This window comes from Nostoc sp. (assembly GCF_036917435.1).
Classification (GTDB): Bacteria; Cyanobacteriota; Cyanobacteriia; order Cyanobacteriales; family Nostocaceae; genus Nostoc.
The window spans coordinates 57,672-115,342 of sequence record NZ_JBALDM010000049.1; the positions used below are offsets into that span (position 1 = coordinate 57,672).

A 57,671-nucleotide genomic window follows, 5' to 3' on the forward strand; every position below is an offset into this window, starting at 1 on the left:
ATCACAACATTCTTCCCAGATTCCAGGCATTGCACAATTTTACTAATATAATTCTGGGGGCAAACAGCTCGCATATACTTCAAGCTATCCATCCGCAAGAGTTTGCGCTGCAATGCCATAATCGAACCTTTGTGTCCGCGCTTTTCGTCGCAAAACATCTCGATTTCTTCATTAGTCATGTTCAGCAGTTGGACAATCCAAGACTTGCCAAACTCACTATATAGAATATTGGCGTTATCTAGGGCTGCGTCAGAGAGTCCTAAATCTCGACTACATAACTTAATATCTTCAACTTCAATTTGCTCGTAACTCAAATAAAGTTCTTGAGCATCACGCACACCCCGGCGCTTTGTCGATTCGGGGTCAAGAGTATAAACTTCTACCTTACTAGGAAATAATTGCTTTAATCCCTTAACAGTACTGACATTCTTCCCTTCTGCGACGGCTTCCCAGCCATACTCAGAGTGCATATCAAAAATCAAATTTACTGCCGCACTTTTACGGATAACGCCAGCTAAAAGTAACCGTGTTAAAAAGGATTTACCAGTACCAGATTTCCCAAAAACCCCATTACTCCGTTCTACAAAGCGGTTTAAATCGATACAAACAGGCACATCCATATCCAAAGGTTTCCCAATGGAAAAATTGCGCCTTTGGGGGTCATCTTCCCAACCAAATACGCGGCGAAAATCGTCAACACTTGCATCGTAAACTTGACTAAAGTGGCTAGGAATAGTTTTAACAGGCAACAATTCCATCGTTGTGCTGGTTTGTGGCACAAATGAAGCCAAACCCGTCACCGATGGGATAAAGGGATTTGCCGATTTGCCATTTGTTGGGGAAAAAGATTCTTCAGTTTCGGGAGTGAACATCAACATCGGCGCGAGGTTGATAGTACCGTAAGTACCACTTCCGGCTAAAACGTCTCGTAAAAAAGTGTCTTCCCAACTGGGAGGGTTAGCAATAATTCGGGCATTAGCAGCGCCTAATGCTACATCTGTCAGCATACAAAAAAAGCGCGATCGCATCCCTTGCACAACAAGAAACTTTCCAACCCGCATATCTTCCACAGAAATGTCAGGATGCAATCGTACTTCTAAACCTTCAGTTAGAGAACCTTGAATGACCGAACCTAATGGCTGTCCCGAATTCATCTGATTAGTCATTTGTCATTTGTCATTGGCATTGGTTATTGGTCATTTGTCATTGTCCACCCTGTGCCCCATGCCCCATGCCCAATCCCCAATGCCCAATTATCTAATCAATCTGAATTGAAGTTGGCGCACTCCCTGCGGCTGAGGTGGTACTGATTAATGGTTTACGGAATTGGGTGTAAATGCGATCGCGCCAGGTAAAGAATGGTTCATAATCTATATTCTCTGAAAAGATTGGCAATCCTTTTCCTCTAATAGAAGCTGGTAAATCCAGATAGGGGCCAGGAGGGAACTTGAGTAATATCGATAAGCCAGCTACTGCTAAATCAGCTAAAGTCGGCTCATCTCCAGTTAAATAAGGACTATCTGCCAATAATAACGTTAGCGCTTCCAAGTCTTGTTTTAAAGATGCGATCGCTGATTGGATCACATCTGGACTATAACCTACCCCAAAACCTAACACTGTCAGTAAGTCAGTAGGTACTCCTCCAACTAGACTTTTAAATATATCTGGTGTTGAAGTGGGTAATAAAGACTTGCGGAAATTTTGATCTTGACTGATGGCTGCAAATAGTGCCTTTCGACCTTTGATGCCTATAGATTCATCAGCCCATTCTTCTATCAATAAAGTTAAACCCCGTTTTTTGGGGTCTTGGGGTATTATTGGGCGATCGGGATACTCTAAGTCTAAATACTTAGCTATTTCCGTAGAATCCGCAATATATTTATTCCGATCTTTTAATACTGGGACTTGTTTCTGACCAGTCAGCCGGAACAGTTCTAGTTGTCCAATCCCAGGTGTAACCTCTATTTTGCGGTAATCTAGTCCTTTAAAATCTAGAATTAGGCGTACTTTCTCTGAGTATTGAGATAGTTCCCATTGGTATAATTCCAGCATGTCGTATACCTGATAACTGGTCAACTTCTTAAACTTTACAATTGTATCTTTAGTTAAAGTAATTTCTCTTTACATTAGTTGCTTTTTGTCTATCTAATTCAGATTGTGATTGAACTCATGCCTGGTTTTTGGCAAAATCGTCAATTTAAAAAGTATAATTTTCTAATTCAAGTATCAGATAATTAAATAATTTCATCCGGCATACATAAATAAACCTAACGCCTCAGTTGCAAATTTTCAGCAGTTGCTTTAATTTCCGCCACTCTGAGACTACGTTAGGATATCTAGGTAATTGATTTCTGTGCTTTTGCTGAATAATTAATGCTTAATTCAGAGATATTGCTTTATTGCGTATGGGATTTAGAATTTTTTAATTACCTATCAATCTAAGTACGAATTTGTATATAAATTAGCTTTTAAGTATAATATTTCTCACGGTTTATTGTAACTGATACCTTGTAGATGTGAAATTTTCATCCTTTTTTAGAGTTGACGCTACACTAAGTGAGGCTTTTTAACTCTTGTTGGTGTAGTAGAAAAAATATACTTATTACATAAAATATGTGGTACATGTATTTTATACATATCAGATTGATCCGAAGTTAGATATTTTACCTGACTATGAAAAGATATTCTGAATAAAAATTTTACTTCCCTCTTTGGTTAGATTTTGTGCATAGCAAAATGTTATAAATCTTTATGTAATGTGTGGACAAAAAGACAAACAAAATTTATGAAGACAAATAACCGCAAATTGCTAACCATGTTGGCAGGCATAGCAGGATTCACTGGTTTAAGCCTTCTCATTACTTTACCATCTGAAGCTAAAGAGGTACTAAATCCTAACCCCAGTATTTTCAACGAAGCCACCTACAACAAAGGTCAACGCCTTCAATTGAATGCTCAATACACACCTATTCAGGCTGCTTCCGAAACAGAAAAGGGCACTACCAAGCGCAAACAAGTAGCGCAGAAAGGTAGTGTAACAAATTCCAGACCAAGTATTTTCAACGAGCCTCCTTATAACCGTGGTGGTAGTGCTACGCCTAGTGAACCAACACCCCGCACCCCACGTACTACCCCGGAAACTCAACCCAGTGAGACACCTACTAAAACTCCACCAGGGCCAGGGGCAAGCGGCAATCAAGGTAAAAACTTGTTAGCGTTGGCAGAGTCAAACGCTTCTTTTAAAACCTTAACCAAAGCTTTGAAGGCAGCAGGGTTGACTGGGGCTTTGCAAGGCAAAGATAACTTAACTATTTTTGCACCCACTGATGCAGCTTTTGCTAAGTTGCCACCAGATGCTTTGAAAGAATTGTTAAACCCAGCCAACAAAGAAGTATTGCTCAAGATTTTAACTTACCATGTAGTACCTGGTAAGGTACTATCCACTGATTTGAAGTCTGGTGAAGTTAAAAGCCTTGAAGGTGGCGTAATCAACATTAAGGTTGATCCCGCTACTGGTGTAACCGTCAATGATGCTAAAGTGACACAAGCAGATATCACAGGCAGCAACGGTGTAATCCACGCAATCGATCAAGTAATTTTACCTCCTGACTTGTAGCTTCTAGGTATTAGTACAATCAGTAACAGAATTAGCTCGACATAAAGTATTAATACATAAAAATCCCGTTCAATGTTATTTTTGGACGGTTTTTTTATCATAATCACGAGTTAAATTGGCAAACCCATCTAATGGTTTTGCTTTTGATTTGCAATCAGCTTTTGGTCTTTATCTTGCATTTCTAAAAGTTCAGGTATGGTAACAAAGCTATAGCCTTGCTTGCGAAAATTGGCAATAATTTCTGGTAAAGCTTGTACAGTTTTAGAACGATTACCACCACCATCATGCATCAGCACAATCCCACCTGGTTTGGCTTTTCTGAACACATTATTAATTAACTTTGGTACAGCAGGACGCGAGTAGTCTACAGAGTCAGATGACCAGAGGATGATGGCATATTTGCTATTTCTAGCGTAATCAGCCACTCCATTGTACATGATTCCCCCTGGTGGTCGAAACAGATTTGTTTTAATCCCTGTCACTTGATAAATTAGGTTTGCTGTGTGGTCAATTTCATAAGCAGCTGCTTGTGGATTCATGAATTGATACCAATGATGCCAAGTATGATTACCAATTACGTGACCTTCAGCAATCTCCCGCTTTACTAAGCCTGGATAATTCTTCACATTTTGCCCAATCAGGAAAAATGTCCCTTTGATTTGATTTTGTTTGAGAATATCTAGTACTTGGGCAGTACTTTCAGGCCATGGCCCATCATCAAAGGTGAGAGCAATTACTTTCTGTTCGTGAGTAAGTTTTGCTGCACTAACTGTTGCCCCTTGAAAAGTTGATGGCACACCATAGGAAAGACCCTTTGTTTGTGCTTGTTGCTGCCAAATTTTAAGCATCGTTGCTTTTAATTCTTCAATCTGCTGTTCAGTTCCAATCTTGGCTGATGGATTACTTACATTTATATTTTCTGTACTTTGGGCCTCAGATGATCTTGACTTGATAAGCATCATCGTAGTGGTACTCAAGACAAGCAACGCTATTAATATTTTTCGCACACCAAAAAATGACTTATTATCCTCCACTTCATAGCTCCTTCAAGCGTAAAACCATTTTTTCATAATACTTCTGGCAGTTTTTTATACTCTTGCAAGCATTGTCATGAAAACTACAGCATGATTGTTATATCTTTTAAAGTTAGCTCCAACCCTGACTCCGAAAAAATACCTTATCCGTGGGGTAATCTAAATATCTATAAATAAAACCCTCACCATGAAGGTGAGAGCCTTCTTGTGATTTAGTTTTTGTAGACTATGAGGTATAAGGGGAATTTAGAGAACTATAAAAAGGCAATTAATTTCGCTTTGTTAAGATGAATATACTTAACATAGTTTAAATATTGCATATTGCATTGACGAAGCCATTGCAAAATTATGACGAAGATGTGACCCTCCTTGAGTGATGAAGGCACAGGGCAGATCCGTATTATGATTAGAGTAATCTCAACAAAAAACGGAGAAAGTTATGACAACTGTAACCCAAATGAAATGCGCCTGTTCAACTTGCCTGTGTATCGTTTCAGTTGAGGATGCTATTAAAGAGGATAGCAAATACTATTGCTCTCAAGGTTGTGCTGAAGGTCACAAAACTATCAAAGGCTGTAGTCACAATGGCTGTGGCTGTTGAGTTGTGCTGAGTTACCGAAATTTAGATTGCGATGTAGCTCTCACTGCCTAACCCTTCTGGAAGAATAGTTAGGCAGTGAGACAGAATATCAAAGACCGAAGTTCCGACGATCGCAAGCTAGACACTCCAACTTCTAGCGATCGCACACAGTAGTAATATAATTCCCAGTGAGCAACGCTGTAGGGGTTCTGTTTACTGAGTACTCAGCACTCTTTTGGTCATAGACTAGACATTACATCCCGTGCAACTGCTAAAGTTTGGTCAATGTCTTGTTCAGTGTGAGCAAAAGACGTAAACCCAGCCTCAAATTGAGAGGGTGCTAAGTAAATACCGCGCTCTAACATACCCCGATGGAAGCGTCCGAATTTGGCTGTATCAGACTTTTTCGCATCCTCGTAGTTATGAACTGGCCCAGAAGTAAAGAATAAGCCAAACATGGCGCTGATTTGACCGCCACAAACCGCATGACCAGTTTCTTTAGCAATTTGCAGCAAACCATCTGCAAGCTTTTTAGTAATCCGCTCAAGATAATCGTAAGTACCTGGCTTTTGCAGCAATTCTAAAGTCTTAATTCCAGCAGTCATAGCCAAAGGATTACCAGAAAGAGTCCCAGCTTGATATACGGGGCCAGCAGGGGCAACCATTGACATAATATCTCGCCGACCCCCATAAGCTCCAACTGGCAAACCACCACCAATCACTTTACCCAAGGTTGTTAAATCGGGAGTCACGCCAAATTTTTCTTGAGCGCCACCGTAAGCAATGCGGAAGCCTGTCATCACTTCGTCAAATACTAATAAGGCTCCATACTCGTGAGTTAGTTCCCTTAATCCTTCTAGGAAACCTGCGTCAGGGGCAATAAATCCAGCATTACCCACAACTGGCTCAAGAATAACGCCGGCAATCTCGTCGCGGTTTTCTTCAAACAAGGCTTTGACGGATTCTAGGTCATTAAAAGGTGCGGTTAGAGTGGTGCTAGTTGCCGCTTTTGTTACTCCTGGTGAGTCTGGTAAGCCAAGTGTGGCAACACCAGAACCTGCCTTCACTAGAAACGCATCGGCGTGTCCGTGGTAGCAGCCTTCAAATTTGATGATTTTGTCTCGGTTGGTGAAAGCCCGCATCAGCCGCAAAACTCCCATGCAGGCTTCAGTTCCAGAATTGACAAATCTGACCATTTCGATGCTGGGAACGGCATCGATGACCATTTCTGCCAAAACATTTTCTAGGACTGAGGGAGCGCCGAAACTGGTGCCTTTTTCTAAAGCTTCATGCAACGCTGCAATTACTTCTGGATGAGCATGACCACAAATAGCTGGCCCCCAAGTGCCTACATAGTCTATATATTGGTTGCCATCTACATCCCAAATATATGCGCCTTTAACACGATCAAAAACGATGGGTTGTCCGCCCACAGATTTAAAGGCACGAACTGGAGAACTAACTCCTCCGGGCATGAGGTTTTGAGCCGCAGCGAAGACTTCTTGTGATTTTGTTGTTTTAATTGTGGTATTTACCAAGGTTCTCTCCTAACAGTGGACAATAAAAAGCTCTATCTCAGGATAGGGTTAAAAATTGCTCAGAATTTCTATCCTATAGAATTAATAGAACCAAAAAAATAACAATATGTTATACAAGTCCAACAAAGACTTGCCTTTAGATATTCAAACTCGATTATCTGAAGCATACCAGGATCTTTACCGAGCAGCTTTTAACTCGGCCATCCATTGGTATGGTGAAGCCTCAAAAGCTCACAAAGTCGCTTTAAGTGCTGTAAAGATGCAGTCTGCTATGGAACGGAATGCTTTTGTTTAGAGCTAGATAAGATAGTTTAATTCAAAAAACATACCAGTTGCTCTATTCAGAATGGTATCGTGAATCCATAAGTTATTCTCATTAGAGCAAACTAGCTGGTATGTCTTCTAACGATTTGCGATCGCTGCATTACGCCATCCCTGTTGAAAAAATTCGCTACGATGAACGGGGTTTAGTACCTGCAATTGTCCAAGATTATTTGGATGGCACTGTCCTGATGATGGCGTGGATGAATCAGGAGTCGTTACAAAAAACTTTAGAAACTGAAGAAACTTGGTTTTGGAGTCGTTCCCGGCAAGAATTATGGCACAAGGGGGCGACTTCTGGACATATTCAAAAAGTGCAAAGTATCCGTTATGACTGCGATAGTGATGCGTTGCTCATCGGGGTAGAGCAATTAGGAGATATTGCTTGCCATACTGGAGAACGGAGCTGCTTTCACCAAATAGAAGGGAATATTGTCCCACCACCAGGGGATACATTGTCGCAATTATTTCAAATAATATGCGATCGCCGCGATAATCCGACAGAAAGTTCTTATACCTGTAAATTATTCGCAGGTGGCGATAATAAAATTTTGAAAAAAATCGGTGAGGAAACCGCCGAAGTAGTGATGGCCTTTAAGGATGATGAAGCAGATGCGATCGCAGGTGAAGTGGCTGATTTGCTATATCATACTTTGGTTGCCTTAGCTCACCATAAAGTTGATTTGAAAGCGGTATATCGCAAGCTCCAAGAACGTCGTCAATAGAGACAATACTTACGCAAAATACCTCTCAAACTCTTATTACTCCGCGTCCTCTGCGCCTCTGCGGTTCGTTATTCCGTTACCTGTGCGTAAGTCCTAAGAGAAATGGGCAGTTAGAAACCGCGTCTACACAAACAAAACCCACCAACCTGGGTTAAAAAACCTTAATTTTCTGTTAGTCTTTACCTACGTAGCCAATCCAGTGCAGTCTTGCGGGTTTCCCCCACGATTAACTGACGTGCAAATTCTATTCGCCTGGGATTAATTTGACTCAGGCAAAATTCGATTCAGGTACTGTAAAACAACCACGACAATCAGCACACTCAAGGGGAATCCTAGCCAGTAACTATCAGTAATAACTCGCGGTTGATCTAATGCCCATCCACCCAAGGGATGACCAATAAAAGACCCAATAGCCCAGCACACAGCATTGAGGGAGAAATAAACGCCACGTTGATTTTCCGGGGCTAACTCAGTGACTAAAGAGGCGGCTGATGGGGTATAAGAAACGATCGCAACTGCAAATACTCCCAATGCCAACGCTACCCAAACTAAATTATCAGATGGGGCAGTGCCGCTTACCCAAATCAATCCAAAACCAACTGCCCAGAGAATAGCGGAAACGGTAAGCGCGAGTGTGTGAGAACAACGTTTTAATAGATTGGTGACAGGTAATTGACAAATTATCGCTAGCATCAGATGCCAAGCAAATAGAACGCTAATGGTAGTTTGAGCAAATCCTTCAGTAGTACTTTTGATAACAAAGTTTTTGAAGTAAAGCGGCAGGGTGCTGTGGATTTGAGAAATGTAGATTGTAAAGAATATATTAACTGCTATGTAGACTAGGAAACGGCGATCGCTTAATACTGCCATCCAAGAAGCAAAATGTTCTGTCTTTTCAGGCATCTGCTGTTGTTCTGTTTGACTAATTCCTACATAAACAACCCCAAAAAACACTAAAAAAGAGATGGAATCAATCACAAATAGCCATCGATAACTCCCAATTACTGCGATTAAAAACCCAGCAACCACAATTCCGATCGCTAACCCAAGATTATCAGCCAGTCGTGCGAGTGCAAAAGTTTGACGGCGATTGTCAATCTGGCTAGCGTCAGCAACAACAGCTTCAGCCGCAGGCCAATAGAAACCTATCCCTAAACCGCTAATCAAGCTACCTATTACCAAAATAGTAAAATCACTGGTTGTAGCTAAAACCAAAGAACCCACTGCTGAAATCGCCGTCGCTAGCAACAAAGTGCGGCGGCGGCCCCAGTATTCAGAATCAGCCAAAGAACCACCTACAATCCTCCCCACAATGCCGGAAATTGAGCCGCTACCCAAGGCTACCCCGACACTGGTTGCAGATAAACCAACTTCATTCACAAAAAAAATAGGGGCGTAAAACAGGGTACAGCCAGTGCCAACTTCCGATAGAAATCTACCAATCGCAAAAATCCAGACTTGGGGATGTATTGAGGGCAGCCACGATGATAGCTGAGATTGAGAAGCTAATTTCATGAGTTTAGATGTCATAGTTTAGTGATATTTTTGTAATTCTTATCATTGGCTGCTATTTTTCTCACTCATTCCACAGGGTTTCCACAGGGATTTTAGCAGTTCTCCACAGGTTCACTACGAGCTAATGGGCTTCTTACCCTCTGACTGGGGATTGTTAATTAACAGTGCCAAGGAGCTTTAAGTACTGAGTTTTTATAAAGTAAAGTAACGAAAAATAGACTCAAATACCTATTATTCCGTTCGCATTTATTTTTTATACCATCGTTTTTAACATTTCGCAGCATTGACAAACCCACCCCCTCTTAGCGCACAATGATTCGGCTTGCTTTTGTAATTCGTTCAACCGTTGGCATCAAATGCGTAAAATATATTACCTGAGATGTGGGCGCAGATTGTCGGGCTGGCAAAAGAGTGGTGAGGTAGTTCGGTCTTGGGGGTTTCCCCTCTTGAGTTACTACGGAACCCGTAAGGGTGAGGAAGCTATTAAGCCGCTTCACCGCAAGCAACTTGTCCCTCTTGATTATCCTCATAGGAGGAAAATCTCATGAAATCAACGGTTAGCATCTTTACAGAAATTCCCGAAACACTCCACGAATCCTTAAAAAACTACTTAGAAACCCATCCCGATTGGGATGAAAATAGGGTATTGACGGCGGCACTATCATTGTTTTTACTCCAAAATGGGGATAGCGATCGCCGCGCTGCCCGAGTCTATCTGGAAACTTTGTTCCACCACTCCACAGTAGAAACGCCCAGTATCGATTCACCCGCAACAGCTAATTTATTAGATACCCCATAGGTACGGGCGTTATTTTCACTTATGCCCTAATGTGGGCGCGGCAAACCGTGCCCCATCAATGGGATTTTACCCAATAGCGATTAAGCATATCGGGGTAATATTACTACAAAAAAAAAGATCAGTAGATTCTGATCTTAAAAAGTTCCAATAGTTTCTCGTGTTGCTAAAACATGACAATGTATATTTTTGCATACGCACTTACTTAACCAGCATAAGCGGTAGCTTTAGCTAAGAAATCTTTTCCAGTGGATTTTTCGCCTGTCCACTGTTTTAAATGAATAAACAAACAACTCAAATAACTGTCTGGTTAGTATTTGAGCAATATCTGTCTATGTTTGATTGTCAAAATTTGTCTTTTACTAAAGCCAAATAAATTTACTAATCACTACCCTAAAAGTTAACAGTCAATAGTTAAAAAACTCTAGACTTTGACATCCTCCCCGCCGTAAACGGTCGGGGATTCCTAAGACTCACGACTTAGGTTTCTGTTTCTTTCCATTACTGGATTTTCGCAACTGCCTTTTAGCCGTATGGTTATCGGGTCTTATGTTCGCTCCACAGACTGAAACTGCGAGTCCCGCAGCCAAAATATTCTTACTTGCATTGATATCTCGGTCGTGGTGTGCGCCACATTTAGGGCAATCCCACTCTCGTACACTTAATGGCAATTTATCAACAATATGCCCACAGTTTCCACACCTTTTAGAGCTTGGAAACCATCGGTCAATTTTCACTAATTCTCGACCATACCACTGGCACTTGTAACTAAGTTGCCTGATTAATTCTCCCCAGCTAGCGTCACTAATGTTTTGAGCTAGTATTGGAAGTTTCAGCATATTTTTGACAGCTAAATCCTCAACGACGATGGTTTGGTTTTCACGCACCAGTTGAGTTGTTAGCTTATGTAAAAAGTCCTTGCGGCTATCAGCTATTCTTGAATGGACTTTCGCCACCTTGCGTCTTGCAACACATCTATTATTAGATCCTTTCTGTTTGCCAGAGAGAGATTTTTGAACTTGTCTTAACTTTTTGCGTAATCGTTTAAAATGTTTTGGGTTAGCAATCTTGTCTCCATCGCTAGTAGCTATCAACGAAGTTATGCCGACATCCAAACCGATAGATTTATCAACTTTACTGAGTGGTTTGATTGTTTGATTGTCAACCAACAAAGAAACGTGCCACCGTCCACTTGCGTCTAGTTTGACAGTTATGGTCGATGGTTCGCACCCATCAGGCAATTCTCTACTCCAGCGAATAGGCAAGGCTTCAACGCACTTAGCAAGCCAAACTTGTCCATCCTTCCACCGAAAAGCAGCTTTAGTAAACTCAGCACTTCCTCCATGATGCTTCTTCTTAAAGTTGGGATATTTAGCTCGACCTGCCCAAAAATTAGCAAAGGCTTTTTGTAAATGCCGTAACCCCTGCTGCAATGGAACACTGCTAACTTCATTTAGAAATTGCAACTCCTCAAGTTGTTTCCATTGAGTTAACTCAGAACTTGTTTTCAAGTAGTCAATTCGCTCTTGTCTCTGGTACCAAGCTTCCGTTCTCGCTGCTAGCGCTCGGTTGTAAACCAACCGCGCACATCCCATAGTTTTCCGCAACAAGATTTCTTGTTCAGGATTTGGGTAAAAACGATAGCGGAAAGCTTGTTCCATATACGTTGTGAATATCTCTTACATTTTACACCAAATACTGTAAAAGAGTAAATTAATCTAAAGCCGTCCTACAAGGACGGGGTTTTATACCCAATGTTTTGATAAACTCAGGATTTAGCTTCCAACTGCTGGGGGTGAGCAGGAGATTCAAACTTATAGCCTACGCCACGTACAGTTTGAATTAATGCTGGCTGACTAGCATCAATTTCAATCTTTTTGCGAATTTGACCAATATGTACATCTACAACCCGTTGGTCGCCGACATATTCATAGTCCCACACCTCTTGGATTAGTTCTGCCCGCCGCCAAACTCGACCTGGATGACTTGCTAAAAAATGCAACAAGTCAAATTCCAGAGCAGTTAAGGGTACTGCTTGGTTATTAAGTGCTACCTCCCGTCGTACCGGATCAATCATCAGTTTTTCAAATACCAAGCGTTTCTGCTCGGCAGTTGTTATTACTCGCTGCCGCCTCAAAATCGCTCCAACTCTGACTTCTAGCTCTCCCAACCCAAAAGGCTTGGTGAGATAGTCGTCAGCACCTTTGGCAAAACCGCGAATTTTGTCAGCTTCGTCAGCACGACTAGTCAACATCAGAACAAAAACACCATTACGACTTTGCATCTCTTGGCAAAGGTTAAACCCTGTTACATCTGGTAGATTCACATCTAGAATCACCAAATCAGGGTTAAATTGCTCAAATAGAGCTAAGGCTGTCTTTCCGTCTTCGGCAGCCTCCACCTGATAGTTCTGCTTAATCAAAAAGCGTTGGATTAAATTCCGAACCGCAGGGTCGTCGTCAACTACAAGAATCTTGGCAGGAGCCGTGACCATTACTTTGCACAAAAATTCGTAAGATTAACAAAAAAGTTGCGTAAACACGCAGTTGCCACTTTGGGACTAACTAAGAATCTACATGGCTAAGGTATAAGAATCCCGATCGCTCAAAAGTAAATACTGACTGTAATCAGGATTGTGGGTAATGAGAACGCGAAACTTCTGTTAGCCACAGTATATGAGCGCTCTGACTTTAGCCGCAATAGTTCTTGACACCAAAACACCTTCTCGATCCTAGTTAGGTGGCAACTTAAAACGTTTCAATTTTAAATCGATATGCGGATATATACCACAAGCGATTATTCAGTATAATTAAAAAAACTCTATTAGGGCACAGTAAGTTGCCAAATTTGAAGCAGTAAACTTGATTTTTTCATAAAAACTATGAATTTTAGGTACTCTCCGTTCAAATTCTAGATTAAAGCCAGAATTAGGCAACGACATGAGGGTATACACGGAGTTATAACGATATGTTAAAGTAACTATAGTTAAAATTAGAAAGTCAATCAAACTAACCCGTGCTACTATCCAGGTAGGGCATAAAATAGATTGAGACTTTAGTTTCGATTAAAAAAAACCTAAAGCTGTTTTTTATTCGACAAAAGACTGCCGCTGACTGAGGCTGAAGTAACAAACTCCCATGAGCGATCAAAATCCCTACGAAAAACTTGGGGTATCAGAAGAGGCTAGCTTTGATGAAATTCAGGATGCTCGTAATCGCCTATTCGAGCAACATATTGGCGATGCCAAGCATTTAGAAGTAATTGAAGCCGCTTACGATGCGATTTTAATGGATCGCTTACGGATGCGCCAGGAAGGTAAAATTAAAGTCCCTGAACGTATCCGGTTTCCAGAGTTGCGAGTGCAATCACTTCCTAAAGAAAGTCCAACGCCTCGTGAGCAGTCACCTGCATGGCTGCAACGGATGCTGGATCAGCCAACACCTGCGGATATACTTTTACCAGGAGCTTGGTTTCTTGGTTTGAGTTCTATCAGCTTGTTTTACCCAGAGGGAGGCCAGCAGGTTTTGCAGTTAGCATTGGTGGTTGGGGTAGGCACCAGTATTTACTTCCTCAATCGCAAGGAAGGAAAATTTGGCCGGGCAGTTTTGTTTACCCTGATAAGTTTAATCATTGGCTTAATCGCTGGGGGACTAGTTGCTGGCTGGCTTCTACCACAAATATCATTCATCAGTCTGGGAACGAATCAATTCTCTACTGTAGTAACGTTTATATTGTTGTGGTTGGTTAGTAGTTTTCTCCGGTAAACTCCTACATGTAAGCAAGTTTTTATAAAGAACACATGTTTTATATGTGTTCTTCTCAAATAATGAAGTCAGGAGTCAGAATAGTTATTCTGACTCCTGCTTTAATTTGTACGATTAATTCAATCTGTGACAGCTACATAGCTTTTCTAGACAAGGTGTTTAGGTTTTAAGACTAAATCTACAGCAGCGCTGAAATCTTTAACGATTAAGTCGGGGTGGTAAAGTTCCAATTGGGTGCGATCGCGGATACCACATTCCACAGCCATCACTTTGATATCATAATTTTTAGCTGCGGTGATGTCGGCTTCCGTATCTCCCACCATCCAAGTATCAATAGCTGGGGGTAGTTCTTGTAATGCCCTAGCCATTAATAAAGGCTTATCTTCAATATCACGAGTTTTAACGTAGTCGTTACTGAGGCAATAACAACGATTTTCTGGGAAAAATCTCCCTAAATCGTATTTTTTAAAAGCATAATCTAGTTCTCGAACTCGGCGCATGGTCATAACTGCTAAATCAATTCCAGCTTGTTGAATTTTTAACAGTGCATCCACAGCACCAGGCGCGAGAGTATCATAGTTGAAATAATGTTCTGTATGCACAGTTTGCCGCCGTAACTGGGCGAATTCTTGGGCTTGGGCTTCGTCTAACCCTGAATTTAAAGCGATTTGTTTTTCGGGAACGCGCGATCGCTTTAACTGCCAAAATTCCGCTTTCGGAAGTTCTTGCACCGCTTGGTTTGGGTGACGGGTTTTCTCTAAGCAGAATTGATAAACACGGTAGTACCGTTCGGAAACATCAATAATTGGGCCGTCGAAGTCAGTAATCAGTCTTAGCATCGGCGGAAAATGTTAATTTTTATTAAAATTATCTCAGATGTTTGGCTATTTCTTCGAGAGTATTAAGCTAATCGTCATTCATTTTTCCAGAATGATTCGCTTGTAGTAAGGGCTTCAGCCTTGCTTTTATTGCAAAGTACCGCGTTTGATTTGTTCGCTTTCAATGGCTTCAAATAAAGCGCGAAAGTTACCTTCGCCAAAACCTTTAGCTTGGGAACGGCGTTCAATAAATTCAAAGAAAAATGTTGGTTGTTCAAAAATGGGCTGGGTAAAAATTTGCAGTAATAAAGGCGCAGTATGTCCTCCCTCTAAAGGAGTATATTCTTGCCAGTCTACGAGAATTTCTTGTTGTGCGATCGCTTCCAGTTCTAAAAGTGATAGAGGCAATCCTGGACGCTGTTTAAGCTGGGTGTAATAGGTTTGAGGAACAGAGAGTAAAGATAAACCACTGGCGCGAAATTTAGCGATCGCACTCACAAGATTCGTCGTCCGTAAGGCAATATGTTGAATTCCCGGGCCGCGGTTGACATCTAGAAACTCCTGAATTTGGGAATTTTTGGAAGCTGGTTCATTAATTGGCAATTGGACGCTGCCGTTATGTGAAACCATCACCTGGCTGTGTAAAGCAGAACGATTGGTCTTAATTTTAAAAGCCTGCTGGGGCTGAAAATCTAAGATATTTTCGTACCAAGCGACGGCATTTTCTAATTCCCCAACAGCCACGTTTAACACTACGTGATCTATAGCGGTAAAAGTTTTGTCATTTGCCATTTGTCCTTTGTCCAAAACCAATGACGGATGACTACTGACAAATGACTTTTCTATCAACGTATGAGTCAGTCCACCCCATGCGGCAATTTTGCCACACTTGAAAAGTGTCGTACCTATTTGACGTTCCTGGATGGGTTGTAAGATTGTAGCACCGTGTTTTTGAGCAAGTGCGATCGCGGTTTCCACATCTTCCACAGCAAAAGCCACATCTGCCACACCAGGGGGATATTTACGCAAAAACTCCGCTACTGGACTTGTGGGTAACAGTGGTGAAGATAGAAAAAAGCAGACAGTGCCACTTTTCACCACTTCTGTACAAGTGTGAAATGAACTGCTGCGATCGGCTACTGATTGAAAACCAAGATGGTGTACAAACCAATCCCGCCACATTTTGGCATCTTCTACATAGAAATGAACGTGATCAATTTTCATAGATACTGAAAATCCAGCATAACAGTTTATATATCTGTAAATTTTGCCTTTTTTGCTAGATTTTCACGTCCTTCCTAAGCAAGAATTATCTAGGCGCACTCCCACTCTAAAAGAACAAATGACTATCAGGTTGAATGTTAATTTCCATTGGTACAGCTTGTGGTTCCGCAGAAAGAGCAAAGAAAATAGCATTGGCAGCAGTTTCAGGACTGAGCATTTTTTTTCGGTCTACTTTTAGGTTGACATTATCCCAGAAAGGAGAATCTACCCCACCAAAGTAGAATAGCGTGAACTTGATACCAAAACGCTTCAGTTCCTCTGCCATGCACTTGCTAAAACCCACAACACCAAACTTAGAAGCAGAATAAGCTGCCGCCATTCCCATCGAATGCTTGCCTAGAATTCCTACCACATTACAGATATGACCAGACTTGCGCTTTTGCATCTCTTCAGCCGCCGCCTGGGTAGTATAAAAGCTGCCTTTTAAGTTGACATCTAGCATCTTGTCTAAATCTGCGGGTTCCAAGCTGTTGTAAGGCTTGAGTATACCGACACCGGCTGCATTCACCAAAATATCGATTTGACCAAACTTAGCGATCGCCTTTTCTATCAAAATATCTACTTGTTTAGGGTCAGTAATATCAGTAGGAACAGTCAAAACTTCCCCCGGTAAATCAGTAGCCAGTGTTGTTAAACGAGTTGCATCCCTTGCAGCTAATACCAACCGGACTCCAGTAGGCGCAAGTTTACGCGTTAACGCTGAACCAATACCACCAGTAGCACCGACAATAACGACAACTTTATCCTGCATTGCAATATTTATATTTCTTTACATCTTTTTACATAATACTGAATTACAGGCTCAGGTTGTATGTAGATATGGAGAAAATATCTACTCGCACAATAGTGCTGTTACCTCATATTCCCTGCCACTCGCCTTTAATTTAAATGTGGGAGATGATTCTAGATATTTAGTAAAAGTGGAACCTAACTTTAATTTTTTTATAATTGAATTAGGAGATTCGCCGGTTATTTTATGTAATTCTGAACCTAGTCTAGACACAGATAATTTAGTTGTAGGAGAATTCATTTGTATATCTTGAATAATGTTAAATAGTAATTTATCTAATGTTTGTGCATTAGACATTTTTGGAAAACTTTCTTGTTTTTCTTCTTCTTGAATAGATTCTGGAAGTGAGTTATTTAAAACCGGGATTATTTTCTCAACTTCTGGTAACTTGGGATTATGTTTAATCTCGATCTCGCATCTTTCTTGAAATAAAGTTGCAACAGCTACTAAACTGTTCAATCGTTCATTTATAGATTCTTGTTCAGCTTTAATTAAATCTTGAATTGTATCAACCACTTTTTCAAAAGATGGAACTTCTGTTGCCATTGGTAAGGAATAATCAGTTAATTTGCCAGTATTCCGGTTTTGTATATGCAAATTTTGTCCTTGTCTACGTACCCAATAGACAATCAATCCCTGGTTTTGAAGTTCGTTACAAAGGTGGATCAAAATTCCATCGCCAGAACAGACTAAGATTTCTTTAACCGTTGGATAGTAGCGTAAGATACAAGCACCAAATGCGATCATTTTTGCATCAGCACTATCCTTACCTCCAGGCACATGGACAAGTTGATAGCTACGATTATATAGTTCAATATCTTGCTTGCCAATACTTGGATTTCTCCAGTTAGCAAATGCAATTTTAACTTGGAGAGGATATTCACAGACACTCGCTAAAAATAATTCTGAATTAATATCTATTTTTAAGTTTTCTGCATCCAAAAGTAGAAGAGATATTCCTGTTTCTAACTTAGATTTAATTTCATTTGATTGTTGAATTTTTAGGAGTAATTTAGTAAATACCGCAGATTCTAGCCAATCAGATGATACTATAGTTTGCAGCAGTTCTTCAGCTAATCTAAAACTAAAAGAGCTAAGATTTTCCTCTGAGATTTTTTCTTCTGGTAAGTCTTTTCCTAATGAAACTTCCGCCGTTTTAGCTATAGAGACTTTAGTATGTCCGTTCTTGTTAGCAAGTAACTCAGCTTCTGGCGAACGAGAGAATGCAGGCTGAAGAAATTGCTTCCCACAATTTTTGCAGAGGTAATTCTGCTTGTCATTCCGACGACCATTTTTCCGATATAAACTAGATTCGCACCGAGGACATTTCATTTTTTGATTCAGGTGATCTAGAGCAGATACTTTAGCCTAAGTATACAGTATAAAATAAGACTGTCAATATCAGTTCCCATTGCCCAAGACAAGAAAAACTCAAAGCAAGCTGAAATTAAATTCCACCCCGAATTTTCGCTTGCACTATGTCGTAGCCCTATGAATAGCTAGAATTTTAGAACCGCTTCAACATACGCGGGCGAAAACATAGTCGCGGGTACGAGAATCCACGGGGTTAGTAAAGATTTTATTTGTAGTCCCAAATTCAATCATTTGAGTAATACGATTTTCATTACTATGAAAGAAAGCCGTAAAATCGGATAGGCGAGTAACTTGCTGCATATTGTGAGTAACAATCACAATTGTTAACTCAGAGCGCAAATTATGGATCAAATGCTCAATTTTCATGCTACCAGCAGGATCAAGACCTGAACAAGGCTCATCCATCAACAGAACATTTGGTTTGACTGCTAAAGCACGGGCAATACATAATCTTTGTTGTTGACCACCAGAAAGTTCTAAAGCAGACTTGTGCAGCTTATTTTTCACTTCATCCCAAAGTTCGGCCGCTTTGATGGCAGATTCAACAATCCCATCTAATTCTACTTTCGGATGCCATCCAACTAATTTCACCCCATAAGCAACATTATCATAAACGCTCATAGGAAAAAGATTTGGTTTGGGAAAAACCATACTAACTTGGCGACGTAAGCGATTGATGTTAATCCGACGCTCATAAATACTCTGTCCAAAAAATTCTACTCTTCCTTCAACCTTCACTTCTCCTTCTAATTCACTCATGCGATTTAACGATTTAAGAAAAGTAGACTTGCCACAACCACTAGAACCAATAATTGTCGTGACTTGGTTTTGGTAAATATCCATTGACACGCCTTCAACTATCTTTTGAGTGTCGTAAGAGAAGCTGAAGTTTTTGACTCTGATGGCTGGAATTAGTTTACTCATATTCCCAAAACGTGTGAAACAAAACTTAATTAAGTAAAACAGTACAAATTAGCGCAGCTGTTTCATTATGTTACTCCCAAAAAGAGATATTCATGGAAATTACGTAATTATACAGTAGCCATACAGCAGATAAACTGCTACTAAATAATTTATATATTCCAAAATTTATCTTTCAAAAACTTTTTATACCCATCTTTTGGAGCTTTATTTGTATATCATCCTTTCTTATGAAAAAGGATTTCGTCTGGTTCGATTTAAAATAGCTATAGCGGTTCCCATTCAGATGCAGTAAGCTTGTCACGTATTTAATTTGAGCAACCAGGGCGGGCAAGATGCCCACCCCACAAGAGATTCATTTTTTTGAGGATGCAAATTAAAATATTTTTAGCTTACAACATTAATAGCGAAGTGTAAGGGCACAGCAGCGCTGTGCCCCTACGGGTGTATCTCACTCAACCGAGAACCGCTATATTAGGACTTACGCAAAACTACACGCGGCAGTAGAGGCAATTCATGAATTGCCCCTAGCTGAGAATAAGCGGTTGGCTATTTTTTGCGTAAGTCCTGAGTTTGATAAAAATCAATAAGTCACGCTAGAACATACCTTAACCGAAACGCCCTGAAATGTAGTCGCGGGTGCGAGAGTCTAGTGGGTTGTTAAAGATTTGCTCTGTAGCGCCAAATTCAACCATTTGACCAATGCGACTTTCATCGGTGCTAAAGAAAGCCGTAAAATCAGAAACGCGAGCGGCTTGCTGCATGTTGTGGGTAACGATCGCAATTGTCAACTCAGACTGTAGACTATGAAGCAATTCTTCAACTTTCATCGTGGCGATGGGGTCAAGAGCCGAGCAAGGCTCATCCATCAGCAGAACTTTCGGCTTGACTGCTAAAGCACGGGCAATACATAATCTTTGTTGCTGACCACCTGAAAGCCCTAAAGCTGATTTATCGAGCTTATCTTTTACTTCATCCCAAAGAGCTGCGCTTTTAAGGGCAGATTCAACAATTTCATCTAATTGAAATTTTGAATATCTACCTGCTATTCTCATCCCGTAGGCAACATTTTCGTAAATGCTTATTGGAAAAGGATTCGGTTTTTGAAACACCATCCCAATTTGACGGCGTAACCGATTAATGTTGACACGAGGATCGTAAATATTTTGACCAAAAAATTCTACATGTCCTTCAACTTTCACAGGGCCTTCTAATTCGCTAATGCGATTAATAATTTTGATGAAGGTAGATTTACCACAACCACTAGGGCCAATAATTGCAGTCACTTGTTTCTGATAAATATCTATTGACACCTTTTCAATTGCTTTGGTTGTGCCATAGTAAAAGCTGATGTTTTTAACTTTGATAGCTGGAATTAGGTTACTCATGCTTGCTCAAGGTGCGAAATAAAAATTATCAAAACAGAATTCAGGAGTCAGGATTCAGAAGAATAGGAATAGTAGGTGAATAAATATATTTAATATCCTACAGAATATGCTATTTAATATTCTTAAATTAGTAGCTAATTTGAAACAGCTACTAATTAATTCTGACTTCTGAATTCTGTATTCTTCTCATTTTATTCTTCTCTGTCTAATAACTAAGCGAGAAATAATACTTACACATAAAATTAAGCCGAGTAGCACTATAGAAGTAGTCCATACCAATTGGCTTTTTTCTGGATCGGGGTCATTGTAGAGGTTAAAAATCAATACTGGTAAAGAAGCTGTTGGACTTAACAATCCTTCTGACCAATCTAGACTAAATAAAGCGGTAAAAATTAAGGGTGCTGTTTCACCAGCAGCACGAGCTACAGCTAATAAAATGCCTGTAGTAATTCCAGGGATTGCGGTAGTTACAACAATACGAAAAGTAGTTTGGAAGCGAGTTCCGCCTAAAGCAGCAGAGGCGAGGCGTTGAGATGTGGGAATCAGTTTCAAGGATTCTTCTGTTGTCAGTATAATCACAGGTAGCATAATCACAGCTAAAGCAAAACCACCTGCGATCGCACTAAATTGTTTAGTTACTAAAACTATCACACCATAAGCGAATATGCCTACAACAATTGAAGGCACACCTGTAAGAATTCTGGTAATAAAACGAACAAAACTAGCAATTGTGTTGCTTTGTCCAAATTCTGCTAAGAAAATTCCTGTCATAATCCCTGTGGGAATGCTTAAAATAGCACCAATTACCACCATAATTATGGTTCCTAATATGGCATTGCCAAAGCCATTATCAATAACTGCTTTGACAAACATTTCTGACTTGAGTCCAGATATTCCCCTAACGAAAATTTCCCACAAAACTGATAATAAAGGAATGAGTGCTAGACCTGTCAAACCAAAGGCGATCGCATTCATTGTGTATGTAAATATTACTCGCTCTGTTGGCAGAGGACTGCATAATTCTGCTGCCAAAGATTCATCCGTTTCTGACTGGATGTAACCACTCATAAATTTTACAAATTTTGATTAATAAACTTTTTTATCTACTAGTAATAAAGTGTTATTGATTTTTCCTGCCAACCCACTTAACCAATAGTACAGCGCCAATATTTACAGCTAGAGTCAACGCAAACAAAATCAATCCCAAATAGCTTAAAGCACCTATATGCAATCCCGGTTCAGCTTCGGCAAATTCATTAGCTAATAGTGAGGGAATTGTATAAGCTGGATCGAGTAAAGATGCGCTAATTTGAGCAGAGTTACCAATCACCATAGTAACGGCCATTGTTTCACCTAAAGCACGTCCTAAAGCAAGCATGGCTGCACTCACAATTCCAGAGAATGCAGATGGTAGCAAGACTCGAAAAATTGTTTCCCAACGAGTACCACCCAAAGCCATAGATGCACTACGTAGTTCTTTAGGGATAGCCATTAAGACATCACGACTAATTGCTGCCATTGTGGGCAAAATCATGATGGCTAGAATAACTCCAGCAGTCAACATATTAGTGCCAGAAGGATCTTCTGTATTAAACAGTGGTATCCATTTAAAAGTGCTGGCTAGCCACTTTTGTAGAGGTTCTAGAACTGGAATAAAGACAAAAATACCCCATAAACCAATAATTACACTAGGAATTGCTGCAATTAATTCAACAACAAATGCTAGGATAGTTCGCAGCGATGTAGGTAAGAAATTTTCACTAGTGACTAAAGATACTGCCATTCCCACCGGGATAGCAAATAAAATAGCGATCGCACTACTGACTAAAGTTCCATAAATATAGGGTAATGCTCCAAAAATCTTATTACCTGTATCCCAATCTTTTCCCCACAAAAACCCCAGCCCAAACTGCTTGATGGCTGGTAGAGCTTCGGATAAAATTACCCAACTCATCAAAAATAATACTGCAACGATAATCACAGCAAAAAGGTGTACTAGCTGTGTAAAACCTTGGTCAAACCAGAAATTTGTGCCACTGATACCAGTTAGATTGAAACTTTCATCGTCTAGATTTGAATCATCTAATGAATTTGCCATTAAAAATCAATAAAATAGATTTCTTATTACTTACTACTAGAGTGAGTTATAAACTCACCCTATTAAAAGAGGAAATTAGTAAAATAATCCCCCTTATTCCTTCTTTTAAAGAAGAATCTAAAATCCCCCTTTTAATAAGGAGATTAGGGGATATCTTCTACGTAAATCTTAAAAATTGCAAATTAAGGTTTGATAGAGTTATTCACTGTTTGCAGAACTCGATTTGCCACATCAGATGGAATTTTGGTGTAGTTGAGGTCATCATTATACTGTTGACCATCTTTTAATACCCAATTAATCCATTTCTTAATTGCATCAGCTTTAGCAGCATTAGCATACTGTTTATAAACCATAATCCAGGTTAGACCAACGATTGGATAACCTTGTCCTGGATCTCCTACAAAAACGCGGTAATTATCTGGAAAAGTCACAGTTGACAAAGCTGCATTTGCAGATTGTAAAGAAGGAGCAACAAATTCTCCTTTCTTATTTTGTACTAGTGCTGATTTCAGATTGTTTTTGACAGCATAGGCATATTCAACATAACCAATAGAACCAGGAGTACGAGATACTATAGCAGCTACACCCGGATTACCTTTGCCTTTTAGGACGTTTGGCAAATTCCATTTTGGAGCAGTGTTAGCTCCAACTCTGCCTTTAAAATAACCGTTGGTAGCACTTAAGTGGTTAGTGAAAATGAAAGTTGTACCGCTACCATCGGCGCGAACAGCAAATTTAATTGGTTGATTTGGTAGATTAGCACCTGGATTATCAGCTTTAATTTTTGGGTCATTCCAATTGGTAATTTGACCTGAGAAAATTGCTGGTAGTGTATTGCGGGATAATTTAAGTTCATTAACGCCCGGAAGATTGTAAACCACAGAAACGGCACCGCCTGCTGTGGGTACTAAGATTACACCGTTCTTGACTTTAGCGATTTCATCATCTTTCATTGCAGCATCACTACCACCAAAGTCAACGGTTCCAGTGATGACTTGACGAATACCGCCACCACTACCAATTGCTTGATAGTTAATTTTCAAGTCTGGATATTTTTTCTTCACTTCACGAGCATACCGTTCGTAAAGGGGAGCCGGAAAAGTTGCTCCTGCACCATTGAGAGTTTCAGCTTGTGCGATCGCACCAAAAAATGGACTAAGTGCAATAGAAGTTGTCACTATTGAAGTAGCTACGACACGATTCAAAATGGTGGTCGAAAAAATCATATAACCTCTGATTAACGGAATACTTTCCTGCTGTAATTTCAGCCTTAATTAAGTTAAGTTTTTTATGGTTAAATTTTATTTAACGTTTGATGAATAGAAAATTAAGATGTGTTTAAATCTTAATTGCAAAAGTCTTTATTATTGATATTTGATTGACTAGATTAATTTAATAAAAAGGTTCTGATAAACTAATGCGCTTGGGTTAAGTCTTAACCCTTTGTCAAACTCAATTTTTTTAATGAACCGCATTTGCAACAAGATCCCCGACAACTTTTACGAAGTAGGGGATCTCTGGGTTGCTGAATTCCTGGGTTTATTGTTTAGATGATACGCAGATCATGTCAAAAATTTAAAGTTGGCCAGTTTGGTTCACGATAATAGTGTGTCATGTTGTCAAATTTTCGCAATTCGACGCGATGAATCGAAAATTCTGGCAAATTAAACAGCCATTTCTCATTCAATTCAGAAAGCTTTGTGCTGAAACTTGTCCGGTCTAAATCAGATGAAACCTCCCCAAAATAGGCTAATGTAACATGGGCTGTGAAATGATAATGCTGCTCAATACCCAAGGCAATTAACTTGGGATTTTGATAAATTATTCGGCGAAATTTAATAATTTCTTCGTAGCAGCTTTCATCTTGAGGAACCAAGCAAACGGCTATAGCTCTTGGCATCAGTATCAGTCCCAGCATTTGCCATTTAATCGGATGACTCCTATTTGTCATCAATTGTTGATATTGCTGAAATATTTCAGCTAGACAAGATGGTAGTTCCTCATCAAAGTTAGGATTTTTTTCACTGGCATCAACGTAAGCATTGTCCCAAATTAAATCCGCTAAAGTCAGATGGAAGCTAGCAGAAGGTAGAGGTACAATCAAATTACGGTTTACAGGCAACTGCAAAATTTCCTGTTGGTAAGTCTGTAATTTGGCATAGAAAGCAGAGTTTTCTGATTCTTCTCCTGCCGGTGGGGTAATTAAGGTATAGCCAGGAAAAGACGCTGCTTGTCTCAAGCCAGAATCTGGCTGAAATTTAGAAGATTCCTGAATATGCTGGGCTTGCGATCTGTAGGCTTCTGGCAGCGTCAGTCGTGCTAACCGATTTAAGTAAGTTTGATAGTTATCGTCCAATCTTCATAGCCTCACGCTCTCACTTGATAGATTTTAGGGAAAATTACCCCGATTAACAGAATGATTTCAAAAGTATTTAGTTTTTGGGAGACGCGATTAATCGCCTCCGTACAGGAATTTTAATAGATTCTTCCCCAATGCCCAATGCCCAATGCCCAATGCCCAATGCCTAATTGAGTTTATCTATGCCAATTTATTTTTACTGGGGTGAGGATGATTTTGCGATAGAAAAGGCGATCGCAGTTTTGCGCGATCGCGTTCTCGATCCCGATTGGATCAGTTTTAATTACACTGCATTCACCCCAGATCAGCCTGATGCTGCTATCCAGGGGTTAAATCAGTCCATGACACCCACTTTTGGCGCTGGTGGGCGTTTGGTATGGCTGATAAATACAACCCTGTGTCAACACTGTCCAGAGAATGTTTTAGCAGAACTGGTGCGATCGCTCTCTGTGATTCCCGAAAACTCATTTTTATTACTCACCAGCCGCAACAAGCCAGATGAACGCCTCAAATCGACAAAATTGTTAAAACAATTTGCTACCGAATTCCGAGAATTTCCCCTCATCCCGCCTTGGAAAACAGAATTACTGGTGCAATCTGTTAATCAAGCAGCCCAGACTATAGGCGTAAAACTGACTGCCAACACTACCCAGTTGTTGGCAGAATCCGTCGGAAATGATACGCGATTGCTTTACAATGAGCTAGAGAAATTACGGTTATATGCCCACGGTAGCAACAGGCCTCTAGACGTAGATATTGTTACAAAGTTAGTAAGAAATACTACTCAAAATAGTTTACAATTAGCAGCAGCAATCAGAACAGGAGATACAGCAAAAGCCTTGACAACCTTGGCAGATATGATCAATGCTTCCGAGCCGGGATTACGGATCGTTGCCACACTGATTGGACAATTTCGCATCTGGTTATGGGTGAAGATTATGATAGAAAGTGGTGAGCGCAATCAACAAGCGATCGCTCTTGCTGCTGATATCGGTAATCCCAAACGGCTCTACTTCTTACAGCAAGAAATCAAGCTGCTTTCTGTGCAACAATTAATCTCTTGCTTGCCTCTATTATTGGAGTTAGAAGTGAGCCTCAAGCAAGGAGCATCAGAAATGTCAACATTCCAGACTAAAGTCATAGAACTTTGTCAAGTATGCCGAGGGAGTTGACAATCAAATATAAAAACTTGATGTATTGAAAAGTTACAGGAACTTCCAACTCCGAAAATAATTCAAATTTCTTATTAATATCCCTGATGTAGTTTTGTGTCACACACTATATGAAGAAATTTTCTGATTTCCTTTGCCGATCTAGCCGAAAGCGAATCCTTTGCCAATCATTCTTTTTCGGCGCGATTGTTACTACAAGTGTGATTTCCAACTCTTTTTTATTGAGTTCAAAAGCTTATGGTCAAACTCCAGCACCAATAGCTAACAATAATCAAATAGACAGCTATGCTCAAGCCGTGCTAGCAATGGAACCAGCACGTCAAAATGCCTTTGAAGAAATTAAAAAACTTATTGGCAATGGAGAAATTCCTAAAATTGTTTGTAACGATTCTAAGAGCATAAATGGTCTTCCTAGAAAGGCTCAAGATATCGCAGTAAATTACTGTAATCGCTCTCAAAAAATTGTCCAAGATAATGGTTTGAGCATCGATCAGTTCAACAAAATTACTATAGAACTACAAAATAACGATATCTTAAAACAGCAGGTTTACAATACCTTATTACGTCTGCAAAAGAGTCCTGATTCTCCATAGCTCCAACTTACATCAAAAAAGGTTATTACCCAATCCCCTCTAAGTCCGTCCAACAAGGCTGGCGACTACCGTAGCCAACTCAGCTGCTTCAATAGGTTTGGGTAAATGTAGCTGATAACCTTCTTGTATAGCTCGCATTCGATCCTCTGCTCTGGCATAAGCTGTCAACGCTGCTGCGGGAATATTTCCCCCTAGTTCTGGTGGTTGCGATCGCAGTCTGCGGATCAAAGAATAACCATCCTCATCAGGCATACCAATGTCGCTAACTAAAACATCTGGTTTCCACTGTGCAATTACCTGCAATGCTTCTTGAACTGATGCTACTGCTTTAACTTCAGCTTGGCACTGTTCGAGGACTGTGGTGATAAATTCACGGGTATCAGTTTCGTCATCTACAACCACTACTCGCACACCAAGCAGCGAGACGGAGGTAAGAGGAGACGAGGCGAGAGGGGGAGGCTGTGAGGCTGTGGAAGAGGAACTTTTCAAAAGTGGTAGCTTGACTATAAACGTTGCTCCTTGCTCTTTACCTTGACTATTTGCGTGAACTGTGCCGCCATGCAACTCTACTAAGTGATACACGATCGCTAATCCTAGTCCTAATCCACCATAGGTTCTGGTACTAGAACTATCAGCTTGATGAAACCGATCAAAAACGTAAGGTAGAAAGTCGGAACTGATACCAATGCCTGTGTCAATTACCTTAATTTGGGCATATTTATTGAAAGCGACGGGAAACTCTATCCCCTTGTGGGTAGACAGGGATAGCCCCGTCCCTTGGGGCATTGGGCATTGGGCATTGGTAACTTCTTCCCCATGCCCCATGCCCTGTTCCCCATGCCCAAAAACTCCATCCCCTTGTGGGTGGAGTTTTTCATCTGTTATGTGTTTTTCTTCGCCAGTTACTACTGACAATTGCACCTCTACCCGTCCACCTGTGGGTGTAAATTTGATGGCATTAGATAGTATATTCCAGATGATTTGCTGCAAACGCTCGAAATCACCGGAAACTAAGAATTGGAAATTTTCGCCAAGTTTGCTGTCCTCTAAGTGTTGATTGCTTTGGGGTTGTGCTTCTGGAAAATCTAGATTTTCAATATTAAATCCTAATCCTAAATCTGAATTTGGGGTTTCTTTTGAAGGAATAATGGAAAATCTTAAATCGATTTCCTTGGATTGGGCGGCTAGGCTAACAGTCTCTAGGCTCGACTCAATCATCGGAACCAAGTTACAAGTACGGACATTGAGACGTAACTTGCCTCTAATCATCCGCGATATATCCAGTAAATCTTCAATTAGTTGGGTTTGTGCTTTGGCATTGCGCTCAATTGTCTCCGTAGCTCTAGCCATTTGGCTTTCACTCAGCTTGGTTCGTTGTAGAAGTTGCGCCCAGCCCAGAATTGCATTGAGGGGCGATCGCAATTCGTGAGACAATATCCCTAGAAATTCATCTTTCATCCGGTTCGCATCTTGCAGCTGCTCAGTCTGTTTTTGCAAAGAAGCAATTAAACTAGACCGTTCCATTGCGATCGCTATTTGGTCGCATACTGCTTGCATCATCCCTTTTTGATTTTCGGTGAAGCTTAACCTAGTCCGGCTGCCAAAAGAAAGAGTACCTAACAGCCGTCCTTGGGCAATCAAAGGATAACAATAATAAGCACTAACGCCTAAAGAACGAATCAATTTTGTTTTTAGGTCAGTTGATTGCTGCACATTTTCTAGTGCTATTGGACAACGCTCCTGGGCTACAGTACCGCAAATCGCTTCACCAAATCCCAACAACTCGATTTCCTTTGCTACTTCTTGGGAAATACCGCCGTAAGATTCTAGTCGCATTACCTGAGAGTTATCTTCAACCAAATAATTGAAGTAAACATCTATTCCAATTTGGTCTCTTAGTTTTTGATAGACGCTATCGATTAATAGTACTGGTTCCTGGCTTGAGAGTAAATCGCTAGCTGTGTCAAATAGTAGCTTTAGCCTTTTATAACCTAACGAGAGCGCTTTTTGTGCCTCCTTGAGGTTGCTAATCTCTTGGAACACCAAGACACAGGTAGCCGGATGACCATGCATTGCTGGCAAGGTATCAGCAAATACTAGTAGAGAGCGGACACCCGCAGGAGTGTGCCAGTCTATCTCCAACCCATTGAGACGTTCGCCAAGGGCAACCCGCACTCCGGGCATTTGTTCGTTGGGAATGCGATCGCCAGCCGCATCTGTATAGTGGTAAACTTTGTGATAATCTCCGGCTGGCACATCCTTCGGAAATTCGCCCCCAGCTAATTCATTAGCAGAGCGATTGGCAAAAGTTACCCGCGCTGTTCCTGGTTCAATAAACAGCAACGGCCTTGGCATCAGGTTTAACACATCCTCCAGCCATTTTTGCTGATTTAGAAGTACTTCTTCTGCAAGCTTACGTTCACTTAAGTCGAGAATAAACGCCACTGACTCTTCCCGGTTTTCTCCTAGCAACACGTAACCAACCAAAACCGGGATGCGGCTACCATCTTTACGGATATATTCTTTTTCGTAGGGTGTACAAGTAGCGTTAGTATTTCCTTGGGCTTCAGCAACACCTTGTAGATCCAAGTATAAATACTCTGGTGGTGTGATATTGCTCCAACTTAACCTACCTGCTAACAAATCCTCTTGGGTATAACCAATCATCCTGAGAAATTCGGCGTTTGCTTGCTGGATACCGCCATACACATCGCCAAACAGAATGCCAATAACATTAGAATCTACGAAACTCCCTAGTTTGGCTTCATAGGTTATCAGTGCTTCCTGAGCAAGATCGCGTTGATTACTGAGACGTTCGACAACCCTGGCACTTTCCCAAATCAAAATAGTAAAAATCACAATCAGAACGATCGCAAATACCGATACTGCAAAAGCTGGATCGTATTGTCCTGCGCGTTGACCTTCAACAATTACCCACCCCAATATAAAGGGTACTGCGATCGCGGCAATTAATAAACGACGTGCAAGTAAACCACCATAACTATCACTTGTCACTACCCTCATTAACCCCTGTTCTGCCCGTATCCACAGAATCCCTATACTTAGTAAGCTGAACAACACCGCCGTGTGTAAAGCCATTGATGTTGTGTAAGGGGCAAGTCCGTAGAGAACTTTCACTTTGTAGGCATAGCCCATGAGTACTTGAAAAGAAATTAAAGTAGCAATCAGGGCGATAAGCTGGGCATACCAATAACTTCGTTGGTTTTTTGGATTAATCAGAATTTGTAGGGCGAAACCGACTAGCATAAAGTTGACTGCTGTGTTCACACCCATTCGCCCCGGATGCGATGTCGCTATACTAGTTAGCAAATCACGAAACACCAATTCGTCAATGCCTAAATTCCAGCCAAATAGATATTGACAGAATGTGAGTGCAGCAATTGTGGTAGCCGCTATTGCACAGAAATTAGAAATTAGAAGACTAAAAGAAAGTGCGCTATGGGAGGAATTTTGAATTGTTCTGTTCTCCTTCCTGCCTCCTGCTTGTGAAAATAGCCACAGCGACGTACCACACAACACAAAACACAGCGCTGTATTGATTTTCATTGTGGCAGGACTACCAGGAAACCCACGCTTCAGAACTTCAATGCCAAGACACCAGCCAACTAATACCAGGCTGCCAACAAAAATAGCGATCGCACTTGCAACTTTTGCCACAAATGAATTTGCAGGGATTTTGATATCTTGCAGCCGCAAGCGGTTAATATTTAACATTTAGTGTTCTCTAACCGCATCTATCTAGCGTGGTAAACTTCCGTATTTCTTACGGTTTAATCATTTATATCCTTTGTATTTTAGGCTACCCCTTGACTTACTTTTCATCTACCTATATGCATATTTTTTCTTGTACAATTTAGAGTAAAAATAATCATGGCTCAAAAAACCACCTTTGTGAAAATTTCAAAATCTCAGAGGATGTCGGCTAGATCAACCTATTGCTTCACAGATTGCATAGGAGCGATCGCACTACTACAGACATACTATTCTGATGCAGACATGTTATTTAAAATTACCGCGTATAGTTTTACGTAATACCAATTTAATATGAAGCTGCAAATAAATGAGTAATGAGCAATAAGTAATGAGTAATGAGTAAATACCCATTACTTATTACTCATTACTTCAAAATTAAAGACAGTTGGAGTCGGCGAATTAAACCCCAACTCAACTGAGCGCAAAGTGGGTGCGTCACGGTTTCCGTGCGCCCAACTTTGTAATAATACTACGTATTTTGGTTGGGGTCTTAAACCCTTGATTTGGTGATAAATTTATGGGCTTGGACGCTGCGAAGTATTTAGTCAAATATTCACAAATATTTTGTTGAGTGAGCAAACAGACTACTTTTGTATTATCAATCTTGTAAATAAATATATGGGAACTTCTTGTTCTGGTTTATGGTCACTTTATGTCACCTTGAATAGCAAGGAGGCTCCAATGATAACCGCTCAGGTATGACAGCCCTCAATGTCCAATTTAACTTCCTCTAACTCTTCGACAAGCCATCGTTTAGATTTAAAGGTACGTATACTTACTTTATCCGTTACCAGCTTTCCCTTATATTGTCTTGATATATACAATGATTACACTTTGTTAGTCAGATTAACGCAGACTTAAAACACTTTCAAATCCCTAAAACAGATGTTTGCTCATGGAAAAATTTCGCGTTAATCGACCAAACCTTAGCATAAGTATTGGTATATGCACTAAAAAATCATGAAAGCTATCTTAAACGACACCTTACAAATTTTTGCAACCAAAAGCCTATATACTAGATTAGACTTTGATAAATTTGAGAGTTATGTTAATTGCAACACCAAAAACTATTAATTTTTAGATGAAATAGCAGCGTATCTTATAGTCTATAGTTTTTAAGGTTTAGTCAAAACTATATCCAGTATCATCAAACAACTGCAAACTTCATGTGGTGCAAAAATCAAGTGGGGAGTGAAAACATGAATTTACGTAGAGATGCATTGCAAATCCTCAAAGAAACTAGCCGAACTTTTTATATTCCAATTAATCTTTTACCGCCAGGATTGCAAGAAGCAGTAGCATCAGCATATTTGTGTATGCGTGCCATTGATGAAATTGAAGATCATCCTGGGCTAGATAATGCTACTAAAGCAAAGCTGTTGAGAACAATTAGTCTGACATTACAGGCAGGTGTTGATGGCTTCGCACTCGATGCTTTCTTTGCCGGATTTAGTGGCTATGAAAACACCTTAGAAGAAGTCACTTTGAGGATTAGGGAATGGTCACTGCTAGCACCAGAAACCATTGCACCTCGAATTTGGGATGCCACTGCTGCAATGGCAGACCGCATGGCTTACTGGGCAGAAACCAATTGGAAGATTTACACAGAATCTGATTTGGATCGTTACACCTTTGGGGTTGCAGGTGCAGTGGGATTATTACTTTCTGACTTATGGACTTGGTACGACGGAACGCCAACGAACCGTACTCAGGCTATTGGGTTTGGTCGAGGTTTACAAGCAGTTAATATTCTGCGTAATCATACTGAAGATTTGGGGCGTGGGGTAGACTTCTTCCCAGAAGGTTGGAGTGCAGCAGATATGCAAGAGTATGCACGGCGTAATCTAGCCTTGGCTGAAGCTTATACCAAAAATCTTCCTACCGGCCCAGCCTTAGATTTTTGCCAAATTCCTTTAACCTTGGCTAATGGGACTCTTGACGCTCTTGCTAATGGTAAAGAGAAACTCAGCCGTAGTGATGTTTTTGCACTTATCGAACAGTTGATTAGTGTGAACATGAAAGCCAGCTAAAGTACAGTCTTGTGCCTTCCTCTGGTAGGGGCAATTCATGAATTGCCCCTATGAAAGATGTGGTTTTTCAAATCACCTATCAATAATATGCTTTCATCCTCCGGCTTCTAGCCGGGGGATGAAAGCTAGCTGTCTGATTTACCCTTCAATCTTTATGGTAAAATGGAAGTACAATCTTTACGAACAACCCATCTTTAAAAGAAGGATACGTCAAGATTGAAATTACAAAAGTAGCCATACAACTGGGGTTAAATCTAGTCGAGGTGGGTAGGGTATTTTGACAGTACCAAACTAATTGATTTTTTTTGATTAGTTAACGTTGCGGAGCGGGTCTTTTAGACCCCGTAGCAACATCAGTTTAGAATCCTTCGTGCTTCTAGCCGAAGGAGATGTCAAATTTAGTCTTTTCTTTCAATGCGTGAGTCCTAAAATTATTCTTATTCTTAATTTTTAATTTAAAAAAGGTCACTACCCAATAACACAGACTTTGGATTTTGGAATTAGTTGTTAGTGTCGGTATAATAAATTATCTTGTTTTGGCAAGCAATTTACGTAATCCCAAGTAAACTTTAGGAACTCTTTAAAGGATTTCCAGCAAAAATGACCTGGCAACAGTTGATTAATATCTAAATAATTGAGAAAGAGTGTAATGCTCCCCGTAATTATTCGTGCAGCGAGTTGACAGTGCATGAGCTACTGCTTAAATCCTATCTGTCCAAATCCAGAAAACTTGGTATATAGCCAAAGGTGTCAGTCTTGTGGCTCGCAACTACTGTTGCGCGATCGCTATCAGGTGATCAAACCATTAGGTCAAGGTGGCTTTGGAGCAACCTTCTTAGCCAACGATCAAGGCTTACCCGGAGAACCGAGTTGCGTAATCAAACAATTACGCCCATCAGGAAGCGCCCCACACGTTTTACAGATGGCCAGAGAACTCTTTGAACGAGAAGCTAAAACTCTAGGTAGGATTGGCAATCATCCCCAAGTACCAAGATTATTAGACTATTTTGAAGATCACGAGCAATTCTACTTGGTTCAAGAATACATCAGTGGTGATACTTTGCAGGAGGAGGTGAAATTTAACGGCATCTTAAGTGAAACTGGAGTCAAGCAATTTTTGAGCGAAGTTTTGCCACTGCTCCAATACATCCATGAGCAAAAGGTGATTCACCGTGATATCAAACCAGCAAACTTAATTCGCCGCACTCAAGATTCCAGAATGGTACTCATCGACTTTGGTGCCGTCAAAAACCAAATCAGCCAAGGTGTGACAAGTCCATCAGGACAGACAGCATTAACAGCTTATGCTATTGGTACTCCTGGTTTTGCACCTCCAGAACAAATGGCTATGCGTCCAGTCTACGCCAGTGATATTTATGCATTGGGGGTAACATGTATTTATTTACTTACTAGCAAAACTCCCAAAGACTTAGATTACAATCCCAACACTGGCGAGATGATGTGGGAGCAACTTGTGCAAGTGAGCGATCACTTAAGCAATGTATTGCGAAAAATGTTAGACGTGTCTGTACGTAATCGGTATCAGTCAGCTTCAGATGTTCTCAAAGCCTTGGAAATAGAACCATACTTAGAAAGTTTAGCAAAGGGTTTATTAATTAAATCAGATACTGGATCTAAAGAGCGAACACACAACCATTTACAAAATTCTGCTGTTTTATGTAACAATTCTTCTGTGGCTGGTACCAGTACAGGAGTAGCGCAGGTAGCGGCAGCAATTCGTGCTAGACGAGCTAAAGCAGAAGCGGCAGGATTACACCAGGGTTCTGGGATGGGCAAATCAACAACTTTAGCTAATAGCAACAGTAATGGTTCACAAAGTCAAAATTCTAAAGTTGAGCGTAAGTTAGATAACCAAAGTCTGTTAACCGCCTATCAAAAGGGAAGACGGGATTTTGCTCTCCATAATTTAAATTTGCTGAACCTGCAAGGTGCTGACTTATCAGGAACAAATTTCCATTCCACTCAATTGCAAAAAACCAATCTTCAGGGAGCTAATCTTCACAATAGTGATTTTGGTAGAGCTAGTCTCACTAGAGCAAATCTTAAGGATGCTAATTTGAGCAAAGCATATTTTAATCATGCTGATTTAGAAGGGGCAGACTTGCGAGGTGCAGACCTCAGTAATGCTTGTCTCAGTAATGCTAACCTCCGAGGAGCTAACCTGTGTGGTGCTAATCTTACCAGTGCCAAAATTTCTGATGAGCAGCTAGCACTAGCAAAAACAAATTGGATGACCGTGCGCCCCAATGGTAAACGAGGTTTATTGTAAATTGAAAGTTGAGACTTTGGAGCCAGCCTCTTGCTCTGGCTCTCAGACTAGTTCTCTACTTTTGAACAAGGGCTAGGGAGAATCAAATCTTAAGTTTAACTATATTGTTTTATCAAGCTTAGAAAGCTTGGATTTTTTATGATTTTGATAAATAAAACCTGACTTTTATTGATAAAACTCAAATTTATTCAGAATTGACCAAGTAGATAGGATCTAGCAATTCTATTTAGTTTGTGAGAGTTCCAATCCCTAAATCCCCGGCTTCGTAAAAGTTGTCGGGGATTTTGTTGAGCGCAAATAATTCAGGATTGTTATAGTTGAGCCTAGCAATAGCGACCGCTCTAGAAAATATTAAGAAATAACCGATGAGCTAGAAAAAAGATACAGCTAGTTGGCAATTATTAATTAAATCTTTATAATGATGATCTGTTCTAAATAACGAATGATTATTTACAATAAACAATGAGGGATCATTATAATTTCTTATAGATATTTCTATGCTTTTTATTGCTATAAACAACAGGGGATCTAGCACTGAAAAGCTGTAACGCATAAAGCTCTAAAGCCACTAAAATTTTAAGATAACAGCGAAAATTGAAAAATTAGTTAATTATCCCTGATTGTAGGCTGAAGCAGAATATTTACAACCGAAATCAGGTAATACAAGGTTTAGGTATCATGACTGACTTTGCACAAACGGAAATAGAACGGAGATTAACTTTATATCAGGTATTCCTCAAGTTGTATGAGCATCACAGCAGCCTTCTAGATGAAATTCTTCAACTAGAAAATCTATCTCAACCGTCTATGAAGAAAATGCAGTTATGTTACGTACATGGTGTAGTAGAGACTAATGCCGTTTATTTGATGACTAACTTGTGCGACAATCAGACTCAAAGTTTACAACAGCCACAGCAGATATGGACAATAGGGCGTAATCAGAACAGTGGTATTTGCATTGCTGATAATTATATGTCTCGTCGCCACGCGGCTATTCAATATATTGACGATGAAGGCTTCTACTTTATAGACTTCAACAGCACCAATGGCTCCTTTGTGAATGGCGATCGCGCTTTTGGATCGATCAAGCTCAAAGATGGCGATCGCATCCGTCTAGGTAACATGACTTTTGATTTTTTTATGAATTATACGTGCCGCATTTTGCCAACTGTAGCAATAGAGTTATTAATGCAGCTTGTGCATAGAAAGAATGACAATCAAGTAGAAATACTTGCTTTCTCCCGTGACAAACAAAAATCTATATCTGTAAAAGCAGATGATAATTTAGATATTTTAAGAAATTCTCGACTATTTGATAAACTTGAATATTGTTATGACAACTTCAGTTCAGAACAGAAATCAGAAATTTTAGACCGCTTTCTTAGCAGAAAAATACCATAAAATATCAGCTAAAAAATTGGAAATTAAAGAATATCTGCAAAAATTAAGAGCGCTTTGCCTGCTTGATTTTGGGAATACTGTAATCAGAATTAAGTAAATAGGAAGGATCAAGGCTGGGTTATTGCAAAAGAGAAAGTATGGTTAGTTAATAAAATTAACGCCTTTGCCGAGCGCTATAACTATGAATAGCACTAGCTTCTCCCTTTGGGAGAAGATTGCTTTTTAGCTCTTCTCCCCATATATAACCTAATTACAAATTAGTAATGCCTATCTAATTAATACATCCACGTTCCTTATTCTTCTGGCTCTAAATCGCCTTCTTCCTCTTCATCTTCTTCACTGGGTTTCGCTACGGAGTTAGCAGAAACAACAGCGCCTTTATCTAGCTTCTCACGGACTAGTTTCTTAATTTCCTCAGCAAATTCGGGTTTTTCTTCTAGATACTTAATGGCATTGTCTCGTCCTTGGGAGATATTATCGCCGTTGTAACTATACCAAGCCCCCTTGCGGACAATAATGGAAGTTTCTTCTGCCAAGTCTACAATACAACCCAAGGTAGAAATACCTTTGCCAAAAATAATGTCAAATTCCGCAATCCTAAAAGGTGGCGCTACTTTATTTTTGGCGACTTTGACTTTAACGCGATTACCAAATTCTTCTGTACCTTTTTTCAAGGTTTGAATCCGGCGAATATCCAAGCGCACCGAAGCGTAAAACTTCAATGCGTTACCGCCAGTTGTGGTTTCTGGGCTACCGTAAGTAACACCGATTTTTTGCCGCAACTGGTTAATGAAAATTACTGTACAACCAGATTTACCAATATTACCAGTAATTTTACGTAGGGCTTGGCTCATCAACCGCGCTTGTAAACCAACGTGAATATCACCCATATCGCCTTCAATTTCAGCGCGGGGAACCAGTGCTGCTACTGAGTCAATGACTACAATATCAACCGCAGCAGAGCGAACAAGCTGATCGACAATTTCCAAAGCTGATTCTCCAGTGTCAGGTTGGGAAATCAGCAAATTATCAATATCTACACCCAACGCCGCAGCATAAGTAGGATCGAGAGCGTGTTCAGCATCAACAAAAGCAGCAATACCGCCATTTCTTTGCACTTCGGCGAGTGCATGTAAGGCTACTGTAGTCTTACCAGAACTTTCTGGCCCATAAATTTCAATTACCCGTCCCTTGGGTAAACCACCGCCCAAGGCTAAATCTAAGGTGAGCGCTCCACTAGAAATTGTTTCCACCCGCATCCGGGTAGCGTCGCCCAGGCGCATGATTGCTCCTTTACCAAAGCTGCGCTCAATCTGGTTTAGCACCATAGTCAGCGCTTTTTGCTTGCCGGAAGTATCGGTGTTGATAGCCATTTCTGCCTCTAATGCCTCTAAATATATGGTTTTAAGAAGTGTTGGTTTGGGAGTTTGAGTAGAACAGATATACTATTTTAACCAGAAAATTCTGGAATAGGACTTCTCAAATCAAAAAAGGGGTGTGACAAGATCGTAACTCGATCGCTACCAGATAGGGTAGTTTTGCACAATGATACCAACTTGCATTCAGAGATAGCTTTTTTTAGCTGGGTAAGCAATCTTATTTCAAAGAAAAATTATCGATTTGCTCCTCCTGCCTCTTTCAATATAGATTTTTATTAGGATTTAAGTAAAAAGTTCAGCTTCTATCAAAGTATTGAGATTTTGTTCTACTATGCTATCTACCCCCCAATCCGTGAACAGTGTCCTTGCGCCAGGAAATCTGCGTAAAGTGCATCACATAGCCCTCAATGTCCACGACATGCAAGCTTCCCGCTACTTTTATGGCACAATCCTGGGTTTGCACGAACTCACAGGCGACGAAGTACCCTTAACTCTGGTGGAACTTGTCGCATCCGGGAAAGTAGCCAACTTTATTACCCCGGATGGTACGATTCTGGATTTGTTCGGGGAACCAGAATTATCACCACCAGATCCCAATCCAGAGAAGACATTCACCAGAGCATACCATCTAGCTTTTGATATCGATCCGCAGTTATTTGAGCAAGCGGTGACAGTGATCAGGGAAAATAAAATAGCGATCGCACATGGCCCAGTCACTCGTCCTACTGGTAGAGGTGTGTATTTTTACGATCCAGATGGCTTTATGATTGAAATTCGTTGCGATCCAGAAGCTAGTTAACTTAGGGGTAAAAACAAAAGTATCTACTATGACTGCTAAACTCATACAAATATTTAAAGTAATTGAAGACACAATCACAAAACCGCCAATTCCACACGAACCATACAAGCAATCATTGAAAGCCTGGGCAATGTATTGTTTGCGAGACAAAGGTTTTATAGTTGTTTATGCTCAAAATGCCGATTTTGCTATTGAAAGAAAAGGCGAAGAAAAACTATATTTTAAAGTTTCAAATAGTCCTGATGATTTAGATAATTCTGTTAGCTGGATTGTTTGGGATAGTGCAACTAAAAGTGCTAGTTTAATTCCCAAAACAATAGACTGATGCCCAAAAATTGCTTTAACCGAATAATTAGTAATTAATGGTGCAGAGTAACTAAATTCATTGATGGAGATAATAAAAATTTATTCCTTGTTTGAGAGCAACTACCTGTCTTAATATCAGGTAATTACGAATTACGTAAAGCCTGCGGCATAGCTTCGCTTAACGCGGAGCGTGCCGGAGGCTCTATTATGAATTACTAATTTATTTAGACAGATGCTCCACAAATATTTTATGTTCTGAGGAATTTAATCCCAACTGTAACACAGTCAATACTTGCTGCATATTGCCAGCAAGTAAATCTGACATTGACAACCACAAACCAGGAAAAACTTGACTTTTTATAATTCCATCTGCGTCCACTTCTAAGGATATATATTCTCCTTGTTGCAGACAAAACCAATCTAATTTATTCTCAAATACTTGCCAGATAATGTATTCTTTATATTACTCCATTACGACCATAGACTTTTTTCTTGTCATGTAAATCAATGGCAACACTGCTAGCTGCTATCTCTATTACGAGTTCTGGCGCACCTTCTATGTAATCATTATCACTCAAACGAGATTGTCCTCTCGCTGCTGGTGTGATTAATAGCACTCCATCAGGTTGCGGTTCATTGTCTCGATCTAAGCGGACTGTTGGCTCAATTCCCAATCTCACACCAGGAGTTGATGCTTCATAAACTCCTAACCAAGTGATTGTATGACCATGTGGTTCAGCATGACTTTGAAAACGTAATGGGGATGCCAAGTATACAACTCCTTCAATTAATTCTGCCTTTTGATGACGGGGCATTGTTTGATAGCGGCGTTCAAATTCGTAGCGAGTGAGGCGATCGCCATTTTCTAAAAAAGGAATTCGGTGATGGAGTGCTAGGTTGACCATTATTTTCTACTCTGGCAACGAGTTTTACTTTATTATGCCTTGGTACATGTTTTTTTGTGATGGCCGTCTAAGCCTCTTATTGTCAAAACATCGGTAGATTAGGTTTCTCAAATACCATTAAATGCTGTTGAGGTAATAAATTTTTAGTTTCACGCCAAACTAAACCAACGGCTTGCATTTCTTTACGGACTTGCTTTTGAGTCATTTTATGCAGACCTTTAATCATAATAAAGGGATTTTCACCCCGGTACTCAACCAGCACCACCTTACCACCTGGTTTCAGTGCTTTCACAATTCCTTGCATCACTTCTTGGGGATACTCAAGTTCATGGTAAGCATCTACCATCAACGCCAAATCGATACTTTCAGATGGTAAGTTAGGGTCGCTAAGGGTTGCTAAAACAGGCTCAATATTAGTGATATTTTTCTCTTTTTTGAACAACTCAATTATTTCCAACATTTCTGGCTGAACATCTACAGCTAACACTTTACCTGTTGTTAATAACGGTGCGATGCGAAAGCTAAAGTAACCTGTACCAGCACCAATATCCGCCACCACATCATTAGGTTTCAGATTGAGGACATTGACTACCTTACTTGGCTGTTCCTCTCCCTCTCGGTTGGGACGTTCTAGCCAGCCAGCGCCTGTATATCCCATAACTTGGGCAATTTCGCGCCCCATGTAATATTTGCCGATACCATCTGGACTATGAATTATCCGTTGTTCGTAAACTGTGGTGGATGAAGATGCGGCTTGCGCTGTCAGAGTTGGGTTCAATAGCACACAACTCAACATCACAATAAAAGTTAGTATAAAGTGGAGAAAATTTGACATTTGGTTATGACTGATTTGGATAGTTATAAGCAGGAACTAAAAGAATTTTATGGTAATAGAACTACTTATGACCATGAAAAAGATACTGAAACCATCACAAGAACAATTAAATCAGTTGCAAGTTGAGTACCAAGCTGAAATTGAAAAATTAGCAACCGAGCAAGGCATTTGGGAAGATACTACAAAGTTCTTTGTTCGCGCTCGAAAATAAGTTGATGAGCAAAGCGGTGTTCCTTAACTGACAACTTTAGGCGATCGCGCCCGATGGTTTTGCCGTTAATACATAGCCATCTTGTGAAATTAATTAGGCTTTGCCCAAAATCGTTGGTAGGGACAATTGATGAATTGTCCCTATGTCATTTCTGCTAGATGTCTAATGATAATGACAGTTTAATCTCATAGGCCGATGTGGAAGTAAACATTTTCAGGATTTACTTGAACAGCCCGTTTAAAAATTTGTAATCCCATCTTTGGACACTATGCAAAACCTGCCCTTGATGTTAGTTCCTATACTCGCTGCACAGAAAGTAGCAGGTGACGGTGTAATTAAACCTCTCGGTCATCATGAGCTATTGTTGGTGCTGGTGCAACTGTCACTATTGCTTCTGGTAGCGCGGGGATTAGGTGAGTTGATGCGACGGATTAACCTCCCGCCTGTTGTTGGGGAATTATTGGCGGGTGTGCTGCTGGGCCCTTCTCTATTTGGTTTGCTGCTTCCAGACTTACAGGCGCACATCTTTCCCAAAAGTCAAGAACAGTCTAATTTACTTTCGGTGATTTCTTGGTTAGGTGTGTTATTTTTGCTGATTGTGACTGGGTTAGAGACGGATCTCAAGCTGATTCTTCGCAAGGGGAAAACGGCTCTGCTGATTTCACTGGGCGGAATTATTATCCCATTTATCACCGGATTTGGACTAGGTTGGTTATTGCCAGATAGTTTTTTAGCCAACCCAGAAAAGCGACTAGTATTCAGTCTATTTATCGCCACAGCAATGAGTATTTCAGCAGTCCCAGTGATTGCGAAGGTGCTGATGGATTTAAACCTGATTCGCCGTGACATTGGTCAAGTCACCTTAGCCGCTGGGATGACTGACGACACTATCGGCTGGATTTTACTTTCTGTGGTTTCAGGTCTAGCTAGTAGCGGCAAGTTTGACTTCGGGACAATTTTTCATTCGGTGAGTGCAGCTATATTGTTTTTAGCGATCGCATTCACAATTGGCCGTACCATCGTAGACCAGATTTTACGGTGGGTTGATGACTACATTGGCGGTATCTCTGCTAGTATATCGGCTGTGCTGATTCTTTCACTCTCGGCTGCAGCCCTTACCCACGCATTAGGTTTAGAAGCGGCATTAGGTGCTTTCGTGCTGGGGATTCTGGCAGGTCAATCTCGCCGCTTTAGCAATGAAGCCGGACACATGCTAGAAGTCTTCACAGCAGCCTTTCTAGCACCAATTTTCTTTGCTTCAGCTGGCTTAAAAGTTGACTTGGGAACTCTGTTAGTGCCCCAAACGCTCCTATTTGGCTTGATTGTTCTCGCTGTCGCCTGTGTTGGCAAATTTACAGGTGCTTACATTGGTTCTCGCGTCGGCGGGTTGAGTCATTGGGAAGGTTTGGCAATGGGTTCGGGGATGAATGCTCGCGGGGCAATGGAAATTGTCGTTGCTACCATTGGTTTATCTCTGGGAGTGCTGAATCCCCAGATGTACTCGATTATTGTGATGGTGGCGATCGTCACTTCCCTAATGGCTCCACCCCTTTTGCGCTGGTGTTTGTCGAACGTGGTGATGAGTGACGAGGAAGCGCAACGTTTGGAACAAGAAGAGCAGGATAGCCGCAGCTTTATTAAACAGATCCAACGTGTTTTAATCCCTACTAGTGGTGGCCCCAACATCCAACTCGCAGCGCAACTAGTTGGTTACATGGCTCACCAAAACTCCATAGAAGTCACATCTCTATATGCCCTGAGTGACAAGCAGCCCCAAAAAAAAGACCGCCGGACGGCAACCCAGGTTAAAGATACCGCCGCCGAGGAAGCTCTGGCTGCTGTTGTTGAGGAAATGCAACTACCTGCTGATACCAATTTGCAAACAAAAACGGAGTCTGGACGTAGTAAAGCGGAGGTAATTCTGAATGAAGCGAACAAAAACTATGACTTGATTGTATTGGGAGCTTCTGAACAGATACGCCCGCAGAAAACATTGTTCAATTTGCTTGTTGATAAGGTTGTACAAGAAGCGCCTTGTGCAACGATGGTAGTAAAGTCGCACCTACCCCACCCCAAAGGCGAGATATGCAAAATCGCTCAACAAAAGCTGACAAAGATTTTGGTGCCAACGGTGGGGACAGAATATAGTAAAAATGCTGTAGAGATGGCAAGTACGATCGCTGCTCAAACAGGGGCATTAGTAATGATTGTGAATGTGATTAATTTGCCACAAGTTGAGTATATTCTTTACGAACAGCGATCGCTAACTCCAGTAAAGGAAATTGCTCACGATCTGCTCGAACAGCAAGCAGCAATTGGCCGCAATCTGGGTGCTAATGTCAAAACCTATATTCTTCAAGGAACCAGCCCAGAAAGGGAAATTCTGAAGTTTGCCCAAACCCAGGAAGTTGACCTAATTATTCTCGGCAGTAATATCCGCATGGTTACGGGTCGCGTTTTCTTCGGTCATAGAGTAGATGCAATTCTGAGTAAAGCCCATTGCCCGGTAGCGGTAATTACTGCTCCATAGTTGTTCTCAGCAATACACGGCTTGAGATGTTAGCGCGAAGCTCTGGAAGTGACTGAACTTTGCAAATTAGCAAGAGCGGTATTGTAAGCTAAAATAGCTGTGACTCGATTGCCTTCTGCTGTTGTCAGGTCATTTTCAGCAGCAATCACTTCTGTTTGAGTGCCCACGCCAGCTTGGAACCTGAGCCTTGCTAAATTCAAGGCTTCTCTGGCTTGATTTAAAGCCACAGCCGAAGTTTCCACATTCTTCAAATTGGATTGCAATTGAGAATAGTACTGTTCTACATTAAAGCGAATTTGGTCGCGCTGGCTAGCAAATTGATTCTCTGCGATCGCAATATTAGCTCTCGACTGAGCCGCCTTTGCTTTTGCGGCTCCTCCATCATACAAAGTTAAACTTCCTTGGAGTCCCACTGAATAGCCATCAGTAACACTAACGCCATCGTTATAACGATCTAGCAGGTTGTAGCTACTTGCCAAACTAATTTGTGGCCCTAGCTGTGAAAGTGCCTGACGGCGCTGTTGTTCGTAAATATTCCGTTGTGCCAAATACTGGGGCAATTCTGGACGATTTTGAAATGCTTGGATAATACTTTCTTCTAGCGTTTGCGGCCAAAGCCCTGCCAACTGTACAGGATCTGCGGCCGTGATATTAAATGACTGTGACAAACTTAATGTGGTAGCAAGCTGACGACGGGCAATTTGCTGCTGCGAGATAGCATTAGTCAGTTGTTGTTGGTTGTTTGCTAAATTCACCTGAGCTTGCAGCACATCGAACCGCGTACCCACTCCAGCCTGTTCTCTGGCTTGAGTATCCCGTAAACTAGCCTGGGCATTTTCCACAGCAGACCGATTAATTCTTACTTGTTCATCTGCTTGTTGCAAATTGTAGTACTGAGTTGTGGCATTCAACCTAACTGTCAAAGACTGAGTTTCCACATTAAATTCATCTACACGTAGTTGTTCTTCAGCTGCTTGGATTGTGGCTTGGCGATTACCGGAGGTATAGAGGTTGTAATTCAGTTGTGCTGAACCATTAAAAGAGGTGCTGGCTTGAGATGGATTGCTAACAAAACCATTGCCATTATTAGTTATACTACTGTTAATACCAAGGGTAGGAAACAAGGCAGCTTGAGACTCGCGTAGCGATGAACGACTACGTTCTAGCTGTAATATGGCTACCTGTAAGTCTCGATTGTTGCGTCGTGCTAGTTCTAAAGCTTGTGCCAAACTGATTGGTACAGTTGCCTGAATCTTTACTTCCTCCGGTTTGGTAGGAAATTGCAGAGGATTGGGATTAGGGTTAAGGTAATCAGGAACCTGTACAGTGCTTGAGGTATTCTGCGGTTTTGGTGGAGTTGCTGCACTTGCTAAAGTTGGAAAAAGAATAGCGAAGGCGACGCTAACCCAAGTAGAATGCACGAGTAATAACCTGAAATTCATAATCTAGCCGTAGTCATTAATTAGGTTTCTTTAAGGCTGAAATCAAAAGTTTTCATCTTTTACCTACAGAGATTTAAATCTTAAATTCTCCTTCTAAGGGTTGATATTAACAAATTAGCCGACAATCAAGCCATCCTGAACTCGAATAATTCTTCTAGTTTGAGCAGCGATATCTGGTTCATGAGTGACAATTACAATTGTGATTCCTTGGTCATTAAGTTCTGTTAGCAAACTCATCACCTCATGAGAAGTTTCAGTATCTAAAGCTCCTGTTGGCTCATCTGCCAAAACTAATGCAGGTCGGTTGACCAAAGCGCGAGCGATCGCTACTCGTTGTTGTTGTCCCCCAGAAAGTTGACTAGGACGGTTAGCTATACGTGTCTGTAATCCCACTTTTTCCAGAGCTTCTAATGCCCTTTCACGGCGTTTTTGTTTGGGTAAGTTAGCATAAACCATTGGTAACATAACATTTTCCAGCGCTGTTGCCCGCGCCAATAGGTTAAATTGTTGGAACACAAAACCTATCCTTTGGTTGCGGATATACGCTAACTCATCATCATCAAAAGTCGTTAGATTTCTCCCTTCAAAAATATAGTCTCCAGTTGTCGGACGATCCAGACATCCCAAAATATTCATGAGCGTAGATTTCCCAGAACCTGACGCACCCATAATCGAGACATATTCCCCCTCCTCAATAGAGAGTTCAATTCCCTTAAGAATCGGAACACTAACTTCTCCCAAATAGTAAGTTTTAGTAATAGATTCCATCCAAATCATCGTCGGCATAAGAGAGTGCTGAGTAGTGAGTAATGAGTAATGAGTAATGAGTAATGAGTAATGAGTAATGAAAGTTTATTTATAGCCGTAGTCACACAGGTTAGGACAGTATTGATTGCTAAAAGGCTTGAAAAAACTGGGTTTTTACTCAGCATTCAGCACTCAGCACTCTTAGGCTTAGTCGCTTCTTAAAGCGTTGATTGGATCTAATTTCGATGCGTTCCGTGCTGGAATCACTCCAGCAAGTAAGCCAACACTTAATGAGAGTCCAAACCCAGCAATAATCGACAATAAAGAAATTACAAAGGGAAATTTGAAAACGCTTGAAGCGATAAAGGCTAATAAAATTCCAGTCGCCATCCCAATACATCCACCAAGAATGGAAATAACGATCGCTTCGGCTAAAAATTGATTAAGGATTGCTGAATTGGTGGCTCCTACAGCTTTACGAATCCCGATTTCTCGCGTCCGTTCAACCACGGAAACTAGCATAATATTGGCAATCCCAATTCCGCCAACCACTAACGATATTCCAGCGATCGCTACCACCATGACTGTAAATAAACCCACAATATTAGTGAAGGTACTCACAATATCAGCTTGATTGGTCAGTCGAAAATCATCGGCTTGCGGTGGATAAATATTGTGACGCAACCGTAAAAGATTTGTAACTTGAAACTGAGCCGCTTCTAACTCTTCCTGATTAGCGCCTTTAACTAAAATTCCATTTACAGAAACGCCTACTAGAGCATTGTTTCCAACCAGTCTCTTCGACATACTAGTTAGAGGAATGAAAACCTGGTCATCTCGATCCATCGGCCCCTGAGAACCTTTAGCTTCCATCACCCCAATTACTTCATAAGCCTCTCCCTGAATGCGAATTTTCTCGCCAAGCGGATTTACACCCTGTCCAAAGAGTGTTTTTTGAACTGTAGGGCCAAGAATAGCTACCTGTGCAGCAATATCTAGTTCTTCTTGAGTAAAATATCTCCCTTGCTGGGGGTGAGTATTTCTGACTTCTGGGTAATTCAAATCTGTGCCATAAATGGTTGTTGAAGTGTTCTGTCCTGCATATACAATTTGAGCGCTACGTTGAAGATAAGCAGAAACCATCTGTGCTGATGGCGCTTGTGTAGCGATCGCCTTTGTATCTTCCCAAGTCAAGGTGCTACTAGAACCTACTCCTTGACGGACATTCCCGCTTCTTGCAGCACCCGCTAAGATTTGGATCACATCTGTACCCAATGCTTGTATTTGTTGCTCAACCCCCTTTTGCACTCCCTGACCGACAGAAGTAATGGCAATGACTGAAGAAATCCCAATAATCACCCCCAACATAGTTAAACCTGTGCGTAATTTATTACTCCACAGAGTCTCTGCCGCCATTATCAAGATTTCCAGCAACGGTACTGTGCGGGTCTTCTTGGCTTTATAAAAGCCCTTAAATATCTTAAACATAAGGTTTTATTTAAAACTCATTTCTTCCTTCTCTTCCTTCTCTTCCTTTGTGTCCTTTGCGTCCTTTGCGGTAATGCCTCCGGCACGCTCCGCGAACGTTAAATTAAAACTACTGTTAAGGCGAACCACCACCGGAACGACCGCCCCCGCCTGTAGGAGCAGGAGGGAAAACTCCTCCTCGTGGTGTTGATTGCGGACGCGATCCTGGTGGGAAACTGAGCAATACTCTCTCGTTTCCTGTCAATCCAGACTTAACTTCAGTAAAGTTATTCGCGGTAACGCCAGTCTCTATACGAGTAAACACAGGTTTGTTATCTGCTCCAGCCACAAATACACCTGTAGCATTTTCTTGACGCACTACCGAGGCGGTTGGTACTACTAAAGCATTTTCAACTTGACCGACTTGAAAATCTGCTCCCACATTCATCCCAGACCGCAGTAGCCTTTGGGGGTCTGAAAGTGATACTCTCACTTCAAAACTCGTGACGTTTTGCTCTACTATTGCTTGGGCAGCAATTTGCCTAACTTTACCTTCAAAGGTTCTTCCTGGGTAGGCATCTGCTTGAATTGAGACTTTTTGATCAAGGCGGATTTTGGAAATATTTGTTTCAGCCAAACTTGCAACAACTTCATTTGTTGAAGCCAGAGACAAGATTGAAGAAGAAGAAGAAGAAGCTACTTCACTACTGGCTGTTGTGGGTGTTACGAAAGCACCTGGATCGGCATACTTCTTTGTCACGACAGCATCAAAGGGGGCGCGAATAATCGTGTCATTGATTTCGGCTTGGATGTTTTGCAGCGAACCACGAGCAGATGTTACCTGGGCGCGGGTTGCGTCAATATCTTCTTGGCGCGTTCCAGCTTTGGCAAGTGCCAAAGCTTGCTGTCTCTGCTTTACTACGGCTCTTGCTTGCTCAATGTCTTCTGGACGTGACCCAGCTTTTTGCAGCCCTAGTGCTTGCTGTGCTTCATTTACACTAGCTTGGGCGCTGTCACGAGTAGCACGTTTTTGGTTAAGAGTCTGAAGGGATATACCACCTGCGTTGTAAAGCTGTTGATTACGAACAAGATCATCTTCTGCTTGGCGAAGGGTGGCTTGAGCTATTTGCAAGCGTGCCTGTGCTTGGGCAATATCTTGAGAGCGATTACCTACTTGTACTTTTTGCAGATTCGCTTCGGCTTCGTCTAACGATCCCTGAGCTTGAGCAATATCTTGAGGACGATTCCCGGCGATCGCCTTTTGCAAATTCGCTTCGGCTTGTGCCAATTGCCCTTGAGCAGAAACTAGTTGCCCCCGCAGGTTGGAATCATCCATGTAAGCGAGAATCTGCCCTTGTTTGACGATATCTCCTTCTTTCGCCAGCAGTCTTTTCAAAATGCCTGAGTTTTTTGGGCTGAGGTTGATTGACCGCTCAGGTTTCACTGTTCCATTCGCTGAAACTGTGATTGTCAAGCTCTGCTTTTCTACAGGTCTTGTCAGCACCCGACGGCTGGCTTGTTGACGAGAAGCAACACCTACTTGGTAATAAACTGTATAGCCAATTCCACCCAAAAGGCAAAGAGCAATTAGCCAAGAGAGCCAATTACGTGTGCCCTTTTTTTTCTTTACCTCTGGAAACGAAACTGATGAATCTACGGTATTTGGTGTATCAATCTTCATATCCACTTTTTCTATAAGGAACGGCTACCAAGCGGGTAGTTCACGGCTAAAACTATAGCCTGGGAGCCTTTATACTGACAATGATTTTGGGTTTTTAGTGTTTTAAAGGTTGATTTGCAGTATTAGTCCACTAGGAAGTCTGAAATAATCATCACGCACTCTAACTAATCTCCCAGCAGGAACAATTTCCTCACTAGGAAGAAGAATGTCTCCGTTGGGAAGTCTGAAGTAACCTTGATTACGCAGTCTGGCTATGGATCTAGCAGGAATAATTTGCCCGTTGGGATATCTGATATCACCATTACCAAGTCTGACAACTCTGCTATAGGATTGGTTGTCACGGTTCCAATTATCCCGATCTCTAGAGTTTCTGACTTCTCCAGGATAGGATCTGCCGTTGCGGTTCCAATTACTTCTGTCTCCAGGGTTTCTATCTTCTCTATAGTTGCGTCTACCGTCGCGATCGCGGTTCAAATTACTTCTGTCTCCAGAGTTTCCATCTTGTCTATAGTCGCGTCTACCGTCGCGATCGCGGTTCAAATTACTCCTGTCTCCAGAGTTTCCATCTTGTCTATAGTCGCTTGTCTGGGCACTTGCAGGGACGCTCAACAGAGTAGGAACAATTATCAGGGCAGCAGCTGCTAAAGCTATTGAGATACGGTTTGGTTTCAACATCGAATTAAATCCTTATTTAGATTAAAGTTCTATTTTGCTTAGGTTCAGATTCAGCAATTTTGGACAGTTGCTTTTGTTTTGGTATTAAGGTGTGCAATCTTCACCTCATCGTATAAATTCATACATATTAATTATCGATCAAAAACTTTAAACCAATGTATGCCCAAAGTCATAAGTAATCCCAGACTTATGTATGACGAAAGTCATCAGTTTTTTATGTGGAGATCGGGGAAAATAATTAATACCCAATATCCAATCTTTTTAAATTTAATCCTGTATTGGTGCAATTCCTTGCCAAATAATATCAACAAAATTTTGGATAAATATTGATACTTCTGTGGCACGCTCTTCAGAATTTAAGTAAGTTGTTGTTGGTAAATTATCCGTTTTTATACTGACTTGAGACGAAATTTGCTCCAAAAAAACATAGTTCATCAGCGATCCTAGTAAAATATGAGCCACTGTCTTGGGATCGCAAGGGCGAAGCCGATTTTGCTTTATTTCATACTCTAAAAAAGCCGTCAGTGCTTTGACATCTCGTATGGGTCTTGGTTCTTTATCTCCATGTTCTGGAAGTACATTGCCTCGCGATCGCAGCATCATAATCTGAGGCAGCACCTGAGTATAGAATTCCATAATCTTGAGGCAGATATTTATGAGGTTTTCTTTAAGATCGCCTTTGCCACAAAGAGATTCCAACTCGTTCACCCACAGGGGTTTTTCTGGAATTCCCATCGCTGCAAAAAATAATTCTTCTTTCGTTGAGAATCGTTTGAAAATTGAAGCTTCAGAAATCCCAGCCTGTTGAGCAATCTCTAAGGTTGACGCACCAAATCCTTGTTGTAAGAAAATTTGACGAGCCGCTTCTAAGATTTGCTGATTGGTAATTCTGGATATACGAGCCATAAATAAGTAAGTCATTACTTATTTATAATATAAAACCATTGTGCTACGTATGTCAAGAACTATTGAGTAAGGCAGTATAAACCCAAGCTTTTGAGCCAATAAAAGTTTTTGTTTTTGCTAATACTTCTTGCCTCCTGCCTTTCTTTGCAAGATTTTACTGCCGTCAAGAGCGGAGATCGTTTAAGCTAGCTGAAAGATTCTTTGATTAGTGGCTTAAAGGCGGTAATGTGCCTAAACATGTTCGTTTAATTTCTTTTTTGATGGTTTGTAGTTTGTGGAGTATGCCAAAAGCCGCTAACGCGCAGGCATTAATACCCCATACACTGCAACTAGACGGGGCAAAGTTAGAGAAGCAGGGGTTGAGTCTGGCACAAGAGGCGGCTCAACTAGCTCAGTTTCAACAGGTAGAATTAGCTTTGCCACGAGCGCGGCTGGCTAGTCAACTGGCTCCGAAGAATGATAAAGTTTGGTTGCTCTTAGGTGGATTGCAACTGCAAACCAAAGAGTTTGACGGGGCGATCGCTAGTCTGAAAAAAGCGCAATCTATCAACCCCAAAAATGGAGATATTTTGTTTGCTTTGGGTTCAGCTAATTTTCAGCAGAAAAATTACCAAGCAGCCGTTGTCAATTACCAAGACGGTTTGAAGTTAAAACCCAACGATCCAGAAGGATTATTTGATTTGGGTAATGCTTACTATCTACTGGGTCGATTGCCAGATGCGATCGCACAGTACGATAAAGCAGTCTCTCAAGATAAAAAATTCTGGCCGGCGCTTAACAACATTGGCTTAATCAACTATGAACAGGGTAATACACCCGAAGCAATTAAGCGGTGGAAATCTGCTGTCAGCCTTGATAAGAAAGCCGCAGAACCTTTGTTAGCTTTGGCAGTGGCACTGTACACTCAAGGCGATAGCCAACAAGCATTAAGCTTGGGAGAAGCTGCACTCCGTATGGATTCGCGCTATGCTAGTTTAAATTTTCTCAAAGAAAATCTTTGGGGCGATCGCCTACTGTCTGATACGAAAAAATTCCTAGAATTACCTCGTATTCAAGCAGCCCTACTGCAACGAGAAAACTCATCATCAGCCCCTGAAAAACAGCCTACTCAATAGGAGTGCTGAGTTAAGAGTGCTGAGTTAAGAGTAGAGACGCGATTAATCGCGTCTCTAAAGGAGTTGGGAGTTCATAAGTAAATATTTCAACTCATAACTCACCACTCATAACTCATAACTTTCTTATTACCACTTGCCTAACAGCACCTTTTCGTAGTACATCTATACTAACTAAATACAGGAAATACTCTCCCAAAAACCTTTTTGGGCGAATATTCCTGAAATAAGTCGTTAATTTTTACTGGTCATCTGTGGGTAGAAGTGCAATGATTTGGTCAACAAACTGCTGATGGTCAACAACTGGCTTAGAAATGTAGCCATCAGCACCGCTTTGCTTAAGAAAATTCTCGCGATCGCCTTCCATAGCATGTGCTGTCACCAAAATAACAGGTAACTTTGCTGTTTTTGGATCGGATTTCAACATTTGTGTAATCTTGATTCCATCAACAGATTTACCTTGGTAAACACTTCTAGATAGAGAAACATCCATCAAAATCAGATCGGCTTCTCCTGATTGGGCAATTTTTATTACTTCTTCGACATTTTCAGTATGTTTCACTCCCAAGCCACCGCGCTTGGACAAAATCTTGGAAAAAACGCGAGCATTAATTAGATCGTCTTCGACAATTAAAACAGTTTTCATGAGAATTTTAGTAATAGAGGTAGAAGTGAGGAGATTAGGCAATTCAAAATTAAAAATGAGCAAATGCAGTCATGGCAAGTATCCTGGCGATGAAGTCTATACAAATTAAGTGGGCAGCAGATTATCATTCGATTAAAGCAGCTACTTGCTATCTGTTCTCTTTTTAATAGTCTATGTACATCCTTATCATCAAGGATGATACTACTGCTTTTTCTTCTATGACTATCAATATTTTGTTAGGAATCCCATTTCATCCGTTATGCTGTGGTTGCTGCAATATTGAGTTCCGCCGGCTTTTGTGTAGTTAAATTTCAGGGAAAAAACTCATGGCAAAACAGTTAAACCTTCTCTCAACGGGACAGGTAATTCCGACAGCCCTGCACACCGAGATGCAACGGTCTTATCTAGAATATGCCATGAGCGTGATTGTCGGGCGAGCGCTACCAGACGTGCGTGATGGCTTAAAACCAGTGCATCGCCGCATTTTGTATGCAATGCACGAACTCGGTTTAGTACCAGATAGACCTTATCGAAAATGTGCCCGTGTAGTGGGTGATGTGTTGGGTAAATACCATCCCCACGGCGACCAATCAGTTTACGATGCTTTAGTTAGGCTAGTGCAAGATTTTTCTAGCCGCTATCCTTTGCTAGCCGGACATGGTAACTTTGGCAGCGTCGATAACGATCCGCCAGCAGCGATGCGTTACACAGAAACGCGCCTCGCCCCCATCAGTCATGAGGGGATGTTGACAGAAATCGGCGAAGAAACTGTGGAATTTGTCGGGAACTTCGATAATTCCCAGCAAGAACCAACGGTGTTACCTGCTCAATTGCCGTTTCTGTTGCTTAATGGTTGTTCTGGGATTGCCGTGGGAATGGCAACGAATGTTCCACCCCACAACTTAGGGGAAATTGTCGATGGGTTAATTGCTTTAATCGACAACCCAGATTTGCCAGATGAAAAGTTATTCGAGTTAATTCCAGGGCCAGATTTTCCCACTGGTGGCGAAATAATTGGTGAGACGGGAATTCGGGAAGCATACACCACAGGTAAAGGTGGAATTTTGCTGCGGGGAGTCGCAACTCTGGAAGAAATTCCAGCCAGTAGGGGAAGCAAGCGACGGACGGCAATTATTATTACAGAATTGCCTTATCAAGTGAATAAGGCTGGTTGGATTGAGAAGGTAGCGGACTTAGTAAATCAAGGACGTTTGCATGGAATTTCCGATCTTCGGGATGAAAGCGATCGCGAAGGGATGCGAGTCGTAATTGAACTCAAACGCGATACCAATCCCCAAGAAGTTCTTCAGCATTTGTATCACCAAACTGCTTTGCAAATGACCTTTGGGGCAATTCTCCTAGCGATCGTCAATGGACAACCCCGCCAGTTTAGTTTGCGCCAACTGTTGCAGGAGTTTTTGAGTTTCCGCGAAGAGACGCTGAACCGTCGCTACAATTACGAGTTGGGCAAAGCTCAAAGTCGTGTGCATTTGGTAGAAGGTTTACTCAAAGCCCTATCTAATTTGGATCGGGTAATTGAAATTTTACGACAAGCTCCCGATGGGAGTACGGCAAAAATAAATCTTTGCAGCCAACTAGATTTGAGTGAGGTACAAGGGGATGCGATTTTGGCTATGCCGTTGCGCCGCCTCACGAGTTTAGAACAGCAAAATTTGCAGCAAGAATTTGAGCAAGTTAGCGAACAAATTAGTTCGCTAGAACAATTACTCAACGATCGCCGCGAATTATTGAAGGCGCTGAAAAAAGAATTGCGATCGCTCAAGCGCAAGTACAACGATCCCCGGCGGACAAAAATCGGAGAAGAACAAAAGTCTAAGACAGAGGAGCAGAGGAGCAGAGGAGCAGAAGAAGAGGAAAATATTAAATCTTCTGAACCGGCAGAAGAAGCAATTTTAGAATTTACCCAACGAGGTTATGTCCGTCGCACGCAGTCATCTGGGAGAAAGTCAAAATCTGAAAATGGTCTGCATGATAATGACTTCATTATCCAAACTGTGTTGACTGACACCCAAAAAGATTTGCTAATCCTAACCGGTGGCGGCAAAGTCTATCCTGTGAATGTGGGAGAAATTCCCCCAACAACTGGGCGTTCTCCACGGGGAAAACCTTTGATTACTATGCTCAGTAATACTGCTCAAGGCGCTCAAGAAGCTGTGGTTAGCCGCTTTTTACTTCCCGAAAATCTCGAAACTCAGCAGATGATTCTCTTAACAAAAGAAGGACGAATTAAGCGTCTGTCTCTGGGAGAATTCACAAACTTGACACGGCGCGGAATCACGATTTTGAAGCTCAAAGATGATGATGAGTTGTCATTTACCCAGTTCACCAATCCAGGAGAGCATCTGATTTTAGCTAGTTCTGGGGGGCGACTGTTGCGTTTTGCAGTTAATGATGAACAATTACCCGTCATGGGTCGTACAGCAATGGGTTTACAAGCATTTCGATTATTGAAAAATCAGCAAATGGTTGGCTGTGTCACTGTTGGTAAAGATGACCAACTGCTGTTAGTTACCCAAGAAGGATATGCCAAGCGGATGGCTGCAAGTCAGTTAAGAGCCGCTAATCGTGGCGATTTGGGAACGCAAGCGATGAAATTTGCCAGCAAAACTGATAATTTAGCTGGTATGGTCATTGCCATCGCATCTGCCGAGGTCGCTTTAGTGACGAATAAGGAACGGGTAGTGCGAATATCTGTGGAAACAGTACCGATTTTAGGTAGAGATGTGAAAGGTGAAAGTATCATCCAACTCAACCGCGATGAAAAAATCATTACTGTGGCTGAAGTGCGATCGTAAACCGGATTTAGATCCCCGACTTCTTGAAGAAGTCGGGGATCTGGGCAGCTTCCCAAGTATTTTTGACTCTCAATATAGCGGTTATCGTTTGAGTGAGGTACACCCGTAAGGGCACGGCAGTGCCGTTCCCTTACACCTCGCTATATCTCCATAAATTATCAATAGATTTTAAGTCTTAAATAACAAACTCTCTACAAAATCTACCGTCGTAAATAAAATATTTGATAATTTATCTCAATAAGAAAAATATTGTCTATGATAGTAAGAGTCTACATAACATTTCTTCTACCTCAGTAAATCTCACTGAAGGCTGATGTTGTAACATGTATAAATAGCTATTTCTATTTATGTCAAGCTATAGAAATAAAAGTATAAAAAATGTTGCTTTTGTAAAAATGTTTGTTATATTAGTTTACATAAGGCAACAAACCTTAAGAATTAAATTTGGAGTCCCAACCATGACAAATGCAAGCACAACAAAAGTCACTACTCCTATAATTGAAGATCGCAACGCTTGGCGCTGGGGCTTTACCCCACAAGCAGAAGTTTGGAACGGTCGTTTGGCAATGATTGGCTTTTCAGCAGCTATTTTGGTTGAAGTTTTCTCTGGTCAAGGTTTCCTACATTTTTGGGGCATCCTGTAAGTTTTAATATCTAAGATGACCTATAAATAAAAAAACCTGGAGTGCTAATTCACTACCAGGTTTTTTATTTGTTTGTCATTAGTCAGTTGTTTATTTACCAATAACAACTGACCAATGACCAATGACTACCGAATATATTCCTTGAGAACGCTGTTACGATTTGGGTGGCGTAACTTACGAAGTGCCTTCGCCTCAATTTGACGAATCCGTTCGCGGGTAACGTTGAAAATCTGTCCGATTTCCTCAAGGGTCTTCATCCGACCATCATCCAAGCCGTAACGTAGTCTGAGGACATCGCGTTCACGGGGGCTAAGACTATCGAGGACTTTTTCAAGGTCTTCGCGCAGAAGATTTTTGGAAACTTGGTCTTCTGGTGTCTCACCATCGGATTCAATAAAATCGCCCAACCGAGAATCTTCTTCTTTACCAATAGGCGTTTCTAGTGAAATAGGCAACTGGGCGGATTTGGCAATAAACCGCAACTTCTCAATGGTCATTTCCATGCGAGTAGCGATTTCTTCTTCAGTTGGTTTGCGACCCATTTCTTGAGAAAGTAACTTGGTAGTTTTCTTAATCCGAGAGATGGTTTCGTAAAGGTGAACTGGAAGACGAATTGTGCGGGATTGATCTGCGATCGCGCGGGTAATTGCTTGACGAATCCACCATGTAGCATAAGTGGAGAACTTATAACCTTTTTCGTGGTCAAACTTTTCAGCGGCACGAATCAAACCGAGACTGCCTTCCTGAATTAAGTCTTGGAACGACAAACCACGATTCATGTACTTCTTAGCAATTGAAACCACAAGACGGAGGTTAGATTGCACCATCTTGTCTTTCGCCCTGCGACCAACATGCAGCCGATAACGAAAAGCTGGCAAAGGTAGTTGTACTGCTTCTGCCCATTCACTATCTTTAGGATCGCGATCTAACTGTTCTGAGAGTCTTTCCCGCACTCTCTCTAATTCCAGCAAATCGGCGATTTTCCGCGCCAATTCGATTTCTTCGTCTGCCCGCAACAGCCGAATTCTACCAATTTCTTGCAAGTAAAGCCGAATGGAATCTTCTGTGTAATGCTTTTTCTTGCTTTGTGTCCGACGACGCGATTTAGCGGCTTTTCCAGACTTTGCGTCGTCCTCATCAGTCTGAGGCTCTAAAAATTCATCGTCACCTTCATCGATGATAAGCAAGTCCTCTTCATCATCTATTAAGAGTTCTTCTAACTCGAGCTCAGGCTGATTCATTATTTCTAGTTCAGGCTGATATATGCTTTCGAGTACGTTGTTAGCCTGGTTCATGCCGCGTTCCTCATGCTCCTTGCAGAATCAATTACTCAAGATGTGTTTACTGCTCTTTTAAACGAGCAAATTGTCAACCGAAAATAAGTTTTTTGGCAGATTTGCCAGAAATATTTTCGGACGTTTCTCACCTCCAATAGGAGGTTTTTTTAGTTTAGTTTAAGCCATGTCTAAAAGTGATTTGTTCACCTTAGTAAATGTTATATGTGTTGCTATCACATATTGCTTTCAACTAACTGGTCAAAAAAAATACTCGTCTTTTTCAAAAAATTTGCCACTCTATACTAAATGAGTTCAGACTGCTGGCAGATTTTCTTATAAAGACTCTTCCGATTGTAGCCTGTTTCACAGAAATTGCACTCTTTTTGTGTATTAATCATGAACTCTTACAGCAATTTTTAGCCACCATTACCAAAAAGACATTAAAAACGGGAGTTATACCCTAAGATTTTTCTTCACTTTTCGGAATTACAGTGACGCTCTTATTACATTACAAAGTCAGTACGCTTGCTCTTGCCCGATTTCATGTATTTTACACAACATTAATTACTTAGAAAGAGTGCATTGTATGTTAATTCAGACGACAAGTATTAATCTACCCATTTTTACATTTCCTTCATAAATTACGCATTCCTGAGATTAAAGCTAGTCTTTCGATTGGGTAAATACAACCAGGGTGGTGGTGCTTGCCTTTAGGTAGTTAACCTTCTGCTTACAATTACCTTAACTGAGGAGTTGAGGCTGTGGCAGAATCGACTTGATAGTTGATCAATTTAGGTTTAACTAATTCGGCCTTATTCACACGTTAGCGCACTGTGGCGATTTCAGCCCTATGAAACTTGACAAACTCTTCTTATTGTATACAAGGATATTTTAATCAATTCAAAAACAATTTGTCCTGTGAACTCGCCAGTATAGTCTTATTTCAGGCAAAACTTCATTAGATACATACGATACAATCACGATCCCTTGGGTACTACATGAAGATATTAACAAGTTTTCAGCCAGATGGTGTGTGTTTCCAGTAGCCATTACCTCGAATTGAGAGAAACCAGAACATTACCTGATGATTTTAGTTACAGTGCTTGATCCCG

The 57,671-nt window shown here is 41.1% G+C and carries 45 protein-coding genes and 2 pseudogenes (1 of these 47 only partly in view); 18 read left to right on the top strand and 29 right to left on the bottom strand.

The features are described 5' to 3' along the window. Both V7K98_RS24610 and V7K98_RS24615 read right to left on the bottom strand, forming a co-directional pair. On the bottom strand, positions 1 to 1,154 hold the 5' portion of the coding sequence (locus tag V7K98_RS24610; protein ID WP_335026833.1) for an ATP-binding protein. Its footprint begins 577 nt before the window's first position; only the first 1,154 of its 1,731 coding nucleotides appear in the window; its start codon is at positions 1,152 to 1,154; its stop codon lies beyond the left edge, outside the window. A 103-nt stretch (positions 1,155 to 1,257) separates the two neighbouring features. Next, complete coding sequence (locus V7K98_RS24615) at positions 1,258 to 2,052, bottom strand: glutathione S-transferase family protein (RefSeq protein WP_335026659.1); 795 nt, start codon at positions 2,050 to 2,052, stop codon at positions 1,258 to 1,260. Between the two features lie 733 nt (positions 2,053 to 2,785). Between V7K98_RS24615 and V7K98_RS24620 the strand changes: the two genes are divergently transcribed. After that, the gene (locus V7K98_RS24620; protein WP_335026661.1) at positions 2,786 to 3,616 is read left to right on the top strand and encodes a fasciclin domain-containing protein; all 831 of its coding nucleotides are present in this window, start codon (positions 2,786 to 2,788) and stop codon (positions 3,614 to 3,616) included. Positions 3,617 to 3,744: 128 nt separating this feature from the next. Here V7K98_RS24620 and V7K98_RS24625 read toward each other — a convergent pair whose 3' ends face one another. After that, complete coding sequence (locus V7K98_RS24625; RefSeq protein WP_335026663.1) at positions 3,745 to 4,650, bottom strand: polysaccharide deacetylase family protein; 906 nt, start codon at positions 4,648 to 4,650, stop codon at positions 3,745 to 3,747. A gap of 457 nt (positions 4,651 to 5,107) precedes the next feature. On the opposite strand from V7K98_RS24625, the gene V7K98_RS24630 reads away from it, so the two are divergent. Then, complete coding sequence (locus V7K98_RS24630; protein WP_442940439.1) at positions 5,108 to 5,251, top strand: metallothionein; 144 nt, start codon at positions 5,108 to 5,110, stop codon at positions 5,249 to 5,251. A 218-nt stretch (positions 5,252 to 5,469) separates the two neighbouring features. Here the strand turns inward: V7K98_RS24630 and hemL are convergent, their stop codons facing one another. Then, on the bottom strand, positions 5,470 to 6,768 hold the full coding sequence (gene hemL, locus V7K98_RS24635) for a glutamate-1-semialdehyde 2,1-aminomutase (RefSeq protein WP_335026667.1): 1,299 nt from the start codon (positions 6,766 to 6,768) through the stop codon (positions 5,470 to 5,472). A gap of 106 nt (positions 6,769 to 6,874) precedes the next feature. On the opposite strand from hemL, the gene V7K98_RS24640 reads away from it, so the two are divergent. Then, positions 6,875 to 7,063: a ChaB family protein gene (locus V7K98_RS24640; RefSeq protein WP_094341852.1), complete on the top strand. Its 189-nt coding sequence runs from the start codon at positions 6,875 to 6,877 to the stop codon at positions 7,061 to 7,063. Between the two features lie 100 nt (positions 7,064 to 7,163). After that, complete coding sequence (hisIE, locus tag V7K98_RS24645) at positions 7,164 to 7,814, top strand: bifunctional phosphoribosyl-AMP cyclohydrolase/phosphoribosyl-ATP diphosphatase HisIE (RefSeq protein ID WP_335026669.1); 651 nt, start codon at positions 7,164 to 7,166, stop codon at positions 7,812 to 7,814. 258 nt (positions 7,815 to 8,072) lie between these two features. Here hisIE and V7K98_RS24650 read toward each other — a convergent pair whose 3' ends face one another. Then, positions 8,073 to 9,344: an MDR family MFS transporter gene (locus tag V7K98_RS24650; protein ID WP_335026671.1), complete on the bottom strand. Its 1,272-nt coding sequence runs from the start codon at positions 9,342 to 9,344 to the stop codon at positions 8,073 to 8,075. A 529-nt stretch (positions 9,345 to 9,873) separates the two neighbouring features. Here V7K98_RS24650 and V7K98_RS24655 point away from each other — a divergent pair. Beyond that, positions 9,874 to 10,065 (top strand): annotated as a pseudogene (locus tag V7K98_RS24655) (DUF2811 domain-containing protein); the annotation flags it as partial. A gap of 533 nt (positions 10,066 to 10,598) precedes the next feature. Here V7K98_RS24655 and V7K98_RS24660 read toward each other — a convergent pair. Together V7K98_RS24660 and V7K98_RS24665 are read right to left on the bottom strand one after the other, a co-directional pair. After that, the gene (locus V7K98_RS24660; protein WP_335026673.1) at positions 10,599 to 11,786 is read right to left on the bottom strand and encodes an RNA-guided endonuclease InsQ/TnpB family protein; all 1,188 of its coding nucleotides are present in this window, start codon (positions 11,784 to 11,786) and stop codon (positions 10,599 to 10,601) included. A 107-nt stretch (positions 11,787 to 11,893) separates the two neighbouring features. After that, positions 11,894 to 12,619, bottom strand: a complete 726-nt coding sequence (locus V7K98_RS24665; RefSeq protein ID WP_322639731.1) for a response regulator transcription factor — start codon at positions 12,617 to 12,619, stop codon at positions 11,894 to 11,896. 643 nt (positions 12,620 to 13,262) lie between these two features. Between V7K98_RS24665 and V7K98_RS24670 the strand changes: the two genes are divergently transcribed. Beyond that, entirely contained in the window at positions 13,263 to 13,889 is a 627-nt protein-coding gene (locus tag V7K98_RS24670) for a CPP1-like family protein (RefSeq protein WP_335026677.1), read from the top strand. A 146-nt stretch (positions 13,890 to 14,035) separates the two neighbouring features. On the opposite strand, the gene V7K98_RS24675 is transcribed toward V7K98_RS24670, so the two are convergent. The 10 genes from V7K98_RS24675 to V7K98_RS24720 form a co-directional block, all read right to left on the bottom strand. Then, positions 14,036 to 14,728 carry an HAD family hydrolase gene (locus V7K98_RS24675; protein WP_335026680.1) on the bottom strand — a complete coding sequence of 231 codons (693 nt, stop codon included), beginning with the start codon at positions 14,726 to 14,728 and terminating at the stop codon, positions 14,036 to 14,038. A 126-nt stretch (positions 14,729 to 14,854) separates the two neighbouring features. Then, the gene (gene hppD / locus V7K98_RS24680) at positions 14,855 to 15,931 is read right to left on the bottom strand and encodes a 4-hydroxyphenylpyruvate dioxygenase (protein WP_335026682.1); all 1,077 of its coding nucleotides are present in this window, start codon (positions 15,929 to 15,931) and stop codon (positions 14,855 to 14,857) included. A gap of 106 nt (positions 15,932 to 16,037) precedes the next feature. Further along, entirely contained in the window at positions 16,038 to 16,742 is a 705-nt protein-coding gene (locus tag V7K98_RS24685; protein ID WP_335026684.1) for an SDR family oxidoreductase, read from the bottom strand. A gap of 81 nt (positions 16,743 to 16,823) precedes the next feature. After that, entirely contained in the window at positions 16,824 to 18,113 is a 1,290-nt protein-coding gene (locus V7K98_RS24690) for an IS1/IS1595 family N-terminal zinc-binding domain-containing protein (RefSeq protein WP_335026686.1), read from the bottom strand. Positions 18,114 to 18,299: 186 nt separating this feature from the next. After that, positions 18,300 to 19,079, bottom strand: a complete 780-nt coding sequence (locus tag V7K98_RS24695) for a phosphate ABC transporter ATP-binding protein (RefSeq protein ID WP_335026688.1) — start codon at positions 19,077 to 19,079, stop codon at positions 18,300 to 18,302. 605 nt (positions 19,080 to 19,684) lie between these two features. Next, positions 19,685 to 20,464 (bottom strand): phosphate ABC transporter ATP-binding protein PstB, encoded by a 780-nt coding sequence (pstB, locus tag V7K98_RS24700; RefSeq protein ID WP_335026690.1) that lies wholly within the window; start codon positions 20,462 to 20,464, stop codon positions 19,685 to 19,687. 186 nt (positions 20,465 to 20,650) lie between these two features. Then, positions 20,651 to 21,532 carry a phosphate ABC transporter permease PstA gene (gene pstA / locus V7K98_RS24705; protein ID WP_335026692.1) on the bottom strand — a complete coding sequence of 294 codons (882 nt, stop codon included), beginning with the start codon at positions 21,530 to 21,532 and terminating at the stop codon, positions 20,651 to 20,653. Positions 21,533 to 21,584: 52 nt separating this feature from the next. Continuing rightward, on the bottom strand, positions 21,585 to 22,562 hold the full coding sequence (gene pstC, locus V7K98_RS24710; RefSeq protein ID WP_335026694.1) for a phosphate ABC transporter permease subunit PstC: 978 nt from the start codon (positions 22,560 to 22,562) through the stop codon (positions 21,585 to 21,587). A gap of 182 nt (positions 22,563 to 22,744) precedes the next feature. Beyond that, the gene (gene pstS / locus V7K98_RS24715) at positions 22,745 to 23,788 is read right to left on the bottom strand and encodes a phosphate ABC transporter substrate-binding protein PstS (protein WP_335026696.1); all 1,044 of its coding nucleotides are present in this window, start codon (positions 23,786 to 23,788) and stop codon (positions 22,745 to 22,747) included. Between the two features lie 341 nt (positions 23,789 to 24,129). Beyond that, complete coding sequence (locus V7K98_RS24720; RefSeq protein WP_335026698.1) at positions 24,130 to 24,918, bottom strand: DUF1868 domain-containing protein; 789 nt, start codon at positions 24,916 to 24,918, stop codon at positions 24,130 to 24,132. 185 nt (positions 24,919 to 25,103) lie between these two features. Here V7K98_RS24720 and holA point away from each other — a divergent pair, with 185 nt between their 5' ends. Together holA and V7K98_RS24730 are read left to right on the top strand one after the other, a co-directional pair. Then, entirely contained in the window at positions 25,104 to 26,093 is a 990-nt protein-coding gene (gene holA, locus V7K98_RS24725; RefSeq protein WP_335026700.1) for a DNA polymerase III subunit delta, read from the top strand. Positions 26,094 to 26,203: 110 nt separating this feature from the next. After that, positions 26,204 to 26,686 carry a DUF4168 domain-containing protein gene (locus tag V7K98_RS24730; RefSeq protein ID WP_442940437.1) on the top strand — a complete coding sequence of 161 codons (483 nt, stop codon included), beginning with the start codon at positions 26,204 to 26,206 and terminating at the stop codon, positions 26,684 to 26,686. A gap of 39 nt (positions 26,687 to 26,725) precedes the next feature. Here V7K98_RS24730 and V7K98_RS24735 read toward each other — a convergent pair whose 3' ends face one another. After that, a complete protein-coding gene (locus V7K98_RS24735; protein WP_335026704.1) occupies positions 26,726 to 30,421 on the bottom strand; it encodes an ATP-binding protein in 3,696 nt (1,231 codons plus the stop codon). 1,238 nt (positions 30,422 to 31,659) lie between these two features. Here V7K98_RS24735 and V7K98_RS24740 point away from each other — a divergent pair. The 3 genes from V7K98_RS24740 to V7K98_RS24750 all read left to right on the top strand — a co-directional run bounded on the left by V7K98_RS24740 (position 31,660) and on the right by V7K98_RS24750 (position 36,181). Beyond that, entirely contained in the window at positions 31,660 to 32,490 is an 831-nt protein-coding gene (locus tag V7K98_RS24740) for a phytoene/squalene synthase family protein (protein WP_335026706.1), read from the top strand. 688 nt (positions 32,491 to 33,178) lie between these two features. Beyond that, complete coding sequence (locus V7K98_RS24745; protein WP_335026708.1) at positions 33,179 to 34,780, top strand: serine/threonine-protein kinase; 1,602 nt, start codon at positions 33,179 to 33,181, stop codon at positions 34,778 to 34,780. A gap of 678 nt (positions 34,781 to 35,458) precedes the next feature. Continuing rightward, positions 35,459 to 36,181: an FHA domain-containing protein gene (locus V7K98_RS24750; protein WP_335026710.1), complete on the top strand. Its 723-nt coding sequence runs from the start codon at positions 35,459 to 35,461 to the stop codon at positions 36,179 to 36,181. Positions 36,182 to 36,474: 293 nt separating this feature from the next. Here V7K98_RS24750 and recA read toward each other — a convergent pair whose 3' ends face one another. Beyond that, the gene (gene recA, locus V7K98_RS24755) at positions 36,475 to 37,554 is read right to left on the bottom strand and encodes a recombinase RecA (protein ID WP_335026712.1); all 1,080 of its coding nucleotides are present in this window, start codon (positions 37,552 to 37,554) and stop codon (positions 36,475 to 36,477) included. A 337-nt stretch (positions 37,555 to 37,891) separates the two neighbouring features. On the opposite strand from recA, the gene V7K98_RS24760 reads away from it, so the two are divergent. Continuing rightward, positions 37,892 to 38,359, top strand: a complete 468-nt coding sequence (locus tag V7K98_RS24760; RefSeq protein WP_335026714.1) for a VOC family protein — start codon at positions 37,892 to 37,894, stop codon at positions 38,357 to 38,359. Between the two features lie 43 nt (positions 38,360 to 38,402). Beyond that, complete coding sequence (locus tag V7K98_RS24765; RefSeq protein WP_335026835.1) at positions 38,403 to 38,684, top strand: hypothetical protein; 282 nt, start codon at positions 38,403 to 38,405, stop codon at positions 38,682 to 38,684. Positions 38,685 to 38,885: 201 nt separating this feature from the next. Here the strand turns inward: V7K98_RS24765 and V7K98_RS24770 are convergent. After that, positions 38,886 to 39,570 (bottom strand): annotated as a pseudogene (locus V7K98_RS24770) (Uma2 family endonuclease). Between the two features lie 82 nt (positions 39,571 to 39,652). Then, entirely contained in the window at positions 39,653 to 40,366 is a 714-nt protein-coding gene (locus V7K98_RS24775) for a class I SAM-dependent methyltransferase (RefSeq protein WP_335026837.1), read from the bottom strand. Between the two features lie 88 nt (positions 40,367 to 40,454). Between V7K98_RS24775 and V7K98_RS24780 the strand changes: the two genes are divergently transcribed. Together V7K98_RS24780 and V7K98_RS24785 are read left to right on the top strand one after the other, a co-directional pair. Next, a complete protein-coding gene (locus tag V7K98_RS24780; protein ID WP_335026716.1) occupies positions 40,455 to 40,616 on the top strand; it encodes a hypothetical protein in 162 nt (53 codons plus the stop codon). Positions 40,617 to 40,884: 268 nt separating this feature from the next. Then, positions 40,885 to 43,146 carry a cation:proton antiporter domain-containing protein gene (locus V7K98_RS24785; protein ID WP_335026718.1) on the top strand — a complete coding sequence of 754 codons (2,262 nt, stop codon included), beginning with the start codon at positions 40,885 to 40,887 and terminating at the stop codon, positions 43,144 to 43,146. Between the two features lie 29 nt (positions 43,147 to 43,175). Here V7K98_RS24785 and V7K98_RS24790 read toward each other — a convergent pair whose 3' ends face one another. The 6 genes from V7K98_RS24790 to V7K98_RS24815 all read right to left on the bottom strand — a co-directional run bounded on the left by V7K98_RS24790 (position 43,176) and on the right by V7K98_RS24815 (position 50,064). Next, complete coding sequence (locus tag V7K98_RS24790) at positions 43,176 to 44,588, bottom strand: TolC family protein (protein WP_335026720.1); 1,413 nt, start codon at positions 44,586 to 44,588, stop codon at positions 43,176 to 43,178. Positions 44,589 to 44,702: 114 nt separating this feature from the next. After that, entirely contained in the window at positions 44,703 to 45,374 is a 672-nt protein-coding gene (locus tag V7K98_RS24795; RefSeq protein WP_335026723.1) for an ABC transporter ATP-binding protein, read from the bottom strand. Positions 45,375 to 45,542: 168 nt separating this feature from the next. Further along, positions 45,543 to 46,823 (bottom strand): ABC transporter permease, encoded by a 1,281-nt coding sequence (locus V7K98_RS24800; protein ID WP_442940438.1) that lies wholly within the window; start codon positions 46,821 to 46,823, stop codon positions 45,543 to 45,545. 115 nt (positions 46,824 to 46,938) lie between these two features. After that, positions 46,939 to 48,483, bottom strand: a complete 1,545-nt coding sequence (locus V7K98_RS24805) for an efflux RND transporter periplasmic adaptor subunit (RefSeq protein WP_335026725.1) — start codon at positions 48,481 to 48,483, stop codon at positions 46,939 to 46,941. Between the two features lie 102 nt (positions 48,484 to 48,585). Next, positions 48,586 to 49,158 (bottom strand): hypothetical protein, encoded by a 573-nt coding sequence (locus tag V7K98_RS24810; RefSeq protein WP_335026728.1) that lies wholly within the window; start codon positions 49,156 to 49,158, stop codon positions 48,586 to 48,588. Between the two features lie 267 nt (positions 49,159 to 49,425). After that, on the bottom strand, positions 49,426 to 50,064 hold the full coding sequence (locus V7K98_RS24815; RefSeq protein WP_335026841.1) for a TetR/AcrR family transcriptional regulator: 639 nt from the start codon (positions 50,062 to 50,064) through the stop codon (positions 49,426 to 49,428). Positions 50,065 to 50,291: 227 nt separating this feature from the next. On the opposite strand from V7K98_RS24815, the gene V7K98_RS24820 reads away from it, so the two are divergent. Further along, positions 50,292 to 51,179, top strand: coding sequence for a tetratricopeptide repeat protein (locus tag V7K98_RS24820; RefSeq protein ID WP_335026730.1), 888 nt, complete (start codon positions 50,292 to 50,294; stop codon positions 51,177 to 51,179). Between the two features lie 238 nt (positions 51,180 to 51,417). On the opposite strand, the gene V7K98_RS24825 is transcribed toward V7K98_RS24820, so the two are convergent. Further along, on the bottom strand, positions 51,418 to 51,822 hold the full coding sequence (locus V7K98_RS24825; RefSeq protein WP_335026732.1) for a response regulator: 405 nt from the start codon (positions 51,820 to 51,822) through the stop codon (positions 51,418 to 51,420). Between the two features lie 326 nt (positions 51,823 to 52,148). Between V7K98_RS24825 and gyrA the strand changes: the two genes are divergently transcribed. Then, positions 52,149 to 54,638, top strand: a complete 2,490-nt coding sequence (gene gyrA, locus V7K98_RS24830) for a DNA gyrase subunit A (protein WP_335026735.1) — start codon at positions 52,149 to 52,151, stop codon at positions 54,636 to 54,638. 458 nt (positions 54,639 to 55,096) lie between these two features. Beyond that, positions 55,097 to 55,282, top strand: coding sequence for a chlorophyll a/b-binding protein (locus V7K98_RS24835; protein ID WP_335026737.1), 186 nt, complete (start codon positions 55,097 to 55,099; stop codon positions 55,280 to 55,282). A gap of 125 nt (positions 55,283 to 55,407) precedes the next feature. Here V7K98_RS24835 and rpoD read toward each other — a convergent pair whose 3' ends face one another. Beyond that, a complete protein-coding gene (gene rpoD, locus V7K98_RS24840; RefSeq protein WP_334830754.1) occupies positions 55,408 to 56,577 on the bottom strand; it encodes an RNA polymerase sigma factor RpoD in 1,170 nt (389 codons plus the stop codon). Positions 56,578 to 57,671: the final 1,094 nt, after the last annotated feature.

What these genes read in the sequence shown, in the direction of transcription:
- V7K98_RS24695 (WP_335026688.1), bottom strand. Translation starts at nt 19,079, where the DNA reads ATGAGTAAACTAATTCCAGCCATCAGAGTCAAAAACTTCAGCTTCTCT.
- pstB (WP_335026690.1), bottom strand. Translation starts at nt 20,464, where the DNA reads ATGAGTAACCTAATTCCAGCTATCAAAGTTAAAAACATCAGCTTTTAC.
- V7K98_RS24805 (WP_335026725.1), bottom strand. Translation starts at nt 48,483, where the DNA reads ATGAAGATTGATACACCAAATACCGTAGATTCATCAGTTTCGTTTCCA.
- V7K98_RS24815 (WP_335026841.1), bottom strand. Translation starts at nt 50,064, where the DNA reads ATGGCTCGTATATCCAGAATTACCAATCAGCAAATCTTAGAAGCGGCT.
- hppD (WP_335026682.1), bottom strand. Translation starts at nt 15,931, where the DNA reads ATGAAAATTGATCACGTTCATTTCTATGTAGAAGATGCCAAAATGTGG.
- V7K98_RS24615 (WP_335026659.1), bottom strand. Translation starts at nt 2,052, where the DNA reads ATGCTGGAATTATACCAATGGGAACTATCTCAATACTCAGAGAAAGTA.
- V7K98_RS24665 (WP_322639731.1), bottom strand. Translation starts at nt 12,619, where the DNA reads ATGGTCACGGCTCCTGCCAAGATTCTTGTAGTTGACGACGACCCTGCG.
- V7K98_RS24785 (WP_335026718.1), top strand. Translation starts at nt 40,885, where the DNA reads ATGCAAAACCTGCCCTTGATGTTAGTTCCTATACTCGCTGCACAGAAA.
- V7K98_RS24810 (WP_335026728.1), bottom strand. Translation starts at nt 49,158, where the DNA reads ATGTTGAAACCAAACCGTATCTCAATAGCTTTAGCAGCTGCTGCCCTG.
- V7K98_RS24735 (WP_335026704.1), bottom strand. Translation starts at nt 30,421, where the DNA reads ATGTTAAATATTAACCGCTTGCGGCTGCAAGATATCAAAATCCCTGCA.
- V7K98_RS24730 (WP_442940437.1), top strand. Translation starts at nt 26,204, where the DNA reads ATGAAGAAATTTTCTGATTTCCTTTGCCGATCTAGCCGAAAGCGAATC.
- V7K98_RS24780 (WP_335026716.1), top strand. Translation starts at nt 40,455, where the DNA reads ATGGTAATAGAACTACTTATGACCATGAAAAAGATACTGAAACCATCA.
- pstS (WP_335026696.1), bottom strand. Translation starts at nt 23,788, where the DNA reads ATGATTTTTTCGACCACCATTTTGAATCGTGTCGTAGCTACTTCAATA.
- V7K98_RS24620 (WP_335026661.1), top strand. Translation starts at nt 2,786, where the DNA reads ATGAAGACAAATAACCGCAAATTGCTAACCATGTTGGCAGGCATAGCA.
- V7K98_RS24675 (WP_335026680.1), bottom strand. Translation starts at nt 14,728, where the DNA reads ATGCTAAGACTGATTACTGACTTCGACGGCCCAATTATTGATGTTTCC.
- V7K98_RS24660 (WP_335026673.1), bottom strand. Translation starts at nt 11,786, where the DNA reads ATGGAACAAGCTTTCCGCTATCGTTTTTACCCAAATCCTGAACAAGAA.
- pstC (WP_335026694.1), bottom strand. Translation starts at nt 22,562, where the DNA reads ATGGCAAATTCATTAGATGATTCAAATCTAGACGATGAAAGTTTCAAT.
- V7K98_RS24835 (WP_335026737.1), top strand. Translation starts at nt 55,097, where the DNA reads ATGACAAATGCAAGCACAACAAAAGTCACTACTCCTATAATTGAAGAT.
- V7K98_RS24740 (WP_335026706.1), top strand. Translation starts at nt 31,660, where the DNA reads ATGAATTTACGTAGAGATGCATTGCAAATCCTCAAAGAAACTAGCCGA.
- V7K98_RS24825 (WP_335026732.1), bottom strand. Translation starts at nt 51,822, where the DNA reads ATGAAAACTGTTTTAATTGTCGAAGACGATCTAATTAATGCTCGCGTT.
- V7K98_RS24760 (WP_335026714.1), top strand. Translation starts at nt 37,892, where the DNA reads ATGCTATCTACCCCCCAATCCGTGAACAGTGTCCTTGCGCCAGGAAAT.
- rpoD (WP_334830754.1), bottom strand. Translation starts at nt 56,577, where the DNA reads ATGAACCAGGCTAACAACGTACTCGAAAGCATATATCAGCCTGAACTA.
- pstA (WP_335026692.1), bottom strand. Translation starts at nt 21,532, where the DNA reads ATGAGTGGTTACATCCAGTCAGAAACGGATGAATCTTTGGCAGCAGAA.
- V7K98_RS24640 (WP_094341852.1), top strand. Translation starts at nt 6,875, where the DNA reads ATGTTATACAAGTCCAACAAAGACTTGCCTTTAGATATTCAAACTCGA.
- V7K98_RS24800 (WP_442940438.1), bottom strand. Translation starts at nt 46,823, where the DNA reads ATGTTTAAGATATTTAAGGGCTTTTATAAAGCCAAGAAGACCCGCACA.
- V7K98_RS24650 (WP_335026671.1), bottom strand. Translation starts at nt 9,344, where the DNA reads ATGACATCTAAACTCATGAAATTAGCTTCTCAATCTCAGCTATCATCG.
- V7K98_RS24685 (WP_335026684.1), bottom strand. Translation starts at nt 16,742, where the DNA reads ATGCAGGATAAAGTTGTCGTTATTGTCGGTGCTACTGGTGGTATTGGT.
- V7K98_RS24670 (WP_335026677.1), top strand. Translation starts at nt 13,263, where the DNA reads ATGAGCGATCAAAATCCCTACGAAAAACTTGGGGTATCAGAAGAGGCT.
- V7K98_RS24690 (WP_335026686.1), bottom strand. Translation starts at nt 18,113, where the DNA reads ATGAAATGTCCTCGGTGCGAATCTAGTTTATATCGGAAAAATGGTCGT.
- recA (WP_335026712.1), bottom strand. Translation starts at nt 37,554, where the DNA reads ATGGCTATCAACACCGATACTTCCGGCAAGCAAAAAGCGCTGACTATG.
- V7K98_RS24750 (WP_335026710.1), top strand. Translation starts at nt 35,459, where the DNA reads ATGACTGACTTTGCACAAACGGAAATAGAACGGAGATTAACTTTATAT.
- hisIE (WP_335026669.1), top strand. Translation starts at nt 7,164, where the DNA reads ATGTCTTCTAACGATTTGCGATCGCTGCATTACGCCATCCCTGTTGAA.
- gyrA (WP_335026735.1), top strand. Translation starts at nt 52,149, where the DNA reads ATGGCAAAACAGTTAAACCTTCTCTCAACGGGACAGGTAATTCCGACA.
- V7K98_RS24775 (WP_335026837.1), bottom strand. Translation starts at nt 40,366, where the DNA reads ATGTTGAGTTGTGTGCTATTGAACCCAACTCTGACAGCGCAAGCCGCA.
- V7K98_RS24745 (WP_335026708.1), top strand. Translation starts at nt 33,179, where the DNA reads ATGAGCTACTGCTTAAATCCTATCTGTCCAAATCCAGAAAACTTGGTA.
- V7K98_RS24790 (WP_335026720.1), bottom strand. Translation starts at nt 44,588, where the DNA reads ATGAATTTCAGGTTATTACTCGTGCATTCTACTTGGGTTAGCGTCGCC.
- V7K98_RS24630 (WP_442940439.1), top strand. Translation starts at nt 5,108, where the DNA reads ATGAAATGCGCCTGTTCAACTTGCCTGTGTATCGTTTCAGTTGAGGAT.
- holA (WP_335026700.1), top strand. Translation starts at nt 25,104, where the DNA reads ATGCCAATTTATTTTTACTGGGGTGAGGATGATTTTGCGATAGAAAAG.
- V7K98_RS24795 (WP_335026723.1), bottom strand. Translation starts at nt 45,374, where the DNA reads ATGCCGACGATGATTTGGATGGAATCTATTACTAAAACTTACTATTTG.